Consider the following 50,174-nt stretch of genomic DNA (forward strand, 5'->3'; position numbering starts at 1 on the left):
GCATTTATGGCAGGATTACATAGATGAAGTGGATCACCTTAGACATACCGAACTGAATAAAACGATATATGCGAAGCGCAAAGAAACAATTGAACGTGTTTTTGCGGACGCAAAAGAAAAGCATGGCATGCGTTGGACGACCTTAAGAGGGCTTAAAAAAGTTTCGATGCAGGCGATGCTTACTTTCGCTGCCATAAATCTTAAAAAATTGGCAAACTGGACATGGCGAGGGCCATGTCCAGCTTGATTTTCGAGGTAAGATGACTATTAAATGTAACAAACCCCATTTTCACAAAGGGTGAAAATGGGGTTTGTCTACGGTCTGAAACAGACCTATATGGTCTGTTTTTTTTATTGATCAAATATTATTCGTATTGTGTTTCAAAACGGGCACCCGGTATTGCTTCTCTGAAAAATTCACTCAAATCGGCTGCCTGTTCATATAAATCAAGCTTAAACGCCTTTTGTAAGTATTCAATATCTTCGAGATCTTTAGGGTCGAGGAGAGTGGAGCGGCCAGTTTGCATACAAATAACCAGAGGCTTTGAGAAGAAGAGATTCGTATAAACGATACCAAAATCATAACGGGTTGTTTCAGTTGTAAAACCCACAAAGCGGACATTAACATTTTCATGCTCATCATAGAGCTTTTCGAAAAAGTCCATATTATTCCTCCTTTTTGATTTAATATTTAGAATATTATTATAATTCATTAATCTTTTTTTGACAAGTATTTTAAATTTCCCTTCCCATTTTAAGTTGTCATAAGATTTTAAACAGTGCTAGAATGAAATAGGATGTTCTTGACCATACTACTTGGGATAATGGGGGGAAGATGATGGCAGCTAATGCATTTATAAAGCTAGTTCCTTCATCAGCAAAGGAAAGTATCACAACTGAAGAGCTGAAAGAACTCTTTTTGTATTTTAAAGACATTACAGGAAAAACAGGTGACCAGATTAAGTGGGAATATGATGATGCCGCTTTTCCTTACGAAATTAAAGAGAAGCCAGAAGGAAAAGGCAGCTGGTTTTATCTTTTGTCAAACCATGACCGCTATAATGCTATTATACTCGGTGTCGACAAAGAAATGATCAGAGAAGAAGATGGTTCTGAACAAGAGCAAACCTACATACAAGTAACCTTACCAGAAAACGCTACATTTGGGGACAAGGGAAAAGCCAACGAATTTTGCAAATTTCTTGCTAAAAAGCTTCAAGGGGAATTGCATTTGTTTAATGGAAGAGTCATGTATTTCTACCCCAGAAAATAAAGAAAACTTTTATAAAAGATCTATTGAAGAGAACAGCTCCAACTGCTGTTCTTATTCTATTTATACATGAAGTCAAGAGGTGAAATATGATCAGAAAAAAAGATATTATTATAGCAATATTTAGCCTGGGCTTTACAATAATATCTCCATTTATTTTTCACTCCTATTATGAGGGGAAACCGGAAAGCACAAATCAAAATATTGTGTTCGGCGCCCCGTTCCCTTTCGCGGAACAGACAATATCCTTTCCGGAGGATTCCGATTCATATCCACTGGAAGTAAAGTTTACATCTCCGTTTGAAAAAGAAACGGACTACAAAGTTGTGCCTTTTCTTTTTTCTTTCTTTAGTTACTTTTTATTGTTCTTTTCTCTTTACACTATTTTTTCAAGATATATTACACGGAAGCCAAAACATGAAGAGGAGCCGGCCTAGTGGCTCCTCTTTCTTTTGGGCTCTGTTAACTTTGCCTGTTGATTTCCACTACATGCGCTCAGCGAACCGCGGGCCGTCCGAGAGCCTCCTCAAGCATTAAGTCTGCGGGGTCTCCCTTTGACACGCTTCTCCCGCTGGACATTGAATAAGCATCCTCGAATAAACAACGCACGAAGGAAATGCGAATGCTTTTCGAGGATCTCACGCCTTCCGCTCAATCAAAAAAGTGCAAAATCAATAATGAGCTTTAACACAGCCTTTTTTTAAAAAGCCGGGATGCACTCCAGTAAAGCCGAATAATCGCCTGTACAGCGTTTGCTTTATTCAACCGTTTTGATCTGTGCTGGGTCGACCATTTCAAATCCTTTATTTTGCAGCCCTTTTACGATATCCTCTACAGCTTCCCTTGTCCATTGCCTGTCATGCATCAGTAAATTGGCCCCCTCCACTAAATATGGGGAATTGACCATTATGTCCGTCAGCGCCTCTTTAGATTGATATTCTTTTTCCCAGTCATACCCATAAGTCCAATTCATGACGAGCATTTTTTCATCCTGTGCAACTTTTTTACTGTAATCTGTATTGGAACCAAAAGGAGCTCTAAAAAACTTTGGCCGCTGACCGATTATGTTTTCAATTTTATCATTTAGACCGACAATTTCTTTGTATTGCTGTTCCTCTGAAAGGTCCTTCAGGTTTTGGTGGCTGTATGTGTGGTTGCCAATTGAAAAGCCAAGATCATGAATGGCTTTCAGTACGGCTGCCTCTTCAGGTGTATCAATAAAATGTCCGTTTACAAAAAAGATTGCTGGTGTACCTAGCTTCTTTAAGGTTTTAGCCATTTCGAGCGCATATGTATCAGGAGCGTCATCAATCGTTAATAGTACAACTTTTGAATTTGCATTATTAATAGGTTCAATGGTCCAGTTATTCTCGTTTAGCTGGTATTCTGTTTCAACAGCTGTTACAGTTTCCTTCGGGCTTGTTTCAGTATCGCCACCTTCTTTGTTATTGCTTTCATCATTCGCTTGAATCTTTGTCTCCTGCTCAGACTTACTTGCTTCTGTTGCTTCTTCAACTTCTTCTTGTTCATTTTTGACTGTTGCTGCTTGTTCCTTTTTTACAGTACCGCATGCAGACAGAAACAGAATGAAAGAAAAAAGAATCATAACCCCTGCTTTTTTCATGTTGTCCTCCTTAAAATGCATATTTCTTTTCAGCCAACTCAATAAGTGGTATCATCAACAATGGCTTTCAAAAAGCCAAGAGTTGTTCCCCTGCTCACTCCTAACCCTAACCCTTACCCACTGCATTTACCCGAAATAGGTTCGATATGAACATTATAAAACATTTTTCCTATTTACTTAACGGCCAGGGAGTTTTACACAGTTATTTTATCAGGGTAAAAAAATATTAGATATTTAAAAGATTTGGAGGGATTTGATGAAGAAACTGACACCCGTATTTACGGTATCAGTCATATTCACAGCATTATTTATTTTATGGGGACTTGTCCCGGAAAGTGTATTGCCGAATGGAAACCTTGACACAGTCACACAGAACATTCAAGGATTTATACTGCAGAAATTTGGCTGGTTTTATTTATTATCGGCTTCAGCCTTTTTAATTTTTTCTATCCTATTAATATTCACCAAGTACGGAAATATTCGTTTAGGGAAGGATGCTGACAGACCTGAATATAATTATTTAACTTGGTTTGCCATGCTTTTTAGCGCAGGAATGGGGATCGGCCTTGTATTTTGGGGAGTGGCGGAACCGATGTACCATTATTATGCTCCACCTTTCTCAGAAGGGCAGACACCTGATGCTGCAAGAGCAGCCATGAGGTATTCCTTTTTCCATTGGGGTCTCCATCCATGGGCGATTTATACAGTAATTGCGCTGGCTCTTGCCTATTTTCAATTTAGAAAAGGGGCGCCGGGAGTTATTAGCTCTATATTAAGGCCTATTTTGGGCGACCGCGTTGATGGGCCTCTGGGCGTGTTCATTAATTTCATCGCCGTTTTTGCTACTGTATTTGGGGTTGCAACCTCTTTAGGTCTTGGAGCCATTCAAATTACAGGGGGACTTTCGGCCACATTTGACGGAATCGATAATAATATTGCTACCCAGTTAACGGTTATTGCCATCGTAACCATTCTATTTATGCTTTCTGCGCAAACAGGTTTAAATAAGGGTATAAAATACTTAAGTAATTTAAACATTATCTTAGCAATAGCTTTAATGGTGTTCTTGCTGTTTGTAGGGCCTACCAATTTTATTATGGATCTTTTTACAACAACGATTGGCTCGTACCTTCAAAACCTCCCATCGATGAGCTTCAGATTAAGTCCATTTGATCAGGAGCTTACATGGTTCCAGGATTGGACAATCTTTTATTGGGCATGGTGGATTGCGTGGGCACCATTTGTCGGAACCTTTATAGCCCGAATCTCCAGGGGACGGACCATCCGCGAATTCGTAATAGGAGTGCTTGCTGTTCCAACGATTTTCGGTGCTCTATGGTTTTCCGTTTTCGGAGGAACTGGAATTTATCTTGAGTTTTTTGAAGCAAAACCTGTAATGAGTTCTATAGAACAACAAGGAATGGAAGTCGCTTTATTTACCGTTTTTGATAACTTCCCTTTCTCAACGGTTCTATCCTTACTGGCTATTTTCTTAATCAGCACCTTCTTTATTACATCTGCTGACTCTGCCACCTTTGTTCTTGGCATGCAGACAACTAACGGGAGCCTGAACCCTTCCAACAGAATAAAATTTGTCTGGGGGGTTATCCAATCTGCCTCAGCAGCCATACTTTTATGGACAGGAGGATTGGAGGCACTCCAGAGGGCTTCCATTATCGCAGCACTGCCTTTTACAATCATCATGCTTCTTATTGTTATATCACTGATAAAATCCTTTAAAGAGGAAGTCATTCCGGCACGAAAATTGCATAAATCATAGAAAAAAGAAGCTGACTCAGAAGGTCGTTGACCGACGACTCTTTTGAGTCAGTTTTTCGTATTGAAAGCATTTTTTCTCGTTTTCGGGTTATTTATTGAAAATTAGAGGAGATATCCCCCTTAATCTTTCACTATCTTAACTTTGTTTTGTCTAAGTTCATCCCACTTTTTCAAATTGTGGGCAACACAAATAAGACCCCAATCCGTGGTGTTTTTGGATATGCCTCTTAGAGAAAACCGGTTAAATTTTCGGTTGTGTTTAATTTGTCCGAAGACAGGCTCGACATCTATTTTTCGGTTTCTGTACCCGGACCGCCCGCGGAAAGCGAGTCCCTGGAGCGGAAATCAACAGGCCAATTTTATAGAGCTATTGTCTTGGAAAAAAGAGGGTGCCCAAAAGCTATATACTTTTGGGACACCCTCTTTTTTTATCAGTATGCCCTCTCATTTTACCAATGGCTGAGATATGACATGGCCAAATGGAAGGAGCCATATAAGCTTAAACTCATTAGTGTGACCATAAACGTTTTTTTAGCCGACTTAATAATCCAATTCCCTATATTTATTGCCAAGTAGAAAAAAACGAAAAACATAATGACTTTGTAAACAAGCTGGTCATATTTTGACAGCCATTCAATGAATGTATAACCGCTCCAAATAATCAGCTGAAGCATAAGAGCTGTATAAATCTTCATTTTTCCCACCACCACATTTTATCAATCATTTCCCTTTTCTTTAATAAAGGAAACACTGTGTGTTTGTAATATATGTTTAAAATGAAAATCTTATTTTTCATTTCTGTAACATTTGAGTGACAAGCCAAATTTTTAACTTCCTGTATGATAAAATACTCATTATTATGAAAGAATAGCTTTTGAACTGTTAGCTTAATGGTAAATCACAAAGACTTTTATACTATACAAAATATACACTTTTGCTTTGAACTGTCTTCGATTCGTTTTATGGAATATTTAATAAAGTGAGGGCAATGGATATGAAAGGTCTGCCGCTTTTAATAATCGTTTCACTCTTGTTTGTGACCTCTTCATGCAATCATAAAGAAGCAAAAAAAGAATTAATGATTGACGACAGTGTTAAACAAATCATTTTCTTCTCTAATCATAAACAATACGAGCAAGAAGTCTCTTATTATGATGCGATTATCGAATTAAAGAGAAGCTTTCCGGAAGAAATAAAGAACATGAAGATTATTACTGCATCGGAATCAAAAAACTATTATAACAATTTTGAAATTGAAAACTGCCCGGCTATTTTGCTGGTTTATCAGGATGAAGTACTTGTTGAGATAAAAGGAAATGTTCCAAAAGAACAAATCGTTAAGCCCCTGGCCCATGCCTTGGATAGTGGCAGGTAAACGAACCTAAAAAAATCCTTCCCGAGTTGGGAAGGATTTTTCTATCATTACTTAACGATGTGAATAGGGCTTCCAATAGCAACCTCTGCTGCTTCCATTGTGATTTCACCTAATGTTGGATGAGCATGGATCGTCATAGCAAGATCTTCTGCAGTCATGCCAGCTTCAATAGCCAATCCAAGTTCAGCGATCATATCAGATGCGCTTGCACCAGCAATTTGTGCACCGATTACCAGGCCATCTTCTTTACGTGTCACAAGCTTTAAGAAGCCATCTGTTGAATCCAGCGCAAGTGCACGGCCGTTAGCCGCAAATGGGAACTTGGCTGCTGTTACTTCGATTCCTTCTTCTTTCGCCTGCTTTTCTGTATAGCCAACAGAAGCTAACTCAGGCTCTGAGAATACTACAGCCGGAATTGCCAGGTAATCAATTTCAGAGTTATGTCCGGCAATTGATTCTGCAGCAATTTTACCTTCGTAGGAAGCTTTATGCGCAAGCGGAGGACCTTCTACAATATCGCCGATTGCGTAGATATTGCTTACACTTGTACGGCACTGCTTATCAATCTTAACAACACCGCGGTCACTCATTTCTATGCCTACTTGCTCTAAACCTAATTCATCAGTATTAGGACGGCGTCCAACCATAACAAATACATAATCTGCTTCAACGGTTTTCTCTTCGCCTTTTACCTCGTATTTAATAGTAACGCTGTTTTCACTTTCTTCAACGCCCTTAGCAAGAGCTTTTGTGATGATTTCAGCGCCTTTTTTCTTAAGGTTTCGTTTTACGAGTGAAGACATCTGCTTTTCGAAACCATTTAGGATTTCATCGGCACCTTCAAGTATTGTTACTTTCGTACCAAAGTTCGCATACGCTCCACCAAGCTCTGTACCAATATAGCCTCCACCGATAACAACAATGCTTTCAGGAATTTCTTCAAGCGCCAATGCACCAGTTGAATCTAGTACACGTTTTGTGTATTTGAATGCAGGAAGTTCAATTGGGCGTGATCCTGTTGCAATAATAGCATTTTTGAATGTATACGTCTGGGCAGAATTTTCATCCATTACCCGAAGAGTATTCGCATCAACAAAGTAAGCTTCTCCGCGAACGATGTCTACCTTGTTGCCTTTTAGAAGGCCTTCAACACCGCCTGTAAGCTTTTTAACAACGCCAGCTTTCCATTCTTGGACTTTTGTGAAGTCAACCTTCACATTTTCAGCAGTAATACCCATGTTATCAGAGTGCTTAGCTGTTTCATAACGGTGTCCCGCAGAGATAAGTGCCTTAGAAGGAATACATCCAACGTTTAGGCAAACACCGCCTAGAGTACCTTTTTCTACGATTGTAACCTTTTGTCCAAGCTGTGCTGCACGGATAGCTGCAACATATCCTCCTGGACCTGCTCCAATGACTATAGTATCTGTTTCAATAGGGAAATCTCCTACTACCATTTATTACGCCTCCATTAACAATAGTTCTGGATCGTTCAGTAAACGCTTGATGTGGTTAAGTGCATTCTGTGCAGTTGCTCCATCAATGATTCTGTGGTCAAAGCTTAGAGACAATGCCAATACTGGAGCAGCAACAATTTCTCCGTCTTTTACTACCGGCTTTTCCGCAATACGGCCAATACCAAGAATGGCAACTTCAGGATGATTGATAACTGGTGTAAACCATTGTCCGCCTGCAGAACCGATATTTGTGATTGTGCATGAAGCACCTTTCATTTCATCCGGAGCAAGCTTGCCATCACGAGCCTTTCCAGCAAGCTCATTGATTTCATTTGAGATCGCAAATGTAGATTTGCGGTCTGCATCCTTTACAACTGGTACAAGAAGACCTTTCTCCGTATCAGCTGCAATACCAATGTTGTAGTAATGCTTATGGATGATTTCACCTGCAGCATCATCAATTGATGTGTTTAATGCAGGGAATTCACGCAATGCGCTTGTTAGTGCCTTTACCACATATGGAAGGAATGTAAGCTTGATTCCTTTATTAGCTGCAATTTCTTTGAACTTCTTGCGGTGTGCAACAAGTTTCGTTACATCAATTTCATCCATCAATGTAACATGTGGAGCAGTATGCTTAGAGTTAACCATAGCTTTAGCAATGGCTTTGCGGATTCCGCTCATCTTCTCGCGAGTTTCAGGATATTGCCCTTCTGGGATCGCTTGTGCAGCTGGCGGTGCAGTTTCTTTTGTTTCAGTTTGCACTGGTGCAGCTTCTTGAGCAGGAGCTTCAGCAGTTTTAGCTTGTGCTCCGCCATTCAAGAATGCGTCAATATCAGCTTTTTGAATACGCCCATTTTTGCCGCTTCCTGCTACCTGGCGAATGTCAATGCCCTTATCGCGAGCATATTTTCTTACTGAAGGCATGGCAATAATGCGGCGATTAGGATCCACTTCAGCCTGGGAAATAGCTGCTCCTTCTTTTGGTGCTTCTTGCATAGGAGCTTCTTCCTTTTTCACATCCTGGCCAGCTTCACCTGTTGACTGAACTTGCGCTTCAGTTTTAGCTTCTTCTTTTGGAGCTTCGTCTTCATGATCTCCCTTGAATTTAAGGTCCTCATATCCAGGAGCATCAAAAGTTATTAAAACCTGGCCTACAGTTGCAACTGTTCCTTCTTCAACAAGAATTTCTTCGACTTTACCTTTAACAGGGGAAGGAATTTCGACAACTGCTTTATCATTTTGAACCTCACAAAGCACGTCATCTTCTTGTACTTCATCGCCAGGCTTTACAAACCACTTGACGATTTCACCTTCATGGATACCTTCACCAATGTCAGGCAATCTAAATTGGAATGCCAATGGAATTCAACCTCCTATTATTTCGATCAATTAATAAAGTGCAAGCGCCTTGTCCACCCCCGACAAGCACAAGTCGAGCCTAACGGAAAGGCGTTCTTTGCCTTTCTGGTAGGATTGGCTTTTGACCTCGAGGGGGTAGGCGCTGGAGCTAGAATAGTAAAACACGGCAGGGAAATAGATTCCCCCACTTTGATCTGAGTAATTTCATTAATTAGCGTTCTGTAAAACTTGCCTGTTGACTTCCGCTCCAGGAGCTCAGCGAACAGCGGGCGGTACGACGCTCCTCAGCTCCTTCGGGGTCTCCCGTTGAAACGCTTCCCCCGCAGGACTTTTGAGTAAGCATCCTCGAATGAACACCGCACAAAAAAATGCGAATACATTTTCAAAGATCTCGCACCTTACGCTACAATCAACAGTTTGCCAGAATGACTATAAGCTCTAAAACAGCCTTTAATTAAAATTCAAGAACTTTTTTAGCTGTTTCGATAACGTCTTTATAGTTTGGCAGCCATACTGTTTCAGCTTGCGGGAAAGCAAATACAGTATCTGGAGCCGCTACACGAAGGACTGGTGCTTCAAGGCTAAGGATTGCACGGTCATTGATTTCAGCCACAACATTTGCTGCAACACCAGCTTGCTTCTGTGCTTCCTGAACAACGATGGCTCTTCCCGTTTTCTCAACAGAAGAAATGATTGTATCAATATCAAGCGGAGCAACTGTGCGCAAATCGATAACTTCCACAGACTTTCCTTCTTTTTCAAGCTCTTCAGCAGCTTTTAATGACTCATGAACCATTGCGCCATAAGTCACAATTGTAAGGTCAGAGCCCTCACGTTTTACTTCTGCCTTGCCAAGCGGAATTGAATATTCCTCTTCTGGCACTTCCTGGCGGAAAGAACGGTATAATTTCATGTGCTCAAGGAAGATAACAGGGTCGTTATCACGGATAGCTGAAATTAGCAGCCCTTTCGCATCATATGGAGTTGATGGAATTACAACCTTTAATCCTGGCTGCTGAGCCATAAGGCCTTCAAGGCTGTCCGCATGCATTTCAGGAGTATGTACGCCTCCTCCGAATGGTGAGCGGATTGTAACCGGTGCACTGTATCTTCCACCTGAACGGTAACGCATACGCGCCAGCTGGCCGGAAATAGAATCCATTACTTCGAAAACGAATCCAAAGAATTGAATTTCAGGAACTGGACGGAAGCCCTGTAAACCAAGACCTACTGCCAGACCGCCGATTCCGGATTCAGCTAGTGGTGTATCAAATACACGCTCTTCGCCGAATTCTTTTTGCAGGCCTTCGGTAGCACGGAAAACGCCGCCGTTTACGCCTACATCTTCACCGAATACTAAAACATTCGGATCGTTGCGCAATTCTGTGCGCAGAGCATCAGTAATTGCCTGAATCATTGTCATTTGCGCCATGGCTTACTTCGACTCCTTTTCTTTATAAATTTCATATTGTTCTTTTAAATTGTGAGGCATTTCTTCGTACATAATTTTCATCAAGTCAGTAACCTTTTGCTTAGGTGTATCATCAGCCTTCTTAATGGCTTCTTTAATATCATCTTTCGCTTTTTCAATTACTTCGTTTTCCATATCTTCGTTCCAGATTCCCTTATCTTCAAGGAACTTGCGGAAACGTACAAGAGGGTCTTTCTTTTCCCACTCGTTATCAAGATCCGAAGTACGGTAGCGAGTTGGGTCATCCCCTGCCATTGTGTGCGGTCCGTAACGGTAAGTTAGTGTTTCAATAAGAGTTGGACCTTCGCCATTAATTGCGCGTTCACGAGCTTCACGAACTGCAGCATATACAGCAAGCGGATCCATTCCATCAACCTGGATTCCCGGTATTCCTGCAGCAACTGCTTTTTGTGCAATTGTCTTAGCAGCGGATTGCTTTTCAACAGGAGTGGAAATAGCAAAACGGTTATTTTGGACAATAAAGATTGCCGGAGCTTTGAATGCTCCCGCAAAGTTAATTCCTTCGTAGAAGTCACCCTGTGAGGCACCGCCGTCACCAGTGTAAGTAATCGCAACTTTCTTTTCGCCGCGCTTTTTCATGCCAAGCGCCACACCTGCAGTTTGGATGTATTGAGCACCAATGATAATTTGAGGAGATATAACATTTACACCTTCAGGAATATTTCCGCCTTCATAGTGTCCTCTTGACCATAGGAAAGCCTGGTATAGAGGTAGGCCGTGCCAAATGATTTGAGGAACATCACGGTAGCCTGGAAGAATGAAATCTTCTTTTTCCAGTGCAAATTGGGAAGCAAGCTGTGAAGCCTCCTGTCCTGCTGTTGGTGCATAGAAGCCTAAACGGCCTTGTCTGTTTAGTGAAATGGAGCGCTGGTCAAGAATACGGGTATAAACCATGCGTTGCATTAATTCCTGCAGCTGCTCATCGCTTAAGTCAGGCATTGCTGATTCATTAACAATCTTGCCTTCTTCACTTAAAATTTGTAGAGTTTGGAACTGTTCTTCAACTGTTTCGAGCTGTTTTTTCGCGTCGAATTGTGCCTTCTTTGTTTTAGAAGCCATATCAGTCACCCTTTCCTTTCATAAAAAGACGTTAATTAAGAGTTTTTATACACAAAATTTAGGTTACCCAAAATGAAGCCATATTAGAAAAACCTTCTTAATGTAAATAACTTTTTCTATCAGGCACTGTGCTTTTTAAGCAATAGCAGAAAGCTTGATTCTGCCATATGCATACTTTTGATTAGTTTTCCACAGAACTCGCATAAAAAAACGTCTTTCTGTTCATCCTTAACTATCATATTCTGTATTAGTTTATTTTGCAACTAAATTGATACAGAAATGTCTACGAGATTTAGTTTAATATACCTAAAACACATACGTCAATTACCTTGTTTTATGTTTTTACATTGTAAGCATACTTTTTATATACTTTCACAAAAATAAAACTGTATTATCTAGACCACCGGTTCTGTACTATAAAAAACTTCTAAATCGGCTTGTGTTATAGTAAAGTTACTCTGCCTGGTATTATTTTAATAAAATAAAGGCTCTGTTAAATTTTCCTGTTGATTGCAGCACGAGGCACTCCCTTTCCGCGGGCGGTCCGACGCTCCTCGTCGCTTTGCTCCTGTGGGGTCTCCCTTTGATCCGCCCTCCCGCAGGACTTTGAATAAGCTTCCCTGAAATAACACCGCACGAAGGAAATGCGAATTCATTTTCGCGGGATCTCGTGCCTTCCGCTCCAATCAACAGGGTGCTAAAAAACAACAATAAGCTTTAACAGAGCCAAAATAAAAAAAGGCATCTGCTCAGATCCCAGATCTCTTTTTTTACCTAGTCCATAAATCAATGTTATATACACCTTTGCACATACCCTAATGATACAAAAAATGCCGGCATTTTATTATGCCGGCACCACATTATTATTCTTCTGTTTTAATCTCAAGCCCAGCCTCTTTATAAAAAGCCAGCTTTGCTTCATTATATTCTTTCGTTTTTTCGTTGAATTGCTTATTTGAATCCAGAATGTTTTCATACATACCGTTTATTTTGCTAATTTGTTCTTCAAGCTGTTTAAGGGAAAGGTCCTCCTTCTTAAACATCGCATAAAGCTCTTTATCATATTCAAGCGCTTCGGTATAGTCTTTATAAAGCACATCGTGGATCTCATATCTATCCATCATAATTCCATATAATTCCTTGGACTTTTCCTGTAATTTTTTATCCTCTATTTCCTTTATAATAGGCAATAAAGTTTCAAATTCCTCTTTGGATGCCTGGATGCTCTCCTGCTCTTTTTCCATGTGGTCCTTTCTTTGGTCCACAATGGAAGAAGCTTCATCTGAAAGCTTTGTAATTTCGTCAAATTCTTTCATTCCCAGGGCAATAATTTTATCGTATAATTCCTTTTCTTTTTTCTCCAGATTAACAAGCGGATCCTGCTGCTCCTCAAAAGTTTTCTCTTCTGCAACAACGTTTTCAAGGACCTCATAAATTTTTTCCTCTGGAGTAGGCTGATTCATACAGCCTGTCAGGAAAATGGCTCCTATTGTTAAAACCAGCAACAGGCGGCATTTACTAAAAATCGACACGATGAAACCTCCTTACTTATAACAATTTTAACTATATCGGTACTTGCACCATTTGACAATAGCCTAATGGAATGACAAATTTTGTCGAGTTTTACCTCAGGTCGCTTTTAGACTTGTCCTAGCCTGCAGCTTTTGCCTTTTTTTAATCTATTCATTTCGTTTTTCCTTTATGACTTGGGCAAAGGCCTACACCAAAAATCTGCTTACACATAGGCTATATTAATCGTCCAATACGACTCGTTTAAAAATATGGACGGTAATCTACTTCAGGGAGGTTATCCTTCATGTACGGATATGGCGGATACGGTTATGGCTGCGGTTATCCAGGAGCCGTTGCAGGTGCTGGTTACGGCAGAGGTTTTGCGTTAATTGTTGTTTTGTTTATTCTCTTGATCATCGTTGGCTGCGCTTGCTGGAAATTTTAATTTTTGAGAAGGTGCCGCTGGTGCCTTCTCTTATTAACTTTTTCACTGCACTCTGTTAGACTAAAAATATTATAAGCAGCCATGCGCTGGATTTGGCTCCTGCTTCCCAGCACGCCAAATCCTCTGCTGCCCCATCCACATTTTATTTACATAGCGGGAGTGATTATTCATGCTGAGCATGAAAGATATAATACGTGATGGGCATCCTACCTTAAGACAAATAGCCGCAAAAGTGAGCATGCCTCCATCCGAAGAAGACAGGCAAATATTAAAGGAAATGCTTGAATATGTAAGAAACAGCCAAAACCCTGAACTGGCTTCAAAATATGGCTTGAGACCCGGTATTGGCTTAGCGGCACCACAAATAAATGTTCTTAAACGAATGATTGCCGTACATGTAACCGATAATAATGAGCTTTACAGTTATGCTCTCTTCAACCCAAAAATTGTTAGCCATTCTGTGCAGCATGCTTATTTGGCTGCAGGTGAAGGTTGTTTATCTGTTGATGAACCCATACCCGGTTTTGTGCCAAGGTATGCCAAAGTAACAGTAAAAGGTACAGATCTCGATGGTAAAGAAGTAAAACTTCGGTTAAAGGGATTGCCTGCAATTGTGTTCCAGCATGAAATAGACCATTTGAACGGAATCATGTTTTACGACCACATTAATAATCAAAATCCGTTTCAACCAATTGAAAATGCGGTGGCAATTGAAAGATAACCACATTCTGCACATTGCAGAGGCGAACAAAATAAAAGGAAAGTCCATTTCGTATCAGGACTTTCCTTTTATTAATAGCTCTGTTAAATTTGTCTGTTGATTAAAGCTCGCTTTCCGCGGGCGGTCCGACGCTCCTCAAGCATAAGCCTGCAGGATCCACTTTAACTCTCGTCTCTCGCTGGCCATTGAAAATGCATCCTCACGAAGGAAATGCGAATGCATTTTCGAGAAGTCTCGGCTTCCGCTCCAATAAACAGAGTGCAAAATCAGCAATAGGCTTTTCCATAGCCTTATTGATAAGGGTTTATCGGAATGCTAAATTAATTGAAGCTCTTTTAGTCCATTCCATATGCCTTCTTCATCGACCGAAGATGTAACACGGTCTGCTGCCTCTTTTACTATATCTGCTGCATTGCCCATAGCTATCCCGGTACCCACCGCATTCAGCATCTCAATATCATTTAAGCCATCTCCAAAAGCGTATACATCCTTCAATTCAAAGCCCATCCGTTCAATCATTTTTTTAATTCCTTCAGCTTTAGATCCACCCGCAGGCAAAACGTCTACCGAGTAAGGGTGCCATCTGATAAAGCCGAAATCCGGATATTCCGAAAAATACATTTTCTCGTCTTTTTCCTCACAAAAAAGCAATGACTGATATAATTCCCTATCCTTAAAGAAATTCTTATCTTCTTCAGGATGAGGAAACTTAAGGCTTCCCATGCTCTTTTCTATAAATTCATGATGCCGGACTGATGATTTCATCGTTTTCTCATTCATAAATACGAGCGGATGCCCGTTATCCTGCGCATGTTTATAAAGCTTTTCAATTTCAGATGTCCTCAAAGGGTTACGGTAAATAGCTTCATTCTCAAAAACGACATATTGTCCGTTAAAGCTGACAAATGAATCTATATCAAGCTCATCCCTAAGGCTTTCGAACATAAAAGGGGCCCTTCCAGTCGCGATAGCCACAAATGTTCCTTTCTTTTTCAATTGGTCTATAGCTTCCTTTGTACTGTCAGGGAGCTTTTTATCAGAATCCAATAAGGTTCCGTCTATATCGAAGAAAACAATTTTTTTCATATTATACTAACTTCCTTTCGTGCATAATCATGCTGCTTCATGCGGCAGCATTTCTGCCTGCTGAACTCTCTTTTTTTTGTGTTATATATACTCCGGCAAAAATAATAAGAAGCCCGATAAGCATTGACAAGTGAATTTTTTCCTGAAGGAGGATAGCTCCCCAGATGATTGCAGATCCAGGTACAATGTAGGTTACCAATGAGGCAAATTCAGGGCTGCCCTCTTTTACTAAATAATAATACAGCAGATAGGCAAGGCCAGAACCGAAAGCTCCCAAACCAATTAGCGGAAGAAATATCTCTGCCTCCATAAATTTGTTTATTGGTGTGGGTGATAACACCTGCATAGCAAAAAAACTAATGATCGTTGCTGCAAAGAGGGTAAACAGGGAAATTTGCAGGGTAGACACACCAGAAAGGTGTTTTTTTGTTAGGTGAGTACCTGCTCCGTAGCAGAAAGCAGCACCCGACATCAAAAGCACACCATATGTATTTCCTGATAATAAATCCGCGGTATGGATATCAGACAAGATTAAAATGTTCCCCAAATCAGACTCAAGACCATTAAAGCTCCATAAAGCTTCCCCATCCGCTCCACAACTTTCTGTTGAAAATAAAACATTATAACTTTGAAAACTGTCTAGCAGCAGCACCTTCCGGAGACGTTCGTCTTGTGCTTGTCCGGGGTGATCAAGGCGCTTGATCTTTTCTTGATTTATAGTAATAAAACATTAAACCCATAAAGGAAAATTGTCAATTTGCTTCCTGTGTTCAGTCACTAAATTCTAAAATCGTTAAAGATTTTCCAATTTTCCCCACGAGAGATTTTCATATTTCATCATATAATATAACTAAAAAGAGACCACTATAAAAACTAAATCTGTTTAAAACGCCCTTGTTTCCTTTACTTTGGACAAGGATCGTTTAAAATAGAAAGTAAGGAGATGATCCACTATGTTGAAGAAGCTAAGAAAGAAGCTCTTAAAACAGTGGAACGACATGCTTCGAAAAAAGTCTATCGCCTGACAATTTTGAGCCCTTCAAACTTGCGAAGGGCTCCTTCCTTATTGTAAATTGGTTATCAGTACACTTTTTTACATAGTTTTCACAACGCTCCACCTGCTACCAGCTGAAGCGGAATAAACCTAAACAAGAAAAAACATGTAATACATGTTATTATTTTATATAATAGAAAAAGCTATATCGGATTAAGGAGAGATTGAAATGATTTTTAAGGTATATTATCAGGATTCCAAAACAGAAGTACCGGTTAGAGAAAAAACAAAAACGATATTTGTTGAAGGAAATTCTGAAAGAGATGTCCGCACAAAGCTGGCTGATCGTCCATATAATATTGAGTTTGTAACAGCCGTGGAAGGCGAATTCTTGGAATATGAAAAACAAAGTGAAGACTTTAAAGTATTGGAGATTGGATAATTTATGAAATTTGTTAAAAATGATCAAACGGCCGTTTTTGCATTAGGCGGCCTGGGAGAAATCGGCAAAAATACGTATGGAGTACAGTTTCAGGATGAAATAATCCTAATAGATGCGGGGATAAAATTCCCTGAAGATGAGCTGCTCGGAATTGATTATGTTATTCCTGACTATACCTATTTAGTAAAAAACGAAGATAAAATAAAAGGATTATTTATTACACATGGGCATGAAGACCATATTGGGGGAATTCCTTATCTATTAAGAGAAGTGAACATCCCTGTTTACGGCGGAAAACTTGCTCTTGGCCTTCTTAGAAACAAACTTGAGGAACATGGCTTGCTAAGGCAGACTACCCTGCATGAAATAAAGGAAGATGACATTATAAAATTCAGAAAGACTTCTGTTACTTTCTTCCGCACAACTCATAGTATTCCGGACTCATATGGGATTGTTGTTAAAACACCTCCTGGACAAGTTGTCCACACAGGAGATTTTAAGTTTGATTTCACTCCTGTTGGTGAACCTGCAAACTTAACTAAAATGGCTGAAATCGGAAAGGAAGGCGTCCTTTGCCTGCTTTCAGATAGTACAAATAGTGAAATCCCTGAATTTACCATGTCTGAGCGCCGTGTAGGCGACAGCATTCACGACATCTTCCGAAAAGTGGAGGGCAGGATTATTTTTGCGACATTCGCATCCAATATCCACCGTCTGCAGCAGGTGACAGAAGCGGCCGTAACAAACGGCAGAAAAATTGCTGTCTTTGGAAGAAGTATGGAAGCAGCGATCAATATCGGCCAGGAACTTGGATATATTCAAGCCCCAAAAGATACTTTTATTGACGCTCACCAAATCAATCGCATGCCTGCCAACCAGGTGACAATCCTATGTACAGGCAGCCAGGGTGAACCGATGGCGGCATTGTCAAGAATCGCTAACGGAACCCACCGCCAGATTCAAATTATTCCTGGAGATACCGTTGTATTTTCTTCTTCACCAATTCCAGGAAACACAATCAGTGTCAGCCGTACAATTGACAGGCTATCCCGTGCAGGCGCAGAGGTTATTTACGGAAAATTAAGCGATATCCATACCTCAGGACATGGCGGCCAGGAAGAACAAAAGCTTATGCTTCGTTTAATCAAGCCAAAGTTCTTCATGCCGATACATGGTGAATACAGAATGCAAAAAATGCATGCTAAATTGGCCGTTGACTGCGGTGTGGATGAAGAAAACTGTTTCATCATGGATAACGGTGAAGTACTGGCACTCAGCGACGATGCTGCACAGGTTGCCGGTAAAATCCCTTCAGGTTCTGTTTATATAGATGGAAGCGGAATTGGGGATATTGGAAATATCGTCCTTAGAGACCGCCGAATTCTATCTGAAGAAGGTTTGGTTGTCGTAGTAGTAAGCATTAATATGAAAGACTTTAAAATTGCTGCAGGACCTGACTTGATTTCCCGCGGATTTGTCTACATGAGAGAATCAGGAGACTTAATCAATGATGCCCAAGCTCTTATTACAAAGCACTTAAGCAAGGTAATGGAACGCAGAACAACACAATGGTCTGAAATCAAAAACGAGATCACTGATACACTTGCTCCATTCCTTTATGAAAAAACCAAACGCCGTCCAATGATATTGCCAATCATTATGGAGGTTTAAGAAAAAAAGCTGTATCGCTCATTTGAGAGATACAGCCTTTTTATATTTGGATTCTTCATCTTTGGCTTAAGACATTACTTTCTTTTCAAAGCGGTTGATATCGACATCCGCTCCTATAACAATCAGGATATCATCATATTGGATTTTTTCATTTGCCTGAGGAGATACAATGATTTCATTTTTTCTTTTAATTGCTACAATATTAATTCCATATTTGGCACGAATATCGAGATCAATAATGCTATGTCCTGCAAGCTTTTCATTCGCAACAATTTCAACGATGCTATGCTCATCGGAAAGCTCAAGATAATCAAGAACGTTATTTGAGACGATACTATGGGCGATCCTTTTGCCCATATCTCTTTCAGGATGGACAACATGGTCCGCTCCTATTTTCCTTAATACTTTTTCATGATAATCATTTTGGGCTTTAACGGTTATCTTATTGACTCCGAGTTCTTTTAAAATTAAAGTCGTCAGGATGGAGGCCTGGATATTGTCTCCAATAGCAACAATAACATGGTCAAAATTCCTAATCCCCAGGCTTTTAATCACCGATTCATCAGTGGTGTCGCCAACGACTGCATGTGAAGCGATTCTGGCAAATTCGTTTACACGATCTTCATTTAAGTCAATCGCCATTACTTCCATACCCTCTTCAGCAAGCGCACGGCAAATACTGCCCCCAAACCGGCCAAGGCCGATAACAGCAAATTCCTTTTTCACATTTATTCCTCCAACTTATAAACAGAGTAATTTTGAGAATTAATTCAAAATATTCATTATAAAATTCATCCACAAGTATTAACTATGCTGCTATTTTAGCACAATTCGTAAGTAAAGAATAACTCATACTCATTACAAAGACCACTCTCAAATTCCTGTTTAATTCTATTTGTCCATAGATTTCTGGCTCTTTTGGCTTGTATGCTCTTGGAACAGTATCATTCTATTATGCAAATATTTTATGGAAAGGAAGTTACAGTCGTTTGGGCAAGTAGGGAAATATATACAAAACGTATTAAGTTTACCATTTTACAAAAGAAAATTTATGAATTTATACTATTGAAAATGAGGAAATAATTTAAAGAAGAGAAGGTTAACAATAAAAAGAAGCAATGAAAGAAACTAAATAAAAAAAACCTCCCAAAAGAAGGTTTTAGATTGCTTCCAGCATATTAAATTGGGCTTTTACTAAATGATAATATTCACCTTTCATATCCATTAGCTGATCATGATTTCCTTGTTCAAGAATATTTCCATGATCCAAAACAAAAATTTGGTCAGATTCGCGAATGGTTGAAAGTCTGTGTGCAATAATTATGGCCGTTCTGCCTTTTAAGAGTGTCTTTAATGCCACCTGGATTTTCATTTCAGTCTCAGTGTCTATGCTTGCAGTTGCCTCATCGAGGATGAGAATGCGCGGGTCTGCTAGCAAGGCGCGGGCAAAGGATAGAAGCTGTCTCTCCCCTACAGAAAGGATATTTCCTCGTTCCTCTACTTCGGTCTTATACCCATTTGGCAGTTTTTCTATAAACCCATTTGCGCCTACAGCTTTGGCAGCTTCTATTACTTCGTCATCCGTAGCATCAGGTCTTCCAAAACGGATGTTATCAAAGATCGTTCCTGAAAAAATAAACGTATCCTGCAGAACTACACTAATTTGATGTCGCAAGCTGGATAGCGATACATCCCGCAAATTATGGCCGTCGATCTTCACAGCCCCGCCAGTTGGGTCATAGAAACGGCTGATTAAATTGGCAATCGTTGTTTTTCCGGAGCCTGTATGCCCAACAAGTGCTACAGTCTGCCCGGCTTTCATTTCAAGGCAAACTCCGTTTAAAGCAGTTCTTTTCTCATTATAGGAAAATACGACATCCTCAAACTCAATATGACCCTTTATTTCATGAAGATCAATTGCGTTCGTTTTTTCTGAAACAATTGGTTTTTCATCAAGAAATTCGAAAATCCTTTCTGAAGAAGCCATCCCCATGAGAAGCTGATTATATACCATCCCAAGCCGGGAAATCGGCTCCCAGAACATGCCCAGGTAGAATGCAAAAGAAACAAAAACACCGATGGTAATAGCGTCAGTCTGGATTAAATGCGAACCATACCAAATTAAAACACCAGTGCCTAATGCATTGGTCAATTCAACAAGCGGCCTGAACATAGCGTTTTTCTGTGAGGCTGTCCGCCAGCTTTCAAAATTCTCTGTATTCACACCATCAAAAAACGCCATATTTTCTTTTTCCTGTGTAAATGATTGAGTAATTCTGATTCCCTGAATGCTTTCATTTAAATGGGAATTCAGCTTGGATTGTTTTAACCGAACCGTTTGCCAGGATCTTCTGATATTTCGCCGTAAAGAGGTAGAAATAAAAAACATGATCGGCAATATGACCATAATGGCCAGTGTCAGTTCCGGACTTAAAGTAAATAAGATAATAAAGATACCAGCAAGCATGATTAGGTCCATTAGCAGGTTGATTACACCATTAGTGAATAGCTCCTGCAAAGAGTTAATGTCATTCATTATCCTTACCAATATGGACCCTGCCGAACGCTGGTCAAAGAAACGGTGTGAAAGCGTCTGGACATGCGTAAAGAGGTGCTTTCGAATGTCATAGATAACACTTTGGCCAAGCATATTCATCCATTTGATCCGGAAATAGTTCGCTAAATATGATATTGTGTAAAGTCCAGCTATCCACGCAACTAGAAATGCCAGAAGCTGGCCATCCTTTTCAATTAAGGCCTTATCGAGCGTATAAACACCTATTAAAATAGGAATTACCAGCCTTACACCAGTATTGATCAATACCATAATGATAGAAAGGGGCAGCAAGTCCTTTCGGTATGGTTTCATATAGCTAAAAAGTCGCAGCATTTGCTTCCAGTTGAACGGTTTCTCAATTACTTCTTCTGTTGAATATTGAAATCTGTTTAATACTTTTTCATTTTTCTCTTTTTTCAAATGGACACCTCCTAGCCTGCGTGTGATTGGAGAACCTTTTCACGGTCCTGATATTGAATATCGTAAATTCTCTGATAAGGGCCGTTATTCTTAAGCAGCATTTCATGCGGACCTCTTTCTGCTACTGCCCCATTTTCCAAAACCATAATTTCATCAGCATGTTTAAGAGAAGAAATTCTGTGGGCAATAATAAAGGTTGTTCGGTTTGCCATAACTTCTTTCAACGCCTTCTGTATCCTGAATTCAGTTTCCATATCTACTGCACTTGTAGCATCATCCAGAATTAAAATGCTTGGGTCAGCGCAAATGGCCCGCGCAATAGCAATTCTCTGTTTCTGGCCTCCTGAAAGGCCCATTCCCCTTTCCCCAAGAACAGTATCGTACTTTTCTGGAAGCTCCATGATAAAATCATGAGCCTGTGCACGTTTGGCTGCCTCAATAATCTCATCCATCGATGCATCAGGTTTCCCGAAAGCTATATTCGCTTTTATAGAGGAAGAAAATAAAAATGATTCCTGGAGTACAAAGCCAATATTTCTTCTAAGAGACTTAAGAGAGTAATCCTTTACATTAACACCGTCAATAAGCACTTCACCTTCAACAGGCTCGTAAAATCTTGTCATAAGCTGGGTAAGACTCGTTTTCCCTGACCCCGTTGAACCGATTAAACCAATGATCTTCCCTGGCTGTGCATGGAATGTTATTTTGCTTAACGCACCTTTATCTTCCTCTGTGTATTTCAGGGTAACATCGCGAAATTCAACCTCCCCTTGCAGGCGTTCAACCGCGACAGAAGATTCTTTGCTTTCAATTTCATTATCAGCTTCCAATATTTCTAGCAGCCGTTCCCCTGATGCCTTTGATTGTGAAAAAAGGTTCACAATAAAACCAAGGTTCATAATTGGCCACATGATGTACCAAACAAGGCTATAAAAGGCGACAAGCTCCCCTGGCTTTAAACTGCCATTCATTACTAGATAACCGCCGTAAGCCAGCAACAAAACGACGCTTAAATTACCCAAAAACTCCATTAACGGAAAGTACTTAGCCCAAATATCCGAAGTAAACAGATATTTGTCTTTATAGTCGCGATTGGAATTATTAAATTTATTGATCTCGTAATCTTCTCTTGATAGTGATTTCACTGTATTGATGCCGCTAATGTTTTCCTGGACTTTGGTGTTCAGGCGTCCGAACGATTTGCGTATACTCCGGAACGCCGGGTGAACAGCCTTATCAAACTTGAATGTGACGACTGCCAGAAAGGGCAGCGTTATGAGAGTTACTATAGTCAATGAAATAGAATAGTAGAACATGACTGATATGCTGATTAAGATTAATAAAAAGAAACGGATTAGTTCTGAAAAACCGAATGAAAGAAAAAATCGAAAACCTTCTACATCTGCAGTTAAACGTGACATTAAATCTCCTGTTTTTGCGTTATCATAATATCTAAACGGTAAAAACTGCAGCTTTTCATAAAGTGCATTCCTAAGCTTGTAAACAGATGTAATACCAAATAAATCACCTGTATATTGATGGATATACGTTGCAGCACCTTTTACAGCCATGATGGCAATAAACCCTAAAGCCAAATAAGGAATCCATTCATATTTCCCTCCCATTACAACCTCGTCAATTGTAACTTGCAGAATCATGGGATAAACAGCTGTGATAGCTGTTACTATAAACAGAAATAGAATTGACCACATAAAATAATTTTTAAAGGGCCAATAATATTGCTTTAATTTTTTAAATGTTTCCATCTGCATTCCTCCCTCAAGTCCTGGAAAATTTAGAAAAATCAGAACGTATTATTAAATATATCGGGTTTCGAAGTATTTATCTACCCTTTTTTGTGTGAATTTTCCACTTTTTTTAAAGCATCCTGTAGTTAAGTTTATCCCAAACCCATCCGTATATTAAAATTGCTTCAAAAATCGGTAGAAAGGCTTAATTTCCCCTTAATGTGTTTCGGGCAAAAAAAAGACCAGGCATTTGCCTGATCACTTGGGTTTACTGTTCGTTTTTCTTCATTTCATCCAAAACACGATTTACACGCTTTTCGAGCATTTTCATGCCGCTTCCACCAGCCTGGAAGTGACGAAGATTGCCGTCCTTATCAAAAACATAATAAGCCGGAACATATTGATTTTCAAAAGCTTCAGTCAGCTTATGCTCGCTGTCCACAAAAATAGGCTGTGAAATATCATGCTCTGAAGCTGTTTTCTTAATAACATCAAGATCTAAGTCATTCTCGGAGCGAGGCATGTGCACAGCCACTACATTCAATTGGTCTTTATATTGATCACGGAACTCATTTACTTGCGGCATCGCCTCTTTGCACAAATGGCAGCTCACTGACCAGAAATGGATAAGTGTTGGCTTTTCACCAATTACCTGTTCCTTTGTCACTTCTCCATTAAGCCATTCTGTTGCGCCAGACAGCTCCGGCATTGGTTCACGAAGTTTCATCGAAATACCTCCTTATTGATGATTACGTTTTAAAATTAAAGCTTTTAGTGCAAGAAAAGACCTAACAATCGTTAGGCCTTTCCTATTTAAGTTATAGAATTCTATATTATAGAGTTTTTTGGCCTGGCTTCCAGTTAGCTGGGCAAAGTCCGCCAGTTTGAAGAGCCTGAAGCACACGCAAAGTTTCATCTACGTCACGGCCAATGTTGTTGTGGTTAACAACAGAGTACATTAATTCGCCTTCAGGGTTGATGATGTATAGTCCGCGAAGAGCTACACCTTCTTCTTCAATTAAAACACCATAGTCGCGGGATACAACATGGTTTGTATCTGCTGCTAATGGATATTTTAAATCGCCAAGACCATTGTCTTTACGGTCTGTGTTGATCCATGCCAAGTGAGTGTGGATTGTATCAGTGGATACACCAATTACTTCTGCATCAAGATCTTCGAACTCATCATAACGATCAGACATAGCAGTGATTTCTGTAGGACATACGAAAGTGAAGTCCATTGGGTAGAAGAAAAGTACTGTCCACTTATCGTTTTTCATGTTTTCTTCAAGACTTACTTTACCAAATTCCTTGTTAGCCATTACAGCGTCCATTTCGAAACGCGGTGCTTGTTTACCTACCATACGTTCTGGCATGTATAATCCCTCCATTATGTTTATTAAATGAGAATTTCTTATGTATATTCTCATTTGTACCTTTCATTCACAACTATTATTATAGCGACTTTAACTTTTTGAGTCAATATTAAATTGTAATTAATTTAATTAAACACAAATTACAATTTAAGTAAATAAAAGCCCATTACATGTTTTGCCCTTTTTAATTAAAAATTAAACAATCATTCGGCTTGTCCAATTGGTATATTTTCCATTTAAGTTTACCAAAACTGCCAGGAATAATAAAATGAAATGCTTTTTTATGACCGTGTTAGAATCCAAAGTCCTGTTGCATATGAAGCAGCATTGCGTTAAAATGATGACTTTAATCAGACTAAAAGGGAGTGTAGGAATGGAGAAATTAAATTTCTCGCAAATAAATTGGGAAGCCATCCTGATTGAAGCGGGAATTATTTTATTGAAGCTTGCAGCCATCTATATTGCATTTCTAATCGTAAAAGCTGCAGGGAACAAAATCATACATAAAAGTTTTGAAGGAATTAAAAACAAAGAAAAGGTTTCACCGGGCAGATCCAAAACTCTGGAAAGTCTGGCCAAAAACATTTTCTCTTATGTACTTATTTTTATTTTTATTGTAACTGTCCTTCAGATATTTGGAATTGAAGCAACTGCAATTCTTGCCGGCGCAGGAGTTGTTGGGCTGGCTATCGGCTTTGGGGCTCAAGGGCTGGTAAGCGATGTGGTTACAGGCTTTTTTATACTCCTTGAGAGGCAGGTTGATGTCGGAGATTATATTACCACTGGAAGCTACTCGGGGATTGTTGAACAAATTGGGTTAAAAACAACACAAATCCGCGGCTTTGACGGTACATTGCACTTCATTCCAAACCGTGAAATTACAAGTCTGAGCAATCACTCGCGCGGTAATATGCGGGCACTCGTTGATATAGGAATATCCTATGATGACAATATTGACGAAGCAATCGCCGTCCTTCAGGGGGTATGTGACAAAATTGCTGCAGAAAACCAGGCAATTGTAGAAGGCCCGAATGTAATTGGCGTACAAACACTAGGTACTTCCGATGTCGTATTAAGGGTCATTGCCAAAACGGAAAACATGGAGCAATGGGCTGTTGAGCGGGAGCTAAGAAAAGCGCTTAAAGAAGCCTTGGATGCACATGGAATTGAGATACCATTCCCTCATCAAGTTCTTATACAGAAGCACGCAGGTACGGAACGTGAAAACGGGTAACTTTTAGAAAAATAATGCTGATTCCGCGGAGTCTTTTGAAAAAGGATCCGTAGAATCAGCTTTTTTATATTGGCTATGTTAAAGCTCATTGTTGGTTTTAGCACCCTATTGATTCAGCAAAGTTTAATCGTGAGTTTAATGCTTTTATTCGCTAATTTTGACTTTTCTTTGCTAAAATGTCGGATTTGTTAGCTAACTTTTCAGGTTTATTCGCTAGGTTCTCCTTTTTATTCGCTAAGTTCACAATTTGATACTTTTCCCCTGCCAAAAAAAGGATGCCTGCAGCAGGCATCCCTTATCAATTAACCTTTATATTTTAAATAAGAGGCAATAAACTCAATGGCCTTTTCTATTGCCTGTTCTTTCGGATTTAACTTGGCATGGTGAAGCCCATATTCCGAATCGACGCCAAGCCAAAACATGAATCCTGGAATATCTTCGAGCATATAGCCGAAATCTTCTCCTGTCATGGCTTCCCGGCATTCAACAACATTCATTTCTGTGTTTGCGCGGGTAAAATCCATGAATTCCCTGGTTAAGTTTTCCTCATTGTATACCTGGTGATACATGCTTCCAAAGTCAATGGCAGTTTCACACTCATACCCAACTTCAATGCCCTTTACAATAGCCTGTACCCTGCTTTTTACTTTTTCCATAGATTCAGGTGACAATGTCCGGATGGTTCCTTCAAGCCTTGCTGTTTCAGCGATTATATTTTGTACAGTGCCGCCCGTAATTTTTCCAATTGTAATGACTGCACTGTCAAGCGGGTCCACATTTCTCGAAACAATTGATTGGAGCTGGCTGACCAATGCACAGGCTGCAACAACCATATCATTTGTTTTATGCGGATATGCTGCATGGCCGCCTTTTCCTTTTAAATGAATAAAAAGTTCGGATGTGTTGGCGAACAGCAAGCCCTCTTTTAAGGCGATGGTTCCTACAGGATACTCGGGAGCAATATGCAGAGCGATAATCATGTCAGGCTTCCATTCCTGCATAACATCCGATTTCAGCATTGGTTCAGCTCCGCCTGGCCCTTCTTCCGCCGGCTGAAAAATAAAAAGCAAGTCATCGTTAATCCGGTCCTCTGCAAATCTAGTGATCAGCCCCAAAGCAATCGTCATATGGAAATCATGGCCGCAGGCATGCATCTGTTCACTATGCTCCGATTTGAAAGACAAGCCCGTTTCTTCAACAATCGGCAGCCCATCAATATCAGCGCGGTACCCAATCATTCTGGAAGGGTTCTTGCCGCTGATTTTCACAAAAATACCTGTTTTCCATGTCTTTATTTCCATATTTTCTTGCGGGAGAGAATATAAGTAGTTTAATAAAAATTGCTGTGTTTTAAATTCCTGAAACCCCAATTCAGGTATTTTATGAAGTTCGCGGCGTATCTCTGTAAAAGGATTTGTCGCACCCATGCCAGATTCCCCCTTCTATCTATTTAAGAAAAAGCGCGGATAGGAGATCCACGCTTTTTGCTTTATGGCAATTATAGTTGACGAAGTTCCTGCTTGATTTCTGTTTTGGACTTTGTTTTCTCATCGATTTCTTTGATAACGCGTGCCGGTGTCCCTGCAACAACTGTGTAAGGAGGTACATCGTCAATAACAATTGCACCTGCAGCTACAACAGCTCCTTTACCCACTGTTACTCCCTCAAGGACAACAGCGTTAGCACCGATGACAACATCGTCTTCAACAACAACCGGTTTTGCTGAAGGAGGCTCGATTACGCCTGCCAATACTGTTCCTGCACCAATGTGGCAGTTTTTGCCGACAGTAGCTCTTCCTCCAAGGACAACGTTCATATCGATCATTGTGCCTTCGCCAACTACAGATCCAATATTAATGGATGCACCCATCATAATCACCGCATTATCGCCAATTTCAACCTGGTCGCGGATAATCGCACCAGGCTCAATGCGCGCTTTAATATTTTTCATATCAAGCAAAGGAATCGCAGAATTTCTGCGGTCATTTTCGATAACATAATCTTCAATCTTTTCCTGGCTGGATTCAATAGCCTGGCTTATCTCAGCCCATTCGCCAAATACAACCCCAGTATTTCCGTTTAGAAAAGTTTTAGCAGAAGGCCCGAAGTCGACCCCTTCTAAATCTCCTTTTACATAAACCTTTACAGGTGTTGATTTTGTGCTATTTTGGATAAAAGATATAATCTCGTTTGCATCCATCATTTTCATATTAAAAGTCCTCCTCTATGTATAACTTTACAACTAGAATTACTTTAACAAACAAAAGCATTGAAAACAAGAAAAATAACATGGAATTTTCGTGTTAATTAATTAACTAGTATACCCGACCTTTTCTGCTAATTCTGGCACACAGTTCGAAATAGATAAGGAGAACCAGCCAATTATTTCCTTTCCTCTTCAATATGCTCTTTGATTAATTCAGCAAATGCCTGCACCTGTTTCAGCTGGAATGAAGATTCATAGCCTAGCAGCCAAGTATCGCGCTTGATGGGCATGTTATTTTCATCCAGCAAGGGAATCTTAAAAATATTTTTTTCTGCGCCATTCAAGGTAATAGCCGGAAGTATCGCATAGCCAATTCCATTAAAAGTCATCTGTTTGCATGTCTCAATTTGATCGACCACAATTGTCCGTTTCGGTGATGTTTTAAACTGCCTTAACCACCAGTCCTGGATTTCCTGGTAGTAGTTTGAATCACTCTTAAACTGAATAAAGGGACGGTCAGTTTCAAGAACCTGTTCAGGCCTTGTAATCTCTGTATCTACAAGGTAAAGGCTATCCTTGAAAAGAGGGATCTTAATACCTTTCCAGTCAGGCGTGCCGCGGATAATTCCTATATGGACCTGGTCATCATAAAGAGATTTTAAGATTTCACTGCTCCAGCCGGTTATCAGAGAAATTTTCGCTTGCGGATAGCGGCTGACGAATTTCTTAAGTACCTGCGGCAGCCAATTCTGGCCTACGATTGAAGCAACTGCTATTTTCAATGTTCCGTGAACTTCCGAGTTAAGGGCTGTGATCGATTCCCTCACTTTTTCTTCCTTGGCAAGGACTTCATTGACAAATTGAATGACAAGTTCACCGGCCGGGGTCAGGGACAACCCTTTCTGCGAGCGGATGAAAAGCCTGCTTCCCCATTCTTTCTCAATGTTCACAAGTCGTTGGGAAAGGGCTGGCTGGGATACAAATAATCTTTCAGCTGCTTTTCTCATATTCATTTCCTGAGCCAACACTGATAGAAGGTGAAATTCTGTAAGTGAAGACATTCCCATCTCCCCTTCATAACTTTTTCTTATAGTATATCTTAATTTTATTTAAATTTCATTATCAAGAGAATCCGAATAAAATGAAATCAGGAACAGGAGGTGGAGGAAAAAAATGGATCTTTTTATTTTTACCTTTATTGGGTTTATTGCAACATTTATTGGCACATTGGCAGGCAGCGGAGGATTGATTGGCATGCCCTCATTGCTAATGCTGGGTGTTCCAATCCATACAGCCATAGCTTCAGCTAAGTTCTCTAATATTTTCAGCTCATTTTCTAGCTTCCTTGTGCTCCTTAAGGAAAAAAAGATCACTTTTGCATCTGCAGCCAAGACTGCTCCCTTTGCATTAGGTGGAGGAATTACAGGAGGGTTGCTGGCAAATACGATTTCTGAAAAAACGATGACAATCATTGCTGTGATATTGCTTTGTTTTGCTCTCATTCTTACAATTATAAAAAAACCATCCGAAAAGGAAGGGGCTGAAAATACAAAAGATACCTACCCTTATCTGTATGGCATCGGCGTCTATGACGGCATGTTCGGCCCTGGGCAAGGGACATTGCTGATGTTTTTGTACTTAAACAGGGGCTTTTCTTACTTAAAAGCAATGGCCTTTACCCGTTTCCAAACCTTTGTCAGCTGTTCAGGTTCCATTTTTTCATATGTAGCTGCCGGCAATTTCAATATCAGTATTGCCATATTCCTTGCCACCGGATCCATCATTGGGGCCCAAACAGCAGTCAGATTGGCAAACAAAATCTCTATTAGAATACTCAAAATGCTGCTGCATACCATTACAGTCCTTTTAATCATCCAGCTTTTAATAAAAATCTTCTAACAAAAAAGCTCTGCATTTCGCTGCAGAGTTTTTTATTTAGGCTCTATTAGACTTGCCTGTTGATTTCCGCTCCAGGCACTCAGCGAAGCGCGGGTGGTCAGGGAGCCTCCTCAGAGCAAGCGCTTGCGGGGTCTCCCTTTGACACACTCCTCCCGCTGGAGTCTCGCGCCCTCCGCTTCAATCAACAGTGTGCCAAAATCAACAATGGGCTTTAACAAAGCCTTTATATATATAAAATTTTAACGACTTTAGGCAGCAGTATCTTTTTCGTGTTTTGGCAAAGCAATGACCAATAAAAAACTGATTACAGCAAATAATAAAACAGCATAGTAAACCGAGTGGAGAGAGAAGGTCAGCCCATCTTGCAGCACCTCTTTAACTCCTGAATCCATATTATTCCTTGCTTGTTCATTTAAAAGCACGTTCGCTGAATCAAGCGATAATTCAGCATCAATATCTTCACCATTTCTCTGGATAAATGACTTTATCTGACTGTTTAGAATTCCGCCCAGCATTGCTGCTCCAATGGTGTTGCCAAGGTTTCTCATGAACATATTGGCGGCAGTGGCTATTCCCCTTTGCTTCCATTCAACCGTACTTTGGATGGAGACAATGAAAGCAGTGCTGGTCAAGCCCATACCAGCACCAACAAGGAAGCTGCCGGCAGCTGCCCATAACGGTCCAGCTTCAGGAGTAAGTGTTACAAATACAATGCTGCCTAAAATAAGGAATACTCCGCCTAATACAGACGTACTTCTGAAACCAATCTTCAGCAGCAGCTTCCCGGCAACTGCTGCAGCTATAGGCCAGCCGATGGACATCGTTGTCAGTGTGAAGCCAGCCACAATTGGCGATCTTTCCATAACACCCTGGACAAATGCAGGCAGAAAACTGGATATGCCAATCAGCATGACACCAGTCGTCAAAGAGGCCAGATTTGCAATCAGGATGGGCTTTTCTTTCCAAATGTTAAAAGGCATCATGGGCTCGGCCGCTTTTCGCTCCTGCAGGATAAATAATATAAATGCAATTACACTCACAGAAATCAGGCTGATTGCTTCAATTGAATTCCACGCCCAATTTGTACCGCCTTCTACAAGTACAAACATCAGCGAAGAAATTGAAACGGTTAAAAGAACAGCCCCAGCATAGTCGATCTGATGCTTTTTTCTTTCAACGTTTTCATGCAGGAAGAGCCATAAGCCTGCAATAGCCATTATACCAAGGGGAATATTAACCCAAAATACATAACGCCAGCTTACATATTCAACAAGAATACCTCCAATTGCCGGACCCATTATGGCTGAAATCCCCCATACACTTGATAAATAGCCTTGGACCTGTGCCCTTTCCTCTTTTGTGTAAATATCTCCGACGATTGTAGTAGCTATCGGCATTACGGCACCAGCGCCAAATCCCTGGATCAGGCGGAAAATAATAAGCATGGTCATGGACTCCGCAAAACCGCATAAAATTGAACCGATTAAAAATACAATAATACCGAATGTCAGAACCGGCTTCCGCCCAAATAAGTCAGACAGCTTGCCATAAATTAAAACCGTAACGGCATTCATTAGCAAGTAAGCTGAAAATACCCAGCTGTATAAAGCAAATCCGCCCAAGTCACCAACAATGGCAGGCATAGCTGTTGAAACAATGGTTGCCTCGATTGCACCCATGAACATCGCCAGCATAACCGAAGCAAGCACAAAAGGCTTTTTCGTTACTTTTCTCTTTCCGTCAGGCTGTTTCTTATGTATGACTTGGCCCAAACAATTTCCCCTCCAATAGGATAAGCAGAACGCAAAACAAAGGCCCCATACAGAAAGGGAATTAAATAAATGCGTTTTCTTATCTATTAAAAATAAAGCCAGCTCCCTCAGTTGGGGAGCTGAATAAATTTATTTTTTATTTAATTTTCTAAGATGCTTATTCAACTGGTCCAGTACAGTTCTTCGAGTCAGAATCCCTTCAAAGAAGCCTTCCTTGTTTTCCACACACAAAAAAGGATGATCAACTAAAAGAGCGATCGACTGCTGAATTGAAGCGTCAATGTCAAGCCGCGAAATCGTGCGGTTCATAGCCTCTTCCACTCGTTTTTTTTCCAGCATTTCAAATTCAATCCGCTCGAGACCAAGAATGGAATCCATGATAATCGGAGTACTGATTAAACCTTGCAGTTTATAATGCGGATCAAGAACCGGAATAGCTGTATAACCGCTTTTCGTCAAAACCAAAAGGGCGTGCTCCAGGTTATTTCCCACCTGCACATGTGCTACCCGCTCTGAAGGAATCATGAAATCACTAATATTAAATTCTAAAAATTCCTCGCTATGAAGACTAATCATCGCCGAAAACTCCTCAAAAAAAAGTTATGAATCCCTTTTATTTTATCACAGTCTCCAGCAATTTTCCCCCTTTTTACATCATCATCCTTTGCTGGTTTGAATATCCTTAACCTCATAATGGCAATTAGGGCAGCGAAAGATCACATTCTGATTAGACTGTGCAGTCAATACTCCATCAATTTCTTTTTCAGCCATACAGCTCGGACACTTAACAGTTGGCATCATAGTATCACCTCTTTTTTATATCCTTTTCTATATCTCAGCAGGGTATGTATGTTTTACTTTTTAGAGTCTTTGGCTTCTTCAAGAATTTTTTTCATATCTTCTAGTGTTTTCCGGATCATGACTACTTCTTTTTTTGTATTGATCAAATCCGCAAGCATAAGAAGCACTGTAAAAAAAAGAAGGATCACTATTAAATAATACATATCGCACCTCTTGCCATTTGTTTAAGAAATTATATCATATTTCTAAAAATTTCTGTAAGCGACTTCCAGTAAAATAAAAGGAGCCCTGAAAAGGGCCCCTTATGTATGTGGAGAATTATTGGATCAAGTCGAAAATTTCGATGGTGATCATATCAATATTGTCAAATTGATATCTTTTTGGCTTTTCTTTATCGTTATATACTTCCAATTCAAATGTTTCATTTTTTGGATGATAGGTAACCTGGCATTTCCTTTCTCCATTTACCTCAAAAAATCTCTGCATTGGCTCTCCGCCTGTTGATTGCTCCTGTAAGCTTTTTAAGCGTGTTAATATACCTTGAAGCTGTGACATGCTCTCTCTCCTTTCAAAACAAAACCCATAATCATACATTTAGGTTTCTCTTTTGGCATGTTTCTATCCTTATGAATTGAATTCAGAATATTCAACCTTAGCGCTTTACATACCAATATTAACAGAATAAAATAATGTCATGCGTTTGTACAAGCAAAAGCTTTATAAAGGGTGTGAATTTTTTTGAAAAAACCTGAAAAACTGGCTGAACATCTTTATTTAATTGATGATTTTGATCTTTCATTGGAAAAACGTACCGGTACATATGTTTTAACGGAAGAAAAATTAACCTTGATTGAAACATCCGCCAGCCCATCAGTCCCCTATATTCTGGAAGGACTAAAACAGCTCCAATTCAAACCAGAGGAAGTTGAATATATCATCGTTACTCATATCCATCTGGATCATGCGGGTGGTGCAGGCCTGCTCCTAACTCACTGTCCAAATGCAAAATTGGTTGTCCATCCAAAAGGAGCCAGGCATTTGTCTGACCCTTCCCGCCTAATTGCCGGTGCAAGAGCTGTTTACGGTGATAAATTCGATGACCTCTTTAATCCGATACTTCCTGTTCCGGAAGATAAAATAATCATTAAAGAACATGAAGAAGAGCTCGCAATCGGACCCGGATGCACGCTGAAGTTTTTTAATTCCCCAGGACATGCCAACCACCATTTCAGCATCTTCCACCCGGCATTAAATGGGATGTTCACCGGGGATACTGCGGGGGTAACCTATCCTCAATTAGCGGTCGAAGGCATTGAGCTATATTTGCCATCAACCTCACCGAATCAATTCGATCCTGGGAAAATGCTGCACTCTATTTCAATGTATGAAAAAATGGATTTGGATTATATCTTTTTTGGACATTACGGCATGAGCCGGAATCCGAAAGAAGTTTACAGGCAAATCAAAGAATGGATTGAAGTTTTTGTCGAAGCAGGCAAGTCAGGAATGGCTGAAGGAAGCTCCTTTGAACAGCAGATGCATGCAGCAAGAGACGAACTTGCCAGCCGGATTAAGGGATATCTTGCTGAAAAAGGTGTACCTAATGACCATCCAGTCTTTGAGATTCTTTCTGTTGACATGGAAGTATGCTCAATGGGTTTAATTGATTATCTTCAAAAAGCAAAATAATTGATTACTCAAAACCCCTGCACTATGATGATAGTTATTAAACCCCGGGAGGACTTTAAGTTGGAGGAAATAATCTTGTATACACAGCCGGAATGCCCGCCCTGTGAAATAACTAAAATGTTTTTAAAAGAGTATGGATTTTCTTTTACAATAAAAGACATTAAAAAAGATGCAGCAGCTCACAAAGAGTTGACCCAGAAATATAATTCCTTCTCCACCCCAACGGTTGTCATCGGTGACATGGTCGTTACAGGATTTGATCTGGAGAAACTAAAAACAGCGCTTCAAATTAAAGAATAAAAAAACAGAGCTTAAAAGCATCCCATTGCTTTTAAGCTCTGCTGTTTTAATTGGAAGCCAGCTGATTGTCTAATTCCTTATGTTCAAATAGACCAAGAACTCCCTGCCTATTGTCTGTTAACAGCATGCTTCCTGACCGGAGGAATGCATCAAAAGGGTCTAATAAAAAGCTGATTTGGTATGCCGGTTTATTAATCCAAACCGGTTCATCAGCTGCTTTGAATGTAGTCTGTTCCGCTTGTTGCTTGGATTTTTCCGCTTTTTCTAAGATATTTTCAGGTATTTTATCACCTAAAAATTGAGCGACTTTCATTTGTCCTTTATCTTTTTCAAGCAATACCCCTTCATAATGGCTTTCATAGCCTACTGGACCTTCATGGTTTTCCGGAAAATATTCAAATACATAAATTTTATCTTTGTCTGAAACTACCTTGGTATCATCCGAATACGTAAAAAACGGAATGTAAAAATGTGCGGCATCCGATCCGTAGATAAAATACTTTCCATTTTCAGAAACAAGATTTTCATCCAGAAATTGCTTTTTGGGTGTTTCCAAAAAATAAGGCGCAAGCAGTCCATTAACTTCTTCCAGACTTCGTTCTTCCTCACTTAACGATACTTGTGCCTGAAACGCTCCCTGTAAAAATTTGTATACTTCCTCATTGTTTGTAAATCCGCTCTCGGCGTTAGGATGGGAAGGAATCACTGCGAACATGGCTGCAAAAGTAAATAAAAATCCTAATAAGTGCTTGTACATTCCACTCTCCCTTTCTTTATCGCTCTATATGTGTACCCTCAATTTTACCAGCAAATGAATGATCTACCAGCTACTTTCGTTCCCGAAATTCCCTTATGTTTTGACAGGAAAATTCTTTTCTTGTTTTAAATCTACCCGTATTGACAAAAAATTAACGTTTTATGCGAAAAAGTGCATCTTTTACTTTTATGTAAATATTGCTAGTTTTTTTATAAAAAGCTCCGTTAAACTGCCTGTTGATTTCCCCATCAATCTACTTCGAGCCAAAATCAACAATGATCTTTAACATAGCCTTCATAAAAAAAAGACCCTGGCCGGGTCTTTACCAATTCCATGTTAGTGAAAAATAAATAACCATGGGAATGAGAATCAAAAAGAAAATAAAGTAAGTCAGAAAAACAGGATTTCGAAGGTAAGCATGCTTCTGTACATTATCCGGCAATTCTGTATCAATATCTCCTCTTACAGCTTTTCGCTCTTTTGCAACAAACAGGGTGTATACTAAGGAATACACAAGTATCCCAGCTCCAATTAATAAAATAATCATCATGTACATACTCATTTTTAATCTCTCCTCAAGGAAAGGTTCTACACTTACATTTCCTCAATAAGAGCCTGTTTATACTTTTGTATTTATTGGAACCTGCAAACTTATATCCCTTTATAATAATCCATCATGCTCGTAAAGATAATTGTAAGATAAGTCCACAAATAAATAGTCATCTGCATTTAGAGGAAATGAAAAAGTCCTTATCGTTTCCCCTGTTTCAATATCGGTATACAAATCGGAAAGAATGCCTTTTTTGTTTATTCTCATCTTCATGATATTTTCCAGAAAGTATGGGCGCCAGCTCCAATTTTTATGAAGATATTCTTTCTGGAGAACCCATCCTCCGTCCTTCTTGAAAAAATTTGCTGATTTCTGAAAACCATCTTCATCACAGATATAAAGGCGAAAAGCAGCTCCATCCAAAAGCTGTGCAAGATGTTCCAGACTTTCTTCATAATTGGTTATCTTACGCTTTTTATTTATAAAGTCATTAAGCTTTTCGTTAAACTCCAGTGTCACCTGGTAAAGCGATTCAAGCTTCTTCTTCTCATGGGTAATAAACTGATGGCATTCATTTTTGAGTTTTTCTTTTAGCAGGTTTCTTTCAGTAAAATTTTCTGCAGGTTTTTGCAAATAAAATCCCTGATAGTAACGTCCCCCATTTTTCCAGGCATATTGCAGCTGATATGTCATTTCTATATTCTCGAAAAGCAAGCTTGCGCCAATTTTTCTTGCGAGCATGGATAATGAATAAAGAATATCGTTAAAATTGTAAGCAGAAGCTGTTGAGCGCATTGAAATTAAGTCAACCTTCAATATGTCCGGAGCCAATTGTCCAATCCGGTCAAGATGGCTGCTTTCATTGCCAAGTTTATCAATTGCTAATTTAATTCCATATGTCCGGTAATAATTTAAAAGATGATCGAGATGGTCGATATCTCCTTTGTAATTTCGCTCTGTAATTTCCAGGACAATGCGGTCGAGGCTTATGCCTTTTTTTTCATACTCCCGGAGTGTGTTCAGGAACTGTTCTCCATCATTATGCATAAGCATATCTGCATCCCTGTTTACAAACAGCATAATATCTTTATCAAGATCAAGCGCTTTTTCCAAAGCCTTTTTTAGGATTTCATAATCAACCTCGAGCCTAAATTCTTCGGGAATGTTTTCATCCTGAAAAAATGGCCCCAGGCTGACAACTCCCGCAGGTCCCCTATACCGGCCCAGCACCTCATAACCAATGACACGATGCTCATCCGCACTGAATATTGGCTGGAAATAAGGAAACACATTATCCAAGTCTGTAAGAATATCCAACGCATCCATGTCCATTAGCCTCCCTATGTATATTAATGAATTATTATACCATATTCTCTTTCAGCATTTACTATTCAAAATACAGGTTCCACAAATTGATAAATCCGCTTGGTTTTCCATAAGCTTAACCTTATACTAGGGCCCTCCTCATCACAAGCTAATACCAGGACATCAAAGAAAGAGGGTATTTCATGAGGAATTTCCTGTTTGTTTTCCTTCTTATTCCTTTGCTTGGATGCGGTCATTCCGAACTGGTGAGTCCAACAGGCCAAAAGGATATTATGTTCTCCAGTGAAGTGGATAGCCAAACCCAAACAAAGGCAAAGGAAGAACAGCCGCAAGTGCAAAAACTAACAGCCCTAAACACAAATACGGCTGTGAAAGACAAAAAACGCGCTGTAATGCTTGATGTTCCGCTGATTAACCAAAATCCGGAGTTAAAATACGGATGTGAAGTTACAAGTTTGACGATGGTTCTGCAATATGCAGGTGTGAAAATAGGGAAAATGGATTTGTATAATAGCGTAAGAAAAGATAATGATCCGCTTATCCGTTACAAAAATGATATTGTAAAATGGGGAAACCCTTCAGAAGGATTTGTAGGTGATATGACTGGAAAACGTGCAGGGTATGCTGTATTCGATAAACCCATTGAGGAATTGGTAAATAAATTCCTGCCTGGAAGAGCGGTTAATTTAACCGGCCAGGATTTTGATTCAGTCTTAAACCACGCTTCCAAAGGTTTTCCTGTTGTGGTCTGGACTACAGGCGATTACAGGCTTCCAGACCGCTGGGAATCATGGACCCACGGCAGCCAAACCATTAAAACACCGTTAGACCTGCATGCAGTAGTACTAGTTGGCTACGATGACAACTATGTTTATTTAAATGACCCGCTATCCGGTAAAAAACAGGTAAAGGTTTCAAAAAAACGCTTTATTTCTTCATGGAAAGCTTTACAATCAAGAGCCGTCAGCTACCAATAGATGATGAATCATAACCGGCTGATTAAATCAGCCGGTTTTATGCATGATCTTAAAATGGGTATTGATTAAGCCACTGGCCACCATCCATGGTAATGCACTCCCCGTTAATATACCCGGCTTTTTCTGAAAACAGGAAGAAAGCCAATTCAGCAATTTCTTCAGGCTTGCCCAGCCTGCCAAGAGGGACACTTTGAAGCGTTCTCTTGGCAGCTTCTTCTGATTCCCAAAGCCTGTCTGCTCCGCCAGTTCTTTCTATTGGGCCAGGGGCAATGGCGTTGACCCTTATTTCGTACCTTCTACCCCATTCGACAGCAAGCGTTCTTGTCATGGATAACACTCCTGCTTTGGCGGCTGCCGAGTGGATTACACCTGCACCGGCATCCCAAGCATATGTAGCCACCATATTGATGATACTCCCTTTTATGCCTTTTTCAATCCAGTATTTACCGACTTCACTAGAACAATAAAAGGTTCCGTTCAGGACAATATTAATAACAGAATTCCAGCCATTGGCGCTTAATTGCTCTGCCGGACAGATAAAGTTGCCTGCTGCATTATTGATAAGGAAGTCAACCTGTCCGAAGGAATTCAGCGTTTCGTTGAGCATATGTTTTACATGTTCAATTTCACGCACATCCATTTGGACCGTCAGAACTTGTCCAGGGGATGTTTCAATTTCTACTTTCGCCGCTTCAAGCCGCTCTGGATTTCGGCCGGTGATAACCACATTAGCTCCCGCTTCCGAAAACCTTTTAGCCATATATTTCCCCATTCCGTTTGAACCGCCTGTCACAATAACTGTTTTATTTTTCAAAAGTATTCCCTCCCAAAAAATGAATGAACATTCAGTCTCTATTTTACCACTAAATATAGAATTTTCGAATTATTTATTTTTTAAACTTTTTCAAGGCGTTACAGGAAAAGAAGTCAATAAAGCAAAAGAGTTATTCCTTCTTTTTAATAGCATAGTTTGATAGTATTAGAAGGTACGGCTAAAAGAATGCCCAGCCAGGCAAATGCCTTTAAGCTGGTATTCCGTAGCAAAATTTGAAAAGATAGGTTGGTATAATAAATGCCGAAAAAAGTGTCCAGAAGATCCTTTTTAAAAAGAACGTTCGGTTTTGCTGCTGCCGCTTTCGGTTTAAGTGCGGGAGGCTACTATTATGCACGTGATATAGAGCCCCGGCTTTTGGATATCACAAACCATAAAATTTCTAATAATGCAATTCCACAAGCATTCGACAATTTGAAAATAGTCCAATTCAGCGATACACATCTCGGGTTCCATTATGACCTGGATCAGCTGGAAGAATTAATTGAAAAGATAAATAAAATTAGAGCAGATATTATCTTTTTCACTGGTGACTTAATGGATGAGCCTAATAAGTATTCAGAGGCTAATCAAATACCTTCTCTTCTGCAAAAAATTGAAGCACCTCTGGGCAAATTTGCTATTTACGGAAACCATGATCATGGCGGTTATGGATCTGACATCTATAAATCTATTATGGAGGAAGCAGGTTTTATCCTCTTACTTAATGAAAATCGTAAAATTGAAGTTTCTGGAAGCAGCATTCATGTTATCGGCATTGATGATGCCATGCTGGGAAGGCCTGATATTAAGCTTGCTGTAGAAAATATTGAGGAACCTTCCTATAAAATCTTATTGTCACATGCACCTGATTTGGCTGATGGCGCCTATTCCTTTGGCATTCAGCTACAGTTAAGCGGCCATAGCCATGGCGGACAAATAAAAATACCTTTTTTCGGTGCACTGGTTAAGCCGCCATATGCTGAAAGATATCATGAAGGCTTTTACGAGATCGGCAGCCAGGAGCCCCTAACCCTCTATGTTAACAGGGGACTAGGCACAACGCGCCTGCCCTTCCGATTTTTATCCCGTCCTGAAATGACGATATTCACATTACACTCTGATAACGGGAACTAAAGAAGGAAAGCAGCTATTTGGCGGGCTTTCTTTTTTCATGGGCTGCCTCCTCTCCTTCCATACTTTTTACAAGTTCCAAGTTCTGCTTTGTGGGCATATATTTAATTAGACCTTTAAAGAAGGGAATGGTTTTTATTTATCATATTGTAAAGCCAGGTGAGACCCTGTCGGTAATCGCGAGAAACTACCGCCGCTCTCTCAGCCAGCTGTTTGCAGCCAATCCTTCCATCACAAATCCCAATCTAATCTTTCCCGGGCAGCAAATATTAATCCCAGGCCTTCCAAACCCTGATACAATTCCATATACCATCATCGTTTCACGTGGAAAAAGAAATTTAACTCTTTTAAAAAACGGTGCTGTTCAAAAGGTGTATCCAATCGCTGTAGGCAAAATGCTTACCCAAACGCCTATTGGGGAATTTGTTATTGTGAACCGAGAGCCTAATCCCGGTGGCCCTTATGGTGTGATGTGGCTATCCTTATCAAAATCCGGATACGGGATCCATGGGACCAATAATCCTGCATCCATTGGCCAATTTGTTTCTAAAGGCTGTATTCGAATGTATAACGAAAATGTATTGGAATTAGCCCGGATTGTACCCAATGGCACTAGGGTGCTCATACAGCCATAAATATTTTTTAAAAATAAATCCCCCAGTATAAGCTTTCGTCGAAAAAGGCGAAAGCTTTTTAATATTTTGGTTGATATTCCCTCACCTTTGACATATCATAATGATATATCTATTAGATATATCAAACTGATACATTGAAGGGGGAATCTTTTTTGTCTGTCGAGCACACATTACTAGCTGTTCTCAGCTTTTGGCCCAGCACCGGCTATAACATTAAATCCGAATTTGAGCACAAAGCTGCGGGGCTTTATTGGGGAATGAGCTATGGAAGCATCTATCCGAAATTAAAAAAACTTGAGGATGAAGGATTTATTTATACGGTTGAACAAGAGGATGAAGGCCGGAAGAAAAAGTTGTATGAACTTACCTCTAAAGGCTGGGAAGAATTTGAAAACTGGCTTAAAGTTCCTCCTTCCTATCCAGTCATTAAAGATGAATTGCTAATGAAGATGTCCACCTGGCATGAGGATATGGATTATGATATTTTAATTACCCATTTAACAAAAAGGAAGGAAGAAACAGAAGATATTCTCAGGTTTGTAAAAGAGTGGCCACAAAATGGATATTCTTATATCAGCAAGCTTGGAACTCTGTCAATTCGCTTTGCCGAAATGAGATTGGAAACTGAATTGAAATGGATTGCAGAATCAATAGAGGCTTTGAAAAAAGATGACCTTCCCAATGGCCAGGACCCCCATGGAAATACGGAAAAACTGCTTGAAAGGCGGAGAAAGGCAATTGGCGAAAAAAAGGAGAAATGATCAATGAAAGCAGGCATTTTTAAACCTTTAAAATCGAAGCCCTTCCGATCGCTATTTGGCGCCCAGCTTTTTTCCGACCTCGGAAACTGGCTGGACCTTATCGCCCTCCAGGTTATTGTTGCCTACCATTGGGGCTTGGATGAAACCGCTATCGCTTCAGTCATCATTGTTCTGGGACTGCCCTGGGTGATAATTGGTCCCTTCGCTAGTGTGTTCGTCGATCGATTACCCAAAAAGGCTGTCATGATTGTTTGCCTGCTTTTAAGAGTTGTATTTGTGGCAGGGTTATTTTTCGCTCCAAACCTTTATATCTTGCTATTGTTTGTATTTTTAAAAGGTACCGTGTCTGCCCTATACGACCCTGCCAGACAAAGTGCCATCAGGATGATTGTTCCTGACAGCCTGCTTCCGGAGGCGGTTACTCTTAGCCAGCTTTCCGTTAACATGATGAAAATCGCAGGTCCTGCTTTAGGGGGCGGGATCATAGCCCTTTTTGGCCCGAAAAGCCCCTTCTTATTTGAAGCAGCCGGGTTTTTAATAGCTGTTATCTTTTTATTGTTTCTCCCCAATTTAAAAAAACTTGAGAAATCGGAGGAAATTGAACCTGCCGGCAAACCGGAAAAACGAAAGTACTGGTTTGATTTTTCAGAAGGCATTAAACATATCGCACATACTCCGCTGTTAAAAATATCGATCATTTTATCTTCCGCCGCTTTTTTTATCATCTTTCTATATGACGGGCTCTTTGTATTTATCGCCCAGCATCTTGGATTCAGCGAAGGAAATTTTGGGCTGCTCATAAGTGCTGTGGGATTCGGAAGTGTGGCAGGCTCCCTCTTATTGGGGCAATGGACAAAATGGAACCGAAAACCGATTCATCTAATGGCTTCATCAGCGCTCTTTAGCGGCACATTAATTATTGCGGTTGGATTGGGGGGAGTGGGTGTTTTTAATTTACCGCCGTTAGCTTGGATAATAGGTGCATGCCTGCTTGGCCTTCTCGGGGCGGGTGAATCTGTTCCATATGGCTTCGTTCTGCAGTCTGAAACACCCAAGCACATGATGGGAAGAGTATCCGCTGCCGCCATGTCATTGCAGACTTTTTCCATGCTGATTGCTCCTGCTGCAGGAGCGCTGCTGGCTAGATGGCTGGGCGTCCCTTCTGTTATGATAGGAGCGGGGATGGCAACTATTTTATTGGGCTCATTTATGCTTCTGGCCATTATGAAAGGAGGAGCTCTCAACCAGCCGCCCAAAGAAAAACAAATTCAGGCTTAAATCCTTTCAAAACAATTGTATGGATACTCATGTTGGTTTTATTGAATAAAAGGGGTATAATAAGACTATACCCCTTTACAATATGAAAGGAGCCATAAAATTGAATTCGGACAAGAAACAAAATCCCCATCTGCATCCAACGGTTGAAAACCTCTCACAAGCCATCTTCACCGTTAACCGCCATGCAAAAACAGCACCAAACCCTAAGTTTTTATATAAGCTCAAGCATGATGCGCTTCAAAAACTTATTAAAGAAGGAAAAGCCAGCAAGGTAGGGCTTCACTACTCAGGCAATCCCAAAAACAGCCAGCAGCAGTCAGATGTGTTAGTGAAATGCGGAAATTATTCTTTTCACCTGCCGCCTTCCAAGGAAGATTTTTCGCAGCTGCCCCATCTTGGAAAACTTGATTCCTATGTAAGAAATCCTAAAGCTTCCCTATCTCTTAACACTGCGAAAAAGCTGCTCATGGCTTATACAGGCTTAAAAGAATATAACAGCACACCGCACCAGAAGAAACCGCGCTATGAAAAGCCAGTATTCAAGAAGCTGGGCGAAAGTTATTTTTAAAAGCAAGAAAGCTGGGGATACCCAGCTTTTTATCATGCATATTGATCAATTAGAATCACCAGCTCAGCAATCTCGGGCTTGCTTACCTGCGCATCTGCACCCACCATTAGCCCTTTATGGCGGAGATCCTCCGTTATCAGGGAGGAAAAGATAATAACAGGAATGCCGGAAAGCTGCGGATGATCTTTTATCTTCTTAGTGAGATGATGGCCATCCATTTGCGGCATTTCAATATCTGTTATCATTAGCTGAACTTCCTGAGTGATATTACATCCTGATTCTATTAGGGATACCAAATACTTATAAGCATCCTGCCCATTCTCAAAGAATTCAAGATTGGAGAAGCCGGCTTCATTCAAAGTATCATGCAGCAGCTTTCTCAGTAACGGTGAATCCTCTGCAATAACCAGCCTCTTATTAGACCTTTCCCTCTTGCCGAGCTTCTGCACCTTTTGGATGCTAATCCCCGAATCTGGATTAATCTCCGTAACCATTTTTTCAAAATCTAATAGGAGCACCATTTCACCTTGAAGCTTGATTACGCCGATTACTTGGCTATCTGGCCCCTGATACATTTCAGATGGCTTTTCAATCTGGTCCCAGGAGATTCGATGGATTTGTGAAACATTATGTACATGGAAAACAATTTTTTGCTGATTAAATTCAGTAACAATAAACTTATCCTGCTGCGGATTTTCAGAAGGCTCCATGCCTAGTGAAGCTGCCACATTAACTACTGGTAGAACTTCTCCCCGCAATTCCATAATCCCCTCAATGTGCTTGTGAGAATGCGGTACCGGAATCACCTGCCCCGGATTGATAATTTCCTTTACTTTAATAACATTAATACCAAATTTATTTCTGCCAATTGAAAATTCAACAATTTCCAACTCATTCGTTCCGCTCTCCAGCAAAATGCCTTTTTTCTGCTCCATTTCTTTCGCCCTTCCTATCTGTAATAAAGCATTTTCTCTACTAATATACCATGAATGGATAATTTTTCTTATGAAAAGTTCAAGATTAGTATGAAGGAAGAACCGCTTCACCCTGCATTTAATCCATAAAGAAAAAGCTGCCCGTCAAATTTCTCAGCTTGGGCAGCTTTTTTATTACTTCTCTTCAGTTCCAAGAACACGATTAATTCTTTTCTTAAGCATTTCCATTCCGCTTCCTCCGGCCTGGAAATGGCGGAGTTTTCCTTCTCGATCAAACACATAATAAGCAGGAACATATTTATTTTCGAAAGCATCAGTTAACTTATGTTCACTGTCAACGAAGGTTGGCTGGCTAATATCATGGCCAATAGCCATTTGTTTGATGACATCGATATCGAGATCATCTTCCGATCGTGGCATATGCACAGCTATTACATTTAACTCATCTTCATATTCATCTCGAAGCTCATTTATTTCAGGCATAGCTTCTTTACATAAATAACAGCTTACTGACCAGAAATGGATGAGTGTCGGCTTATTCCCAATTAGATCTTCCTTTGTTACTTCTCCATTAATCCATTCAGTTGCACCTGTCAGTTCAGGCATTTCTTCTCTTAGTTTCATGATGGCACCTCTCTATTTTTAGTGAATATTTTATTATAATTATTATTATTTAATACAAAATACATTATAAAAGGTACCTATACATACGTCAAGTAATTTATAATGATTATTATTTAAAAGTATATAAAAAAGCAAGCCGATTGGCTTGCTAATGTGGATGAATCTAAATTTGGTCCTTTTAATTACTTATGCAGCGTTGCCTTCCTCTTTGATTCTGGAATGAATAATTAATCCTATTATAGTGAGAATCATTAAAGATCCTAGAGCCATTCTGCTCGCCAGATTTCCATATTCCGCAAAGATTAAGGTGATGCTTCCGTATATGAGCGGACCAATGATTGAAGAGACTTTTCCTGAAAACGCAAAGAGGCCAAAAAATTGCCCTCTCTTATGATCAGGAGTCAATTCCACTATATAGGTTCTCGTCGTAACCCACATGGAACCGAGAGCAATACCAAACATGCTGCCGGCTATCCAGAACATCAATTCATTCACAGAAGCAACAGCAATTGCAAGCGCAACCAGGAGGAGAACTCCCACATATTTAACAGCTTTGTTAGGCCCTTTCGCCTTGGTAATATAGCCAAATATAAAGGAACCGATGATACTGGAAACAGTCGAAACGAGATAAAGCAAAATGAATTTACCTGTAGTAAAGCCTACAATCGTTTTTGCATAAACGGCCATCATGGCAATTGTTGTTGCAATGGCATCATTCAAGAAAAAATATGCAATCATAAAAGTAAAAATGGCTTTGTAATGTTTCATTTCTTTAAAAGTCTGCCAAATTTCCTTATAACCTGATAAAAAGCTTTGTTTTTCTTTTACTTCAAGCGGCTTATCCTTAACAAAGAAAAATAGAGGTAATGAAAAAAGCAGAAATAATATAGCTGTAGGTAAAAATGCTTCATGGAAACCGTCATCCCCTACAAATAAATAAACCGTCAGGCCTATAAGGGTTCCTATATATCCGACTGCAACGCCAAATCCAGAGATTAAAGGTATTTCTTGTTTCGTCCCCAAATCCGAGATCATCGCATCATAAAAGACCAGGCTTGAATGGTAAAAAAACTTGGCTATAACAAAGCATAAAATGACCAATGCCAGATAAAGTGGCAGCCCAAGAACTTTTCCGCTAAATTGGCTTGTTGCAAAGACTCCCATTAAAATAGTTGTCAGTACAGTGATCAGGGTAAAGGCCACTATATATTTCTTCTTTTTTCCCGTCCTGTCTATCATAACTCCAAATAAGGGAGAAAAAAGCACAAGAAAAAAACTTGCAAGTGCATTCGAATAAGAAATAAAGGTACTGGCAATCTGGTTTAAAACTTCATTTTCCCCTATTACTTCCTGGAGATAAAAAGGAAAGAAGATCGTATTTATATTTGATGAAAAAATAGTATTTGCAAAATCATAAAGTGCCCAGGATACTATTGGCATTGTCATATAGAGCCGCCAGGAATTCAATTTCCCCTGTTGGCGAAGCTCCGTTTTTTCAACTTCCATCTCATCAGCCCCTTTTGGTAAAAAACACCTTATTTCTTATTCAAGACTGGTCAGAAAAACCCTTTTTATTTTGTTAATTTTTAAGAAAAACCTAAATTTAAAAGTTTTTGCAAAAATTAAATGAATATTTCAATAATTGTTTTTTATTATGCTATAATAGCAAGTATTATATTTAAGGTGGGTAATAATGAAAAGGAAGGATCAAAAAGAATATACAAAACAATTAATCTTTAAGAGCGCAGTAGAGCTTTTTAAGAAGCAGGGATTCCAAAATACAACTGTCCAGCAAATTACCGACCATGCAGGGGTTGCCAAAGGTACATTCTTTAATTACTTTCATTCGAAGGAGTCTGTTCTGCATTTAGTGGGACAATCCCAGCTTAAGCTGTTGCATGCTTTTTATAAGGAAGTCATTGATAGCAGCGAATCAATTGAAGAAAACCTATATAAGCTTTTTAAATTTATGGCTATTAAAAATGAGGAATACGGACCGATCCTTCTCTTATCTATTTTCCATATAAGTACGGTAGTAAAAGATTTTCACATCTCTGAAACCCGGCTGGCCTCTGAATTCAGGTCCATATTAATTAGCTTGATTGAAGAAGGGAAAAAACGAGGTGAATTTAGCGAACACACAAATGCCTCCCGAATTGCCAAAATGATTGTTAACTCATTCTTCGGGACTTTATTTTATTGGGTGCATCATTCTGAGGAGGAGTCTTTGCCTGCTTTGCTGAACGATGTAATGGCATCTTATATTACTGTTATAAAATCACAGCCCCGTATACTTGACAACCGGTGTTAATTTCTTACACCGGTTGCTTCCATAATCTGCTTTTTATGGTGTAGATCATGCTCAATAAAATCAATGAAATAATCACGGATTGTTAGAGAATGCTTACCAATCATAAATAAAATATCCAAGTTTTCTTCTGTCATATTGCCGAGCATTTTAAGAAACTGTTCTCTAACACCCAAAAGTTCGTCAATTATCTCAATTTGATCATGCTTTTCAGCGTATTCCTTTGCAGCATCATTCACACTTTGAAAATCCGGAAAGCTTTCCAGCTCTGCACCTTCTTTGAATAGCGGGAAACGTTCCTTGAGTGAATATCTGTCCCAAAAGAGCAAATGTGCAACCACAGCTGCTACTGGCCATTTCCCTTCTGAAACAGGCTGCTGCCAGCTATACTGTTCAAGTTTTTTCAAAGACTCCAGCCATAATGAAAATGACTCGTAATGTTTGATAATATCTTGTTTTTTCATTTAAATCCTCCCTTTCCTAAAATTATATTCCACACGCAGAGAATAAATCCTTTATTCCTAATAACAATAATAAAAAGCTGCACGGCCGGGTGCCGTACAGCTTGGTGAGTGATTATTTTTTAACTACAACAGTGCCTGCAATTAAATCATGCAATGCCTGCTTTTTCTCTGTAAAGGCTGCAATAATGAATCCTATAAAAAGAATTCCTGACAAAATAGACATGGCGAGGTACCTGCCTAAAGACCTCCAGAAAGAAATTCGATTGCCATTCAGGTCAGTCACCTTTAAACCCAATAGCTTTTTCCCTACTGTTCCCTGCCACTTGGATGCATGCAAACCAGCGAAGTAAGCAAGCGCAATCACCAGATTGACAATGATGGTGACACCCGTTGCCCCTAAGTAGGATCCCATAAGGGCCATCGCCTCAGCGTCAGTCATTTCAGATTCGAGATAGGCAGGGTCGCTCATCATCATGTTAAAGGCGTCAGATGCACCAAAGAAAATCACAAAAATTACAATGGTCAGTATAAATAGCGGGATTCCTACTATAATAGAATCAATTAAATAGGCCGCAAAACGAATCCAGAATCCCCCATATTCCCTGGTGCTTTCATAGGGCTGTTTTTCCAAAGTTGTCTCCACTCCAAAACCTCCTGATTTTGTTAATTTTCCAATCAATAATCACTAACTATCAATCTCATAAATTTTAGTAATCACTATCTACTTATGTTAATGTCTAAATGAATTATATTCAACTATTTGTAAAATTTTACATCATTTTTAATGAATAAATATTTAATAGGGCCGTGAAATTTTTAAAACGTTTTCATCTTGACTTTTTTGTGAACATATTCACATTTGTATAGACAGACTTCACTATGAGGCATACAATAGCTTTGTAAACGGCAAATCGTATAACACAATAATAAAAGAGGTGCAATCAGGCATGAAAGGTACAGCTATCCTTTATCATGATGAAAATAAATTGACGATTATTGAAAATGTAGAGCATTCGGTTTTTGAAGAATTAAAAGAGCAGTGCGGAGACAAACATTGTCAGTGCAATCTTGAAAATAAAGTAATCGACTTTGGTGCGGTTTCCCCTGTATTCTGGCATGAAGATGAAGTGGACTGGGATTACGGATATTAATATAAAATACAATGCAAGCAAGGTCCTGATATTAGATCAGGGCCTTTTTTATTTTTTCGATTTGCAGTTAGAACAGCGGGCTGCAAAGTGATAGAATATAAATTATGATTACGAGAGGTGAAATTACATTGGAACATTTAATAAATGACAAAGTTAAGAACATAGAAATATCAGGGATCAGAAAGTTCTTTAACATGGTTGCCGACACAAAAGATATGATTTCCCTTACAATTGGGCAGCCTGATTTTCCGACGCCACTGCACGTAAAAGAGGCCGGAAAAAATGCAATCGACCAAAACTTTACATCCTATACGCACAATGCAGGTGACATACGCTTGCGCAAAGCTGCATCAGCCTTTGTAAACGAAAAATACAATCTAACCTATAACCCCGAAACAGAGGTCATCGTTACCTCCGGTGCAAGTGAAGCAATAGACATTGCATTCAGAACGATTTTGGAAGAAGGCTCAGAAGTCATATTGCCAGGGCCTGTTTACCCCGGATATGAACCAATTATCAAGCTATGCGGAGCAGTTCCCATCTTTACGGATATTACGCAAAATAAGTTCCGATTCACTGCCGGTATTATTAAAAAGCAAATTACCGAGAAAACACGCTGCATTGTATTGCCGTACCCTTCGAATCCAACAGGGGTTAGCTTAACGATCGAAGAGCTCAAGGAAATTGCATCTCTTGTTAAGGGACGCGATATTTTTATCCTTGCTGACGAAATCTACAGCGAGCTGATTTATGATCAGCCGCATCACTCGATTGCTTCTATATTGAGGGAACAAACCATCGTCATTAACGGTTTATCCAAATCCCACTCAATGACAGGCTGGCGCATAGGCCTTTTATTTGCGCCAGAAAACGTGGCAAAGCATATATTGAAGGTTCATCAATATAATGTGACATGCGCCGCCTCTGTATCACAAATGGCTGCCCTGGAAGCACTGACAACAGGAAAAGATGACGCCCTGCCAATGAGACAGGAATATGCAAAGCGCCGCGAATACGTATACGACCGATTAGTACAAATGGGGTTGGATGTCGTCAAGCCAGACGGCGCATTTTACTTTTTTATTAAAATTCCCCCTGTCTCGATGACCTCTTTTGATTTCGCATTATCACTAGTTGAAAAAGCTGGTGTAGCTGTGGTCCCAGGGAGTGCGTTTTCCTCCTATGGAGAAGGCTATTTCCGCATATCATTTGCCTATTCCATCGAAACGCTGAAAGAAGGCTTGGATCGGATTGGGTGGTATTTGGAAGGGCTAAAAGAGTAGAGCTCTTCTACGGAATGGTTTATGTTCATCTCATTTTTCGTCAGTTTATGAATTAATTGCGTCAGCCAAGATGGTTATTCGTCGGGCTGGCGCTTTTTTGCGTGGATTGGGTTAATTGCGTCAAGATTACTGGTAATTGCGGTGTGATATCTTTTTTGCGTCCTTACGGGAATGTATTGCAGCGTTTTTTATGGGGATTGGGTCACTGTCCACTTTTTGCGTGGTGCCTCTTTATAATAGGGTTGTGGCAAACTTTTTTTGTGTCCTCGAGGAGGATAGTTGCCTGCTTTTTTGACCTGGTTTCGCGCGCACTTCCCTTTT

53 protein-coding genes and 1 pseudogene are annotated in these 50,174 nt (G+C 39.9%); 21 read left to right on the plus strand and 33 right to left on the minus strand.

The window, feature by feature from the left end; genetic code table 11:
* On the plus strand, positions 1-247 hold a 247-nt coding region (locus IQ19_RS14245), incomplete at its 5' end, for a transposase (RefSeq protein ID WP_199749476.1).
* Positions 248-365: 118 nt separating this feature from the next.
* On the opposite strand, the gene IQ19_RS14250 is transcribed toward IQ19_RS14245, so the two are convergent.
* Entirely contained in the window at positions 366-665 is a 300-nt protein-coding gene (locus tag IQ19_RS14250) for a DUF3055 domain-containing protein (RefSeq protein ID WP_110067301.1), read from the minus strand.
* 173 nt (positions 666-838) lie between these two features.
* Between IQ19_RS14250 and IQ19_RS14255 the strand changes: the two genes are divergently transcribed.
* A complete protein-coding gene (locus IQ19_RS14255) occupies positions 839-1,273 on the plus strand; it encodes a DUF1885 family protein (protein ID WP_199749480.1) in 435 nt (144 codons plus the stop codon).
* A gap of 754 nt (positions 1,274-2,027) precedes the next feature.
* Here the strand turns inward: IQ19_RS14255 and IQ19_RS14260 are convergent.
* On the minus strand, positions 2,028-2,894 hold the full coding sequence (locus tag IQ19_RS14260; RefSeq protein WP_144543058.1) for a polysaccharide deacetylase family protein: 867 nt from the start codon (positions 2,892-2,894) through the stop codon (positions 2,028-2,030).
* A 256-nt stretch (positions 2,895-3,150) separates the two neighbouring features.
* On the opposite strand from IQ19_RS14260, the gene IQ19_RS14265 reads away from it, so the two are divergent.
* Positions 3,151-4,674: a glycine betaine uptake BCCT transporter gene (locus IQ19_RS14265; RefSeq protein WP_144543059.1), complete on the plus strand. Its 1,524-nt coding sequence runs from the start codon at positions 3,151-3,153 to the stop codon at positions 4,672-4,674.
* Positions 4,675-4,793: 119 nt separating this feature from the next.
* On the opposite strand, the pseudogene IQ19_RS14270 reads toward IQ19_RS14265, so the two are convergent.
* A pseudogene (locus IQ19_RS14270) lies at positions 4,794-4,991 on the minus strand (transposase); the annotation flags it as partial.
* A 131-nt stretch (positions 4,992-5,122) separates the two neighbouring features.
* Positions 5,123-5,368, minus strand: a complete 246-nt coding sequence (locus IQ19_RS14275; RefSeq protein ID WP_144543060.1) for a hypothetical protein — start codon at positions 5,366-5,368, stop codon at positions 5,123-5,125.
* 293 nt (positions 5,369-5,661) lie between these two features.
* Here IQ19_RS14275 and IQ19_RS14280 point away from each other — a divergent pair, with 293 nt between their 5' ends.
* Positions 5,662-6,048: a small peptidoglycan-associated lipoprotein gene (locus IQ19_RS14280; RefSeq protein ID WP_242021009.1), complete on the plus strand. Its 387-nt coding sequence runs from the start codon at positions 5,662-5,664 to the stop codon at positions 6,046-6,048.
* A 47-nt stretch (positions 6,049-6,095) separates the two neighbouring features.
* On the opposite strand, the gene lpdA is transcribed toward IQ19_RS14280, so the two are convergent.
* From lpdA to IQ19_RS14305, 5 genes are all read right to left on the minus strand, one after another.
* Positions 6,096-7,505: a dihydrolipoyl dehydrogenase gene (gene lpdA, locus IQ19_RS14285; protein WP_144543061.1), complete on the minus strand. Its 1,410-nt coding sequence runs from the start codon at positions 7,503-7,505 to the stop codon at positions 6,096-6,098.
* A 3-nt stretch (positions 7,506-7,508) separates the two neighbouring features.
* Complete coding sequence (locus IQ19_RS14290; protein ID WP_144543062.1) at positions 7,509-8,867, minus strand: dihydrolipoamide acetyltransferase family protein; 1,359 nt, start codon at positions 8,865-8,867, stop codon at positions 7,509-7,511.
* Between the two features lie 454 nt (positions 8,868-9,321).
* Entirely contained in the window at positions 9,322-10,299 is a 978-nt protein-coding gene (locus tag IQ19_RS14295) for an alpha-ketoacid dehydrogenase subunit beta (protein WP_144543063.1), read from the minus strand.
* 3 nt (positions 10,300-10,302) lie between these two features.
* Complete coding sequence (gene pdhA / locus IQ19_RS14300; protein WP_144543064.1) at positions 10,303-11,418, minus strand: pyruvate dehydrogenase (acetyl-transferring) E1 component subunit alpha; 1,116 nt, start codon at positions 11,416-11,418, stop codon at positions 10,303-10,305.
* Between the two features lie 863 nt (positions 11,419-12,281).
* Positions 12,282-12,950 (minus strand): YkyA family protein, encoded by a 669-nt coding sequence (locus IQ19_RS14305; protein WP_144543065.1) that lies wholly within the window; start codon positions 12,948-12,950, stop codon positions 12,282-12,284.
* Between the two features lie 284 nt (positions 12,951-13,234).
* Between IQ19_RS14305 and IQ19_RS14310 the strand changes: the two genes are divergently transcribed.
* Positions 13,235-13,375, plus strand: a complete 141-nt coding sequence (locus IQ19_RS14310; RefSeq protein WP_144543066.1) for a YjcZ family sporulation protein — start codon at positions 13,235-13,237, stop codon at positions 13,373-13,375.
* 169 nt (positions 13,376-13,544) lie between these two features.
* Positions 13,545-14,096, plus strand: a complete 552-nt coding sequence (def, locus tag IQ19_RS14315; protein WP_144543067.1) for a peptide deformylase — start codon at positions 13,545-13,547, stop codon at positions 14,094-14,096.
* Positions 14,097-14,411: 315 nt separating this feature from the next.
* On the opposite strand, the gene IQ19_RS14320 is transcribed toward def, so the two are convergent.
* Together IQ19_RS14320 and IQ19_RS14325 are read right to left on the minus strand one after the other, a co-directional pair.
* Positions 14,412-15,182: a Cof-type HAD-IIB family hydrolase gene (locus tag IQ19_RS14320; RefSeq protein WP_144543068.1), complete on the minus strand. Its 771-nt coding sequence runs from the start codon at positions 15,180-15,182 to the stop codon at positions 14,412-14,414.
* Between the two features lie 37 nt (positions 15,183-15,219).
* Complete coding sequence (locus IQ19_RS14325; RefSeq protein WP_242021010.1) at positions 15,220-15,711, minus strand: DMT family transporter; 492 nt, start codon at positions 15,709-15,711, stop codon at positions 15,220-15,222.
* 694 nt (positions 15,712-16,405) lie between these two features.
* Between IQ19_RS14325 and IQ19_RS14330 the strand changes: the two genes are divergently transcribed.
* Both IQ19_RS14330 and rnjA read left to right on the plus strand, forming a co-directional pair.
* Entirely contained in the window at positions 16,406-16,618 is a 213-nt protein-coding gene (locus IQ19_RS14330) for a DNA-dependent RNA polymerase subunit epsilon (protein ID WP_110067316.1), read from the plus strand.
* 3 nt (positions 16,619-16,621) lie between these two features.
* The gene (rnjA, locus tag IQ19_RS14335; RefSeq protein ID WP_144543069.1) at positions 16,622-18,289 is read left to right on the plus strand and encodes a ribonuclease J1; all 1,668 of its coding nucleotides are present in this window, start codon (positions 16,622-16,624) and stop codon (positions 18,287-18,289) included.
* Between the two features lie 66 nt (positions 18,290-18,355).
* Here the strand turns inward: rnjA and IQ19_RS14340 are convergent, their stop codons facing one another.
* The 5 genes from IQ19_RS14340 to IQ19_RS14360 form a co-directional block, all read right to left on the minus strand.
* On the minus strand, positions 18,356-19,015 hold the full coding sequence (locus IQ19_RS14340; protein WP_026584904.1) for a potassium channel family protein: 660 nt from the start codon (positions 19,013-19,015) through the stop codon (positions 18,356-18,358).
* 433 nt (positions 19,016-19,448) lie between these two features.
* Positions 19,449-21,266, minus strand: a complete 1,818-nt coding sequence (locus IQ19_RS14345; protein WP_144543070.1) for an ABC transporter ATP-binding protein — start codon at positions 21,264-21,266, stop codon at positions 19,449-19,451.
* Positions 21,267-21,277: 11 nt separating this feature from the next.
* On the minus strand, positions 21,278-23,032 hold the full coding sequence (locus IQ19_RS14350; RefSeq protein WP_144543071.1) for an ABC transporter ATP-binding protein: 1,755 nt from the start codon (positions 23,030-23,032) through the stop codon (positions 21,278-21,280).
* Between the two features lie 250 nt (positions 23,033-23,282).
* A complete protein-coding gene (locus IQ19_RS14355) occupies positions 23,283-23,741 on the minus strand; it encodes a TlpA family protein disulfide reductase (protein ID WP_144543072.1) in 459 nt (152 codons plus the stop codon).
* Positions 23,742-23,847: 106 nt separating this feature from the next.
* Positions 23,848-24,390: a peroxiredoxin gene (locus IQ19_RS14360; protein ID WP_110067322.1), complete on the minus strand. Its 543-nt coding sequence runs from the start codon at positions 24,388-24,390 to the stop codon at positions 23,848-23,850.
* Positions 24,391-24,763: 373 nt separating this feature from the next.
* On the opposite strand from IQ19_RS14360, the gene IQ19_RS14365 reads away from it, so the two are divergent.
* Positions 24,764-25,624 (plus strand): mechanosensitive ion channel family protein, encoded by an 861-nt coding sequence (locus IQ19_RS14365; RefSeq protein ID WP_144543073.1) that lies wholly within the window; start codon positions 24,764-24,766, stop codon positions 25,622-25,624.
* 302 nt (positions 25,625-25,926) lie between these two features.
* Here the strand turns inward: IQ19_RS14365 and IQ19_RS14370 are convergent, their stop codons facing one another.
* From IQ19_RS14370 to IQ19_RS14380, 3 genes are all read right to left on the minus strand, one after another.
* A complete protein-coding gene (locus tag IQ19_RS14370; protein WP_144543074.1) occupies positions 25,927-27,051 on the minus strand; it encodes an N-acetyldiaminopimelate deacetylase in 1,125 nt (374 codons plus the stop codon).
* Positions 27,052-27,122: 71 nt separating this feature from the next.
* Positions 27,123-27,833, minus strand: a complete 711-nt coding sequence (dapD, locus tag IQ19_RS14375; RefSeq protein WP_144543075.1) for a 2,3,4,5-tetrahydropyridine-2,6-dicarboxylate N-acetyltransferase — start codon at positions 27,831-27,833, stop codon at positions 27,123-27,125.
* A gap of 173 nt (positions 27,834-28,006) precedes the next feature.
* The gene (locus tag IQ19_RS14380) at positions 28,007-28,891 is read right to left on the minus strand and encodes a LysR family transcriptional regulator (protein ID WP_144543076.1); all 885 of its coding nucleotides are present in this window, start codon (positions 28,889-28,891) and stop codon (positions 28,007-28,009) included.
* 112 nt (positions 28,892-29,003) lie between these two features.
* Between IQ19_RS14380 and IQ19_RS14385 the strand changes: the two genes are divergently transcribed.
* A complete protein-coding gene (locus tag IQ19_RS14385) occupies positions 29,004-29,729 on the plus strand; it encodes a sulfite exporter TauE/SafE family protein (protein ID WP_144543077.1) in 726 nt (241 codons plus the stop codon).
* Positions 29,730-29,977: 248 nt separating this feature from the next.
* Here IQ19_RS14385 and IQ19_RS14390 read toward each other — a convergent pair whose 3' ends face one another.
* From IQ19_RS14390 to IQ19_RS14400, 5 genes are all read right to left on the minus strand, one after another.
* Positions 29,978-31,501 carry an MDR family MFS transporter gene (locus tag IQ19_RS14390; RefSeq protein WP_144543078.1) on the minus strand — a complete coding sequence of 508 codons (1,524 nt, stop codon included), beginning with the start codon at positions 31,499-31,501 and terminating at the stop codon, positions 29,978-29,980.
* Between the two features lie 129 nt (positions 31,502-31,630).
* Positions 31,631-32,077 (minus strand): cyclic-di-AMP-binding protein CbpB, encoded by a 447-nt coding sequence (cbpB, locus tag IQ19_RS14395; RefSeq protein ID WP_144543079.1) that lies wholly within the window; start codon positions 32,075-32,077, stop codon positions 31,631-31,633.
* A gap of 81 nt (positions 32,078-32,158) precedes the next feature.
* Positions 32,159-32,302 carry a hypothetical protein gene (locus IQ19_RS28115; RefSeq protein ID WP_181396122.1) on the minus strand — a complete coding sequence of 48 codons (144 nt, stop codon included), beginning with the start codon at positions 32,300-32,302 and terminating at the stop codon, positions 32,159-32,161.
* Between the two features lie 53 nt (positions 32,303-32,355).
* A complete protein-coding gene (locus IQ19_RS27770; RefSeq protein ID WP_158638808.1) occupies positions 32,356-32,505 on the minus strand; it encodes a hypothetical protein in 150 nt (49 codons plus the stop codon).
* A gap of 115 nt (positions 32,506-32,620) precedes the next feature.
* The gene (locus IQ19_RS14400) at positions 32,621-32,857 is read right to left on the minus strand and encodes a YkuJ family protein (protein WP_026583075.1); all 237 of its coding nucleotides are present in this window, start codon (positions 32,855-32,857) and stop codon (positions 32,621-32,623) included.
* A gap of 183 nt (positions 32,858-33,040) precedes the next feature.
* Here IQ19_RS14400 and IQ19_RS14405 point away from each other — a divergent pair, with 183 nt between their 5' ends.
* Both IQ19_RS14405 and IQ19_RS14410 read left to right on the plus strand, forming a co-directional pair.
* Positions 33,041-33,991: an MBL fold metallo-hydrolase gene (locus tag IQ19_RS14405; RefSeq protein ID WP_144543080.1), complete on the plus strand. Its 951-nt coding sequence runs from the start codon at positions 33,041-33,043 to the stop codon at positions 33,989-33,991.
* A 60-nt stretch (positions 33,992-34,051) separates the two neighbouring features.
* The gene (locus IQ19_RS14410; protein ID WP_144543081.1) at positions 34,052-34,291 is read left to right on the plus strand and encodes a glutaredoxin family protein; all 240 of its coding nucleotides are present in this window, start codon (positions 34,052-34,054) and stop codon (positions 34,289-34,291) included.
* A gap of 46 nt (positions 34,292-34,337) precedes the next feature.
* Here IQ19_RS14410 and IQ19_RS14415 read toward each other — a convergent pair whose 3' ends face one another.
* The 3 genes from IQ19_RS14415 to IQ19_RS14425 all read right to left on the minus strand — a co-directional run bounded on the left by IQ19_RS14415 (position 34,338) and on the right by IQ19_RS14425 (position 36,924).
* Positions 34,338-35,048, minus strand: coding sequence for a DUF3993 domain-containing protein (locus IQ19_RS14415; RefSeq protein WP_144543082.1), 711 nt, complete (start codon positions 35,046-35,048; stop codon positions 34,338-34,340).
* A gap of 322 nt (positions 35,049-35,370) precedes the next feature.
* A complete protein-coding gene (locus tag IQ19_RS14420; RefSeq protein ID WP_144543083.1) occupies positions 35,371-35,610 on the minus strand; it encodes a hypothetical protein in 240 nt (79 codons plus the stop codon).
* A gap of 99 nt (positions 35,611-35,709) precedes the next feature.
* Complete coding sequence (locus IQ19_RS14425; protein ID WP_144543084.1) at positions 35,710-36,924, minus strand: EAL domain-containing protein; 1,215 nt, start codon at positions 36,922-36,924, stop codon at positions 35,710-35,712.
* Positions 36,925-37,106: 182 nt separating this feature from the next.
* Between IQ19_RS14425 and IQ19_RS14430 the strand changes: the two genes are divergently transcribed.
* Positions 37,107-37,901, plus strand: coding sequence for a C39 family peptidase (locus tag IQ19_RS14430; RefSeq protein WP_144543085.1), 795 nt, complete (start codon positions 37,107-37,109; stop codon positions 37,899-37,901).
* 49 nt (positions 37,902-37,950) lie between these two features.
* Here IQ19_RS14430 and fadH read toward each other — a convergent pair whose 3' ends face one another.
* On the minus strand, positions 37,951-38,715 hold the full coding sequence (fadH, locus tag IQ19_RS14435) for a 2,4-dienoyl-CoA reductase (protein WP_144543086.1): 765 nt from the start codon (positions 38,713-38,715) through the stop codon (positions 37,951-37,953).
* 258 nt (positions 38,716-38,973) lie between these two features.
* On the opposite strand from fadH, the gene IQ19_RS14440 reads away from it, so the two are divergent.
* The 5 genes from IQ19_RS14440 to IQ19_RS14460 all read left to right on the plus strand — a co-directional run bounded on the left by IQ19_RS14440 (position 38,974) and on the right by IQ19_RS14460 (position 43,088).
* Positions 38,974-39,849 (plus strand): metallophosphoesterase, encoded by an 876-nt coding sequence (locus IQ19_RS14440; protein ID WP_144543087.1) that lies wholly within the window; start codon positions 38,974-38,976, stop codon positions 39,847-39,849.
* Between the two features lie 134 nt (positions 39,850-39,983).
* Positions 39,984-40,481 carry a L,D-transpeptidase family protein gene (locus IQ19_RS14445; protein WP_144543256.1) on the plus strand — a complete coding sequence of 166 codons (498 nt, stop codon included), beginning with the start codon at positions 39,984-39,986 and terminating at the stop codon, positions 40,479-40,481.
* 152 nt (positions 40,482-40,633) lie between these two features.
* Entirely contained in the window at positions 40,634-41,242 is a 609-nt protein-coding gene (locus IQ19_RS14450) for a PadR family transcriptional regulator (RefSeq protein WP_144543088.1), read from the plus strand.
* Positions 41,243-41,245: 3 nt separating this feature from the next.
* Positions 41,246-42,520, plus strand: coding sequence for an MFS transporter (locus tag IQ19_RS14455; protein WP_144543089.1), 1,275 nt, complete (start codon positions 41,246-41,248; stop codon positions 42,518-42,520).
* A gap of 82 nt (positions 42,521-42,602) precedes the next feature.
* Entirely contained in the window at positions 42,603-43,088 is a 486-nt protein-coding gene (locus IQ19_RS14460) for a YkyB family protein (protein WP_242021011.1), read from the plus strand.
* 32 nt (positions 43,089-43,120) lie between these two features.
* Here the strand turns inward: IQ19_RS14460 and IQ19_RS14465 are convergent, their stop codons facing one another.
* The 3 genes from IQ19_RS14465 to IQ19_RS14475 form a co-directional block, all read right to left on the minus strand.
* A complete protein-coding gene (locus tag IQ19_RS14465; protein ID WP_144543091.1) occupies positions 43,121-44,023 on the minus strand; it encodes a chemotaxis protein in 903 nt (300 codons plus the stop codon).
* 174 nt (positions 44,024-44,197) lie between these two features.
* On the minus strand, positions 44,198-44,647 hold the full coding sequence (locus IQ19_RS14470; RefSeq protein WP_144543092.1) for a TlpA family protein disulfide reductase: 450 nt from the start codon (positions 44,645-44,647) through the stop codon (positions 44,198-44,200).
* A 186-nt stretch (positions 44,648-44,833) separates the two neighbouring features.
* The gene (locus IQ19_RS14475; protein ID WP_144543093.1) at positions 44,834-46,153 is read right to left on the minus strand and encodes an MFS transporter; all 1,320 of its coding nucleotides are present in this window, start codon (positions 46,151-46,153) and stop codon (positions 44,834-44,836) included.
* Between the two features lie 187 nt (positions 46,154-46,340).
* Between IQ19_RS14475 and IQ19_RS14480 the strand changes: the two genes are divergently transcribed.
* Entirely contained in the window at positions 46,341-46,958 is a 618-nt protein-coding gene (locus IQ19_RS14480) for a TetR/AcrR family transcriptional regulator (RefSeq protein WP_144543094.1), read from the plus strand.
* On the opposite strand, the gene IQ19_RS14485 is transcribed toward IQ19_RS14480, so the two are convergent.
* Both IQ19_RS14485 and IQ19_RS14490 read right to left on the minus strand, forming a co-directional pair.
* Positions 46,955-47,419, minus strand: coding sequence for a DinB family protein (locus IQ19_RS14485; protein ID WP_144543095.1), 465 nt, complete (start codon positions 47,417-47,419; stop codon positions 46,955-46,957). The genes IQ19_RS14480 and IQ19_RS14485 overlap by 4 nt on opposite strands.
* A 112-nt stretch (positions 47,420-47,531) precedes the next feature.
* Positions 47,532-48,062 carry an RDD family protein gene (locus IQ19_RS14490; protein WP_144543096.1) on the minus strand — a complete coding sequence of 177 codons (531 nt, stop codon included), beginning with the start codon at positions 48,060-48,062 and terminating at the stop codon, positions 47,532-47,534.
* A 304-nt stretch (positions 48,063-48,366) separates the two neighbouring features.
* Between IQ19_RS14490 and IQ19_RS14495 the strand changes: the two genes are divergently transcribed.
* Positions 48,367-48,570, plus strand: a complete 204-nt coding sequence (locus IQ19_RS14495; RefSeq protein ID WP_144543097.1) for a hypothetical protein — start codon at positions 48,367-48,369, stop codon at positions 48,568-48,570.
* 128 nt (positions 48,571-48,698) lie between these two features.
* Positions 48,699-49,853 (plus strand): aminotransferase A, encoded by a 1,155-nt coding sequence (locus tag IQ19_RS14500; protein WP_144543098.1) that lies wholly within the window; start codon positions 48,699-48,701, stop codon positions 49,851-49,853.
* Positions 49,854-50,174: the final 321 nt, after the last annotated feature.

Source organism: Cytobacillus oceanisediminis (assembly GCF_007830235.1).
In the GTDB taxonomy this organism is placed as follows: Bacteria; Bacillota; Bacilli; order Bacillales; family Cytobacillaceae; genus Cytobacillus; species Cytobacillus oceanisediminis.

Excerpts from the sequence above, each read along its gene's own strand:
- IQ19_RS14430 (WP_144543085.1), top strand. The coding sequence starts at position 37,107 with ATGAGGAATTTCCTGTTTGTTTTCCTTCTTATTCCTTTGCTTGGATGC.
- IQ19_RS14370 (WP_144543074.1), bottom strand. The coding sequence starts at position 27,051 with ATGGGTGCGACAAATCCTTTTACAGAGATACGCCGCGAACTTCATAAA.
- IQ19_RS14365 (WP_144543073.1), top strand. The coding sequence starts at position 24,764 with ATGGAGAAATTAAATTTCTCGCAAATAAATTGGGAAGCCATCCTGATT.
- IQ19_RS14415 (WP_144543082.1), bottom strand. The coding sequence starts at position 35,048 with ATGTACAAGCACTTATTAGGATTTTTATTTACTTTTGCAGCCATGTTC.
- IQ19_RS14470 (WP_144543092.1), bottom strand. The coding sequence starts at position 44,647 with ATGAAACTAAGAGAAGAAATGCCTGAACTGACAGGTGCAACTGAATGG.
- rnjA (WP_144543069.1), top strand. The coding sequence starts at position 16,622 with ATGAAATTTGTTAAAAATGATCAAACGGCCGTTTTTGCATTAGGCGGC.
- IQ19_RS14440 (WP_144543087.1), top strand. The coding sequence starts at position 38,974 with ATGCCGAAAAAAGTGTCCAGAAGATCCTTTTTAAAAAGAACGTTCGGT.
- IQ19_RS14475 (WP_144543093.1), bottom strand. The coding sequence starts at position 46,153 with ATGGAAGTTGAAAAAACGGAGCTTCGCCAACAGGGGAAATTGAATTCC.
- IQ19_RS14350 (WP_144543071.1), bottom strand. The coding sequence starts at position 23,032 with ATGGAAACATTTAAAAAATTAAAGCAATATTATTGGCCCTTTAAAAAT.
- IQ19_RS14355 (WP_144543072.1), bottom strand. The coding sequence starts at position 23,741 with ATGAAACTTCGTGAACCAATGCCGGAGCTGTCTGGCGCAACAGAATGG.
- IQ19_RS14360 (WP_110067322.1), bottom strand. The coding sequence starts at position 24,390 with ATGCCAGAACGTATGGTAGGTAAACAAGCACCGCGTTTCGAAATGGAC.
- pdhA (WP_144543064.1), bottom strand. The coding sequence starts at position 11,418 with ATGGCTTCTAAAACAAAGAAGGCACAATTCGACGCGAAAAAACAGCTC.
- IQ19_RS14255 (WP_199749480.1), top strand. The coding sequence starts at position 839 with ATGGCAGCTAATGCATTTATAAAGCTAGTTCCTTCATCAGCAAAGGAA.
- IQ19_RS14420 (WP_144543083.1), bottom strand. The coding sequence starts at position 35,610 with ATGAGTATGTACATGATGATTATTTTATTAATTGGAGCTGGGATACTT.
- IQ19_RS14250 (WP_110067301.1), bottom strand. The coding sequence starts at position 665 with ATGGACTTTTTCGAAAAGCTCTATGATGAGCATGAAAATGTTAATGTC.
- IQ19_RS14280 (WP_242021009.1), top strand. The coding sequence starts at position 5,662 with ATGGATATGAAAGGTCTGCCGCTTTTAATAATCGTTTCACTCTTGTTT.
- IQ19_RS27770 (WP_158638808.1), bottom strand. The coding sequence starts at position 32,505 with ATGTATTATTTAATAGTGATCCTTCTTTTTTTTACAGTGCTTCTTATG.
- IQ19_RS14310 (WP_144543066.1), top strand. The coding sequence starts at position 13,235 with ATGTACGGATATGGCGGATACGGTTATGGCTGCGGTTATCCAGGAGCC.
- IQ19_RS14460 (WP_242021011.1), top strand. The coding sequence starts at position 42,603 with ATGAAAGGAGCCATAAAATTGAATTCGGACAAGAAACAAAATCCCCAT.
- IQ19_RS14400 (WP_026583075.1), bottom strand. The coding sequence starts at position 32,857 with ATGTCACAGCTTCAAGGTATATTAACACGCTTAAAAAGCTTACAGGAG.
- IQ19_RS14320 (WP_144543068.1), bottom strand. The coding sequence starts at position 15,182 with ATGAAAAAAATTGTTTTCTTCGATATAGACGGAACCTTATTGGATTCT.
- cbpB (WP_144543079.1), bottom strand. The coding sequence starts at position 32,077 with ATGATTAGTCTTCATAGCGAGGAATTTTTAGAATTTAATATTAGTGAT.
- IQ19_RS14480 (WP_144543094.1), top strand. The coding sequence starts at position 46,341 with ATGAAAAGGAAGGATCAAAAAGAATATACAAAACAATTAATCTTTAAG.
- IQ19_RS28115 (WP_181396122.1), bottom strand. The coding sequence starts at position 32,302 with ATGATGCCAACTGTTAAGTGTCCGAGCTGTATGGCTGAAAAAGAAATT.
- IQ19_RS14455 (WP_144543089.1), top strand. The coding sequence starts at position 41,246 with ATGAAAGCAGGCATTTTTAAACCTTTAAAATCGAAGCCCTTCCGATCG.
- IQ19_RS14485 (WP_144543095.1), bottom strand. The coding sequence starts at position 47,419 with ATGAAAAAACAAGATATTATCAAACATTACGAGTCATTTTCATTATGG.
- IQ19_RS14380 (WP_144543076.1), bottom strand. The coding sequence starts at position 28,891 with ATGTCTTCACTTACAGAATTTCACCTTCTATCAGTGTTGGCTCAGGAA.
- def (WP_144543067.1), top strand. The coding sequence starts at position 13,545 with ATGCTGAGCATGAAAGATATAATACGTGATGGGCATCCTACCTTAAGA.
- IQ19_RS14425 (WP_144543084.1), bottom strand. The coding sequence starts at position 36,924 with ATGGATGCGTTGGATATTCTTACAGACTTGGATAATGTGTTTCCTTAT.
- lpdA (WP_144543061.1), bottom strand. The coding sequence starts at position 7,505 with ATGGTAGTAGGAGATTTCCCTATTGAAACAGATACTATAGTCATTGGA.
- IQ19_RS14330 (WP_110067316.1), top strand. The coding sequence starts at position 16,406 with ATGATTTTTAAGGTATATTATCAGGATTCCAAAACAGAAGTACCGGTT.
- IQ19_RS14495 (WP_144543097.1), top strand. The coding sequence starts at position 48,367 with ATGAAAGGTACAGCTATCCTTTATCATGATGAAAATAAATTGACGATT.
- dapD (WP_144543075.1), bottom strand. The coding sequence starts at position 27,833 with ATGAAAATGATGGATGCAAACGAGATTATATCTTTTATCCAAAATAGC.
- IQ19_RS14265 (WP_144543059.1), top strand. The coding sequence starts at position 3,151 with ATGAAGAAACTGACACCCGTATTTACGGTATCAGTCATATTCACAGCA.
- IQ19_RS14295 (WP_144543063.1), bottom strand. The coding sequence starts at position 10,299 with ATGGCGCAAATGACAATGATTCAGGCAATTACTGATGCTCTGCGCACA.
- IQ19_RS14275 (WP_144543060.1), bottom strand. The coding sequence starts at position 5,368 with ATGAAGATTTATACAGCTCTTATGCTTCAGCTGATTATTTGGAGCGGT.
- IQ19_RS14260 (WP_144543058.1), bottom strand. The coding sequence starts at position 2,894 with ATGAAAAAAGCAGGGGTTATGATTCTTTTTTCTTTCATTCTGTTTCTG.
- IQ19_RS14385 (WP_144543077.1), top strand. The coding sequence starts at position 29,004 with ATGGATCTTTTTATTTTTACCTTTATTGGGTTTATTGCAACATTTATT.
- IQ19_RS14465 (WP_144543091.1), bottom strand. The coding sequence starts at position 44,023 with ATGGAGCAGAAAAAAGGCATTTTGCTGGAGAGCGGAACGAATGAGTTG.